Origin of the sequence: Streptomyces katrae (genome assembly GCF_000717655.1) — a bacterium.
In the GTDB taxonomy this organism is placed as follows: domain Bacteria; phylum Actinomycetota; class Actinomycetes; order Streptomycetales; family Streptomycetaceae; genus Streptomyces; species Streptomyces katrae_B.
The window spans coordinates 112982-168363 of the sequence record NZ_JNZY01000007.1 but is presented as its reverse complement, the minus strand read 5'-3'; the positions used below and the strand labels follow the sequence as shown (position 1 = coordinate 168363).

Below are 55382 nucleotides of genomic sequence, written 5' to 3'. Positions count from 1 at the left end.
TCAGGTCGCGTCCGTACCCACGGCCCCGGTGCTCCTCGGCGACCGCGACGTCGAAGACGTACGCGCCCTGCCCGGCCGGCGCCACCCACAGGTGGCCGACCGGGGCGCCCGCCGCCTCGAGGACGCGGAGGGTGGTGCCCTCCGTGGCCAGTCCGTGCGGCAGCTGGCGTGCGTGGTCGGCCTCGGACTTCGCCCGCGCGGCTTCCTCCGGCATGCCCCGGCTGGTCCAGTCCGCGGTGTAGCCGTCGATCGCGTCGACGAGCCAGACCTCGTACTCGGCCTGCGTCATGGGGCGGCCGAGGACCCCCTGCCGGAGTCCGGGCGGCTCCGCGGGCAGCTCCTTGGCCATGATGCGGCTGTACTCGGCGTACCCGAGCGCCTGCGCCATCCGCAGGCCTCCCGCCGAGTCGGCGGGTACGGAGACCCGGACGCGGCGGCAGCCCCAGCCGCGCAGCACCTCCTCGGCGGCGAGCGCCCCGACCGTGGCGCGGCCGCGCCGCCGGTCGGGCTCGTCGACGGCGAGGTCGCGGATCTCCCCGACCGTCGGCCCGAACGGGGTGTCGCAGGCGACCAGCAGCGCACCGACGCGCCTGCTGTTGACCCGGATCTCGTACGGGCGCGACCGCGCGCCCCCGGTGCTCTGCTGAAGCGGCCCGCTCGGCCGCAGGGTGGTGGTCATCAGTCGAGTTCTACCCCGCCCTGCGGCCCGTGCGACAGCCTTTAACGGGGCAGTCCGGCCGCCCGCCCCCCACGCGTCGCGGGCGGCACGGGGCTCACGGGTCCAGGTCCTCGCCCGAGCGCGCGTCGAAGATCCGCATCGCCTCGGCCGTGACGGGTCCCGGCACGGCCTCGGCCGTCGTACGGTCGTCGACCCGGTGGACGGCCTGCACATCGCGCAGCGTGGAGGTCAGGAAGATCTCCTCGGCCTGCTCGAGCGCCTCGAAGGGCAGGTCCGTCTCCTTGGCCCCGGCCCACTCCACGACCAGGGCGCGGGTGATGCCGGCCAGGCAGCCGGAGGCGACGGGCGGCGTGTGCAGCTCCCCGTCGAGTACGACGAACACGTTGGAGCCGGTGCCCTCGCAGAGCCGCCCGACGGTGTTCGCGAACAGGGCCTCGGAGGCCCCGGCCCGGTGGGCGGCGGCCAGCGCGACGACGTTCTCCGCGTACGAGGTGGTCTTCAGGCCGGTCACGGCGGAGCGCTCGTTGCGGACCCAGGGCACGGTGATCACGGCGGTGGTGTCGGGCCGGCGGGCGGTCTCGCCGACGGCCACGACCAGGGTGGGGCCGGACTCGCCGCGGTCGGAGCCGAGCGGGGAGACGCCACCGGTGTACGTGATGCGCAGCCGGCCGAGCGGCATCGGGTTGGCCTCCATGACGGCCGCGCAGGCCCGGCGCACCTCGTCCAGGTCGGGGTCGGGCAGTCCGAGACCCCGGGCCGAGCGGGTCAGCCGGTCCAGATGCCGGGTGAGCGCGAAGGCCGTGCCGCGCTCCGCCTTCAGCGTCTCGAACACCCCGTCGCCCACGGTCAGCCCGTGGTCGAACACGGACACCTGTGCGCTGTCGGCGTCCCGCAGCGCGCCGTCGAGCCAGATCCTCACCGTACGATCCCTCCGCTCACCCAGGGGTACCAGTCACCTCATGGGCCCCTGACGCTACCCGCAGGAGCCGGGCGGCCTTCAGTTCGGTCTCGGCCCATTCGCGTTCGGGGTCGGAGCCCCAGGTGATGCCGGCGCCGGTGCCGAAGAGCAGGCGCGGGCCGCCCGGGCCCTGGCGGTCGATCCAGAAGGTGCGGATGCCGACGGCGAGCTCGGCCGTGCCTCGGTCGGCGTCGACCCATCCGATGCCCCCGCAGTAGGGGCCGCGGGGAGCGGTCTCGAGGGCCTCGATGATCCGCAGCGCGGAGGACTTGGGGGCGCCGGTGACGGAGCCGGGCGGGAAGGTGGCGGCGAGCAGCTCGGGCCAGCCGGCGCCGTCGGCGAGTTCGCCGCTGACGGTGGAGACGAGGTGGACCAGGCCCGGGTGCTCCTCGACGGCGCACAGTTCGGGGACGGCGACGGAGCCGGTGGCGCAGACCCGGCCGAGGTCGTTGCGTACGAGGTCCACGATCATCACGTTCTCGGCGTGGTCCTTGGGCAGAAGGTCCGCGGCGGTGCGGCCGGTGCCCTTGATGGGACCGGACTCGACGTGGCGGCCGGCCCGGCGCAGGTACAGCTCGGGGGACGCGGTGGCGATCTCGACGCCGTGGGCCGGGAGGCGAATCGTTCCTGCATACGGGGCCGGGTTGCCGCGCGCGAGCAGCGCCGTGAGAGCGTCGACGTCGGCGCGGTCCGGGTCGGGCAGCGGCGCGGACATCACACGGCAGAGGTTGGCCTGGTAGACCTCCCCCGCGGCGATGTACTCGCGGATGCGGCGTACGCCGGCCGTGTAGGCCGCGCGGTCCAGGGAGGAGGACCACCGGTCGGCGGCGGGGCCGCGCCAGGCCCCCGCGACGGGCGCCGGGACCGGGTCGGGGCGTATGTCGCCGAAGCGGGCGCAGACCAGACGCCCCTCGAAGTCTGCGGACACCGCCCAGAAGCCGGTGGAGTCGAGGGCGGAGGGGTCGCTGGTGACGTCTCGGAGGTCGGTCGCGAGGAGGCCGCCGAAGCGGGCCAGGGGGAGCAGGTCGTGCACGGCTGCGAGTCTATGACCGGTGACGCCGCGGCGCCGGTGAGGTGACCGGCGGTGATCGAGCGGCAGCACGCTGCGGAAACGCGTTTTTGAGCTGGCCCGGGAATCCGCTAGAGTTCAACACGTCGCCAGGGAGCGAAGGGGGAAAACCCCGGAGCGAACACGGTGACCTGCGGACGTAGCTCAGTTGGTAGAGCACCACCTTGCCAAGGTGGATGTCGCGAGTTCGAGTCTCGTCGTCCGCTCGAAGTGGGGGATCTTCCCGAGAACCCCTGCAGCTCCAGGTGGAGTGGCCGAGAGGCGAGGCAACGGCCTGCAAAGCCGTCTACACGGGTTCAAATCCCGTCTCCACCTCCAAGGACGATTAGCTCAGCGGGAGAGCGCTTCCCTGACACGGAAGAGGTCACTGGTTCAATCCCAGTATCGTCCACTGGTCCGCAAGGACCCCGCGCGATTAGCTCAGCGGGAGAGCGCTTCCCTGACACGGAAGAGGTCACTGGTTCAATCCCAGTATCGCGCACGCAGTATCTGCACCACCTTGCTCCACCTGCGGTTCCAACCGTGGTCCCGCGCGATTAGCTCAGCGGGAGAGCGCTTCCCTGACACGGAAGAGGTCACTGGTTCAATCCCAGTATCGCGCACCACCTCCGGAAGCCCCGGCCGTCTCGACGGCCGGGGCTTCTGCGTTGTGGAGGCGGCTCAGGAGGAGAAGAGCATCCGGCCGAAGCCGCCCTTGTGGTGGCCGTGGTGACCGTGGCCGTGCCCGCCGTGGTGCGGGGCACCCCAGGCGGGGGCGGGGGCGTGCGCGGCCGGGTAGGGGGCCGGCGGCGCGGCGGGCGGCGGGACCTGGCCGTACTGGCCGCCGGTGTACTGGGACTCCAGGCGGGTCAGCGCCTCCAGCTCGCCGTAGTCGAGGAAGATGCCGCGGCAGTTGCTGCACTGCTCGATCTGGACACCGTTGCGGTTGTAGGTGTGCATCATCGCGTGACACTTCGGACACTGCATGACCGGATCAGCTCCTCGCCGTCTGCTTCGACACCGGATGCATGCCCGGTGGCGTGAAGCTCACCCTACGACGGAGCCTGCGGCTCCAAGTCGGGCGGGAGGGTGGCGATTCGGGCGCAGGAGTCCACCATCAGCCGTTCCACGTCGTCGAGTCGGCGGTGGTTTTCTGCCGATTTGGCCAGGGCCAGGGCCGCGGTCTGTACGGTCAGCGCCCGGGCGGCGAGGTCCAGTTCCGGCCAGGGGTCGGAGCCGGCCGGCCCGGCCGCGGGGCCGCCTGCCGCGCGGTAGGAGTCGAGGAAGCGGACCCAGGTGCCGGTGTCGAGCAGCCCGGCGGCGTACCAGGCCGCGGGCCGGGCCAGGTCCCAGGCCGGAGTCCCGATCCCGAGGTCGTCGACGTCGATGAGCCGCCAGCCCCCGTCGGGTCCGGGGCCGCGGACCAACTGCCCGAGGTGCAGGTCCCCGTGGCACAGCGCCCCGCCCCGGGGCGCCGGCGCCTCCCCCCGCACCCAGGCGGGCAGGGTCCGCGCGGCGGCCCGTACGAGGTCGCCGGCGGGGCGGCCCTCGGCCGGGCTGGGCACGAGGGCGGGACCGGGACGGGATCCGGCGGATCCGGCCGAACCGGCCGAACCGGTGGCGGCGGGGGCGCCCACGGGCCCGGCCGCCGCTGCGGGACCGGCGCCGGCGGCACCGGCACCCCGGCCGGGAGCCGTCGCCCGCGCCAGGCGGCGCAGGGCCCGGGCCAGTTTGGCCGGGCCGCGCATCGGCGGCACCGGACCCGGCAGCCGGTGCACGGGCACCTGGTGCAGGGCCGCCAGCAGCCGGGCGGCCGCCTCCCACGGGGCGTCCTCGGGGCGCTCCGGGTCGACCGGGGCCCCGTACGGCCACAGGGACACGGGCCGGCCCCCGAGGTAGCCGACCTCGGGGCGCAGCGGGGCGAGCAGCACCCCGGCCAGCGCCTTGTCCGCGGCGATCCGCATCCGTACGGCGAGCCCTTCGCGGTCGCTGTCCCCGGCGTGCGCCTTGGCCACGATCTCGCCGCAGCGCACGACGGTCCCGTCCTCCCGCTCGGCGAGGAGTTCGTACGGGGCGTCCTGCCGCCCCGCGCCGGCGTACGCCGCGAGGGCGGCGGGCAGTGGCTCCTGGTTCATCGCGGCTCCACGGCTCCCGTCGCTGGCGTCTCGGGAGCAGGTTACGGAACTGCGGGACGGCATGAAAAAGGGTGCTGCCCGTCCGACTCCCCAGTCGGACGGGCAGCACCCTTCTCCTGCCGTCCGCCGCGCCCCCGTCCCCACGGGGTGCGACAGGCCGATGTCCCGGTCCGGGCCGCTCTCCCGGACCAGGGGCGCCGCTCAGCGCCCCAGCATCACGCCCACGGACGACGCCTGTACCGCCACCTGGTCGAATCCCCCGAAGAGGAAGAGCAGGAGGGCGGCCAGGGGGAGCACCATGGCCGCGGCCACCAGTGGGTGGCGCGTGCCGGACTCATGGCCGTTGAACGCGAATGCCTTGCGTCCCTGCCGGGCGATGTCCGCCATGGTCCTCTCCCTGTCGGTTGCAGCGGCGGGTCCGTGACCTCGGGGGACGAGTGCGCCACCCGCCGCTTGTCTTCAACACTAGGCGGGCGCACGGCCCCTGGCCTCCTGCCCGCGTACCCCTTCGCAGGCCTCCAGGAGGATGACGGGGCCACCCCTCGTGTACTCCCCTGGGTGGAGACCGCTCCCCCCTACTGGGGGTCTTCCCGGAGGGGATGACCGGAGGGTAGTGAGTTCGCTCACTTCCGTCACTCCCCGCGCATGCGTGTCCGCCTGCGGGGTACGGACGGGATCCGCTCGTCCGCCGGCCCGTCGCACCGACCCCCCGTCAGCCGTGCGCCCGGCGCACCACCCCTGCGGGCGCCTCAATCCCCTTGGCGCCAGGGCCGTTTGGCCGTACCGGCAAGTGCCGTACGGACAGGGGCCCGTGCGGGTGAGGAACCCTCAAGTGGGCTGTGCCGCACTGACCATCGAATCCTCCGGCGAGGGCGCGGCCTCTGAGCGCTCGTGGCGGATGGTCCGTAAGCTGTGGCACGTCAACAGGACGACCGGTCAGCGGGGTGGACATGGCGATGATGCGGCTCCGGCGCGAGGACCCGCGTGTCGTCGGCTCATTCAGACTGCACCGACGACTCGGTGCCGGCGGTATGGGCGTGGTCTACCTGGGGTCCGACCGGCGCGGCCAGCGTGTCGCCCTCAAGGTGATCCGGCCTGATCTGGCCGAGGACCAGGAGTTCCGTTCGCGCTTCGCGCGCGAGGTGTCCGCCGCCCGGCGGATCCGCGGCGGGTGCACCGCGCGCCTGGTGGCCGCGGATCTGGAGGCGGAGCGGCCGTGGTTCGCCACGCAGTACGTGCCCGGCCCGTCCCTGCACGACAAGGTGGCGGAGGAGGGGCCGCTCACGGCCGCGCAGATCGCCGCGATCGGTGCCGCGCTCTCCGAGGGACTGGTCGCCGTGCACGAGGCGGGGGTCGTCCACCGCGACCTCAAGCCCTCGAACATTCTTCTGTCGCCCAAGGGTCCCCGGATCATCGACTTCGGGATCGCCTGGGCCACCGGTGCGAGCACCCTCACCCACGTGGGCACGGCCGTCGGCTCCCCCGGCTTCCTCGCGCCCGAACAGGTGCGCGGGGCGGCCGTCACCCCGGCCACCGACGTCTTCGCGCTGGGCGCCACCCTCGCCTACGCGGCGACCGCCGACTCGCCCTTCGGCCACGGCAGTTCCGAGGTCATGCTGTACCGCGTGGTGCACGAGGAGCCGCATCTGGTCGGGGTCCCGGACGCGCTCGCGCCCCTCGTACAGGCCTGCCTGGCCAAGGATCCCGAGGAGCGGCCCAGCACGCTGCAGCTGTCGATGCGGCTGAAGGAGATCGCGGCCCGCGAGGCGCAGGGGCTGTCCGACGGGCGCCCGCCGGTGCAGCGCGCACGGACCGAGCGGCCCACCGGACGGCCGGCGGAGCGGGCCGATGCGTACGCCGACCAGCACACGGAGCGCCGTACGGGCGGCACGCCCGTGCCCCAGGCGCCGAACCAGGGACAGGGCCGGGGCCAGGGCCCGGACAGCGGGCCGCACTCCCGTCCCTCCGGCGCACGGCTTTCGTCCTCGCGGCCCTCGTCCTCGCGGAACCCGGGCGGTCCGTCCTCCCGGCCGACGGCGGGGCGTACGGGCGGCCGCCCGGCCCCGCGTACGACGGGCACGGGCCGGCGGTCGTCGCGGCCGGACCCCAGACTGATGCGGCAGCGGCTGATCGTGTTCGTCGTGGTGACGCTGATCGTCGCGCTGGGCATCGCCGCCGCCCAGAAGTTCTGAGGTTCTGGGGTTCTGGAGTTCTGAGGTCCTAGAGCTCCGGCGGGAACGACCCCGGGGACTGGGGCGGGCGGGTCGCGTAGAAGGCGACCGCCGAGGCCGCGGCCACGTTCAGCGAGTCGATCCCCTCGGCCATCGGGATGCGGACCCACTCGTCGGCGGCCCGCAGCGCGTACGTGGACAGGCCGTGCCCCTCGGAGCCGAGCATGATCGCGGAGCGCTCGAAGCGCTCCGGCGGGACCTGGTCCAGCGGCGTGGCCTTCGGGCTCGGCGTCATGGCCAGGATCCGGTAGCCCGCCTCGCGGACCTTCTCGAGGTCCGCGGGCCACTTGTCGAGGCGCCCGTACGGCACCGAGAACACCGATCCCATCGAGACCTTGATGGCGCGCCGGTAGAGCGGGTCCGCGCAGTCCGGGGAGAGCAGTATCGCGCCGATGCCGAGGGCGGCGGCGCTGCGGAACGCGGCGCCCAGGTTGGCGTGGTCGACGAAGCCCTCGAAGACGGCGATCCGGCCGCCCGCCCCCTCCCCCGCGAGCAGCTCGTCGGCGGTCGGGAGCGGCTTGCGCTGCATCGAGGCGAGGGCGCCGCGGTGCACGTGGTAGCCGGTGACGCGTTCGGCGAGCTCCGGGGTGACCGCATAGACCGGCGCCGGGAGCTCGTCGATGACGTCGCGCATGACGTCGACCCACTTCGCGGAGAGCAGCATCGAACGCATCTCGTACCCGGCGTCCTTGGCGCGTCTGATGACCTTCTCGCCCTCGGCGATGAACAGGCCTTCTTCGGGCTCGCGCCGGCGCCGCAGTTCGACGTCGGTCAGGCCCGTGTAGTCGCGCAGGCGGGGATCGTCGGGGTCTTCGACGGTGATGAGATCAGCCACAGGGTGATACTGCCTTGTCCGGGGTGTGGTGCCAACGGCCCTGCCGGGCGCGGGCGCTTCAGGCGGTGGGGGTACGGACGTTGACGACCTCGCCGATCACGATGACCGCGGGCGGGCGGATCTCCTCCGCCCGTACGGTCTCGCCGACGGTGGCGAGGGTGGCGTCGACGCGGCGCTGCGTGGCGGTGGTGCCCTCCTGGACGACCGCGACCGGGGTGTCGGCGGAGCGGCCGTGCCGGACCAGGGCGTCGGCGATCAGGCCGATCTTGTCGACGCCCATCAGGATCACCAGGGTGCCGGTGAGCTTGGCGAGGGAGGCCCAGTCCACGAGGGAACGCGGGTCTTCAGGGCCGACGTGGCCGCTGACCACGGTGAACTCGTGCGCCACGCCGCGGTGGGTGACCGGGATGCCGACGGCGCCGGGCACCGAGATGGAGCTGGAGATGCCGGGGACGACGGTGCAGGGGATGCCGGCCTCGGCGAGCGCCTGGAGCTCCTCCATGCCGCGGCCGAAGACGTACGGGTCCCCGCCCTTGAGCCGGACCACGGCCTTGCCGGCCTTGGCGTGCTCGATCAGGGCGTTGTTGATGGCCTCCTGGGCCATGTACCGGCCGTACGGGATCTTCGCGGCGTCGATGACCTCGACGTGCGGCGGGAGTTCGTCGAGCAGGTCGCGGGGGCCGAGCCGGTCGGCGATGACGACGTCGGCCTCGGCGAGGAGGCGGCGCCCGCGGACGGTGATGAGGTCCGGGTCGCCGGGGCCGCCGCCGACGAGGGAGACACCCGGGGTGCGGGTGCGGGCCGTGGCGAGGGAGCCGTCGCGCAGCCCCTCGACGACGGCGTCGCGGACGGCGGCGGAGCGGCGGGGGTCGTTGCCGCTGAGGACGGCGACGGTCACGCCCTCGACGCGGCCGGTGGCCGGGGTCCAGGCGGTGGCCGCATCGGCGTCGTCGGCGCGCACGCACCAGACCCGGCGGCTCTCGGCCTCGGCGGAGGCCGCGTCGTTGGCGGCCCGGTCGCGGGTCGCGATCAGCGCGTACCAGGCGCCGTCGAGATCACCGTCCTGGTAGCGGCGGCGCTCCCAGCGGATCTCGCCGGTCTCGGCCATGGCGTCCACGGAGGGGGTGGCGGAGGGGGAGATCAGCAGGACGTCGGCGCCGGCCGCGACGAGCGCGGGCAGCCGGCGTTGCGCGACCTGTCCGCCGCCGATGACGACGACGCGGCGGCCGGCGAGGCGGAGTCCTACGGGGTAGGCGGGGCTGTCGGCCATGGCGGGGGCTGCTCCTGAGGGCGACGGGGAGGCGAGCCGCTACGGCAGTGGAGCGGCGGATGGCTGAGCTGTAGTGCGGTACTGAGGGTCCAAGATACGTCCCCACCTGCGCGGCAGCACGCCCCGGGGTCCGCAGCGGCCCCGGCGGTCCACCCCGCCTGCGGGGAGCCGGCCCGGCCGTCCGCGTCGGGGCGGCTCGAAGCCGGGTCGTCCGGGCCTGCCGGCCAGGGGGTGTCCGGCCTGTCCGACCTGATCCGACGGACGCCCGCTACCGCGCAGCGAGCGGGCCGACGGCGACGCGGGCCACCCGGGACTCCTCCTTCACCAGACCGTAGCGGTCCGCGCTCTCCACGGGCGGGGCGACGTTCCCGTCCGCGTCGAGCGGGGAGATCACGGCTTCGATCTCGCAATTGTTTCCGCCCGGCTCCATGGACCACCACAGGGTGACGTACCTCGGCCGACGGGTCACGTTGACCAGGTTGTTGTTGTGGTCGATGCGCCCGCGGAAGACCACGCAGTCGCCATCGGACCCGGGCGGGCAATGAGCGGCCGGCGCGCCCGCCATCGCCCAGGAGAAGGCAGCAGCACGGCGCAGGCGAGCAGACCCGCCACCAGCACGCCGGCCGTCAGCCGCCTGCGCAGAGGCCTGTCCGGCCAGCACTCCGCGTCGCCGCCCTCCCAGCGGACGGATCCCTGGCCGGCGAGGTCCGGGCCCGGCAGGAGTCGGGCGCGCCGCAGCATTCGGCGCAGTTCCCCGGGCGACCAGACGCTGCCCAGGGTCCGGCTGCCCTCGGTGACCGTGCAGGCCCCGGGCGTCCGGGGCGTGCACGACCACGGGGGGTCTGGTACCCGTCATGGGACCAGGCTTGCCGTGCCCGCCGTGCCCGCCGTGCCCCGCACCGCGGGCTACGCCACCCAGGCCAAGCCGGTGCGGGACGGCGGGTCCCGCCTGCTACTTCTCTGTGACGCCCGCCGAGTCGAAGGTGGCCACCTCGTGCATCGCGCGGGCCGCGCTCTGGACCAGCGGGAGGGCCAGGAGGGCGCCCGTGCCCTCGCCGAGGCGCAGGTCCAGGTCCACCAGCGGGCGCAGGCCGAGCTTGTTCAGGGCCGCCACGTGCCCCGGCTCCGCGCTGCGGTGGCCCGCGATGCACGCCGAGAGGGACTCGGGGGCGATGGCCCGGGCCACCAGGGCCGCCGCGCCCGCGCTCACACCGTCCAGGATGACGGGGGTGCGCAGGGACGCCCCGCCGAGGAGCAGGCCGACGATGGCCGCGTGCTCCAGGCCGCCGATCGCCGCCAGGACGCCGATCGGGTCCGCCGGGTCCGGCTGGTGGAGCTCCAGTGCGCGGCGGACGACCTCGACCTTGCGGGCGTGCGTCTCGTCGTTGATGCCCGTGCCGCGGCCCGTCACCTCCGCCGGGTCGACCCCGGTGAAGACCGAGATCAGGGCTGCGGAGACCGTCGTGTTCGCGATGCCCATCTCGCCGGTCAGCAGGGCCTTGTTGCCTGCGGCGACGAGGTCGCGGGCCGTCTCGATGCCCACCTCGATGGCCGCGATCGCCTCCTCGCGGGTCATCGCCGGGCCCGTGGAGAGGTCGGCCGTACCCGGGCGGACCTTGCGCGGGAGCAGGCCCGGGGTGGCGGGAAGGTCGCCGGCCACGCCGACGTCGATGACACAGACCTCGGCGCCCACCTGGTTCGCGAACGCGTTGCAGACCGCGCCGCCGCCCAGGAAGTTGGCGACCATCTGCGTGGTGACCTCCTGGGGCCACGGGGTGACGCCCTGGGCGTGGACCCCGTGGTCGCCCGCGAAGATCGCGACCGCGGCCGGCTCCGGGATCGGCGGCGGGCAGACCCGGGAGAGGCCGGACAGCTGGGCGGAGATGATTTCGAGCATGCCCAGGGCCCCGGCGGGCTTGGTCATGCGCTTCTGGCGCTCCCAGGCCTCGCCCAGCGCCTTCGCGTCGAGCGGGCGGATGCCGGCGACCGTCTCCGAGAGCAGGTCGTGCGGCTCCTCGCCGGGCAGCGCGCGGCGGCCGTACGTCTCCTCGTGCACGACCCAGGCCAGCGGCCGGCGCTGCGACCAGCCGGCGTGCGCCAGCTCGGGCTCCTCCGGGAACTCGTCGACGTAGCCGACGCACAGGTACGCGACGACCTCGAGGTGCTCCGGCAGGCCGAGCTCGCGGACCATCTCGCGCTCGTCGAAGAAGCTGACCCAGCCGACGCCGAGGCCCTCGGCGCGCGCGGCGAGCCAGAGGTTCTCGACGGCGAGGGCCGAGGAGTACGGGGCCATCTGCGGCTGGGTGTGCCGGCCGAGGGTGTGGCGGCCGCCGCGGGTGGGGTCGGCGGTGACGACGATGTTCACCGGGGTGTCGAGGATGGCCTCGATCTTGAGTTCCTTGAACTGCTTCGCCCGGCTCTTGGGCAGCGACTTCGCGTAGGCCTCGCGCTGGCGCTGGGCGAGCTCGTGCATCGTCCGGCGGGTCTCGGCCGAGCGGATGACGACGAAGTCCCAGGGCTGGGAGTGGCCCACGCTGGGCGCGTGGTGCGCGGCCTCCAGGACGCGGAGCAGCACCTCGTGCGGGATCGGGTCGGTACGGAAGCCGTTGCGGATGTCGCGGCGTTCGCGGATGACGCGCAGGACGGCCTCGCGCTCGGCGTCGGCGTACGCGGGGGCCGCTTCACCGGCGGAGGGCTCCACGAGGGGCTCGGGCGCGGCCTCGGCGACCGGCTCGGCGACTGCGTCGGCCTCGGGCTCGGCAGGCGGCGCGGGGGTCGGCTCGGGAACGGCTTCGGGCTCCACCTGTGCGACGGCCTCGGGTGCCGACTCCGGTACGGCTTCCGGCGCGACGGGGGCCGCGAGGGCCTCGGGAGCGGCCGGCTCCTCGGCGGCGGGCTCCTCGGCGGCGGGCTCGACGGCCTCGGGGGCCTGCGCCACCGTTTCCACAGCCGGGGCCTGCGACTCCGGCGCGGCGGCCGCCGCCTCCACGGCTGCTTCCGCCACCGGTACGTCCGCGGGCGCGGCCTCGGCCACGACCGGCTCCGGCGCGGGCTCGGCGGCGGGCGCCGCCGGGGCCTCGACGGGCTCCGCGGCAGCAGGCGCAGGCGTCTCGGCGACGGGCTCCGGCGCGGTCTCCACGACCGGCGCGGGCTCCGGGACGGCGACCGGCTCCGGCTGAGGGACTTCCGGGGCCTCGGGGACCTCGGCGGCCACGGGTGCCACCGGCTCGGGTGCCACGACGGGCTCGGGGACCGCGGCCGGCTCGGCGGCCACCACCGGCTCCGAGGCCACCACGGGCTCCGGCGCCACCGCGGACTCGGCGGCGACCACAGGCTCCGGAGCCGCCACGGGCGCCGGCTCCGCCGTCCACGGCTCGCCGGCCTGCGGCGGGGTCTCGCCCGTCTGCGGCGCGGCCGGTACGGCGGCGGCCTCGGGGCGCGGGACGTCCAGGTACTCGGGGCCCACGGTCGGCGGACCGGCCACCTGCACCGGAATCGGCGCCACGGGCGCAGTCACGGCAGGGGCGGCGACGGGCGCGGCAGGGGCGACGGCCGCCGGGGCGGCCACGGGAGCCGCCGCCGGACCCCGGTCGGCGAGCGAGCGTACGACTCCGCCGGTGGCCTCGGGCACGGGCGGACCCATGTGCAGCGGCCGACGGGCGGGCATGGCCTGGGCGACGGGCGCGGCCAAAGCCACCGGGGCGGGCGCCTGCGGCGGGACCACGAGGCCGCCGAGGTCGAGGGCGCCGGAGTCCCGGCCGCCGGCCTCGTGCGCACCCGCGCTGTACGAGACGTCGCCGTACGAGGGGTCGGGGAACGAGGGCTGTGGGGGGAACGCGGGCTCCGCGTACCCGGGCTGGGCGTCGGGGTACTCCGCGTACGGGGCATCGCCGTACGAGGCCTCGACGGGGAAGACCGGCGCCGGCGGGACGACCTGCGGGTCGCTCCACGCACCCTGGCCGCTCGGCATCAGCAGCAGTTCCTCGTCCTCCGGCTCGGCCGGGTTGTCCACGAGGTCCTGGAAGGCGTAGCCGCCCTGGACGGGAGCGGGGACGGGGCCCGGGTTCTGGACCGGAGCGGGAATGCCCTGCTGATCCACCATGCCCGCGTTGTCCGGGAGACCCTCGCCCGGTACCTGGCCGGTGTCAGTCATGCGTACCCCTCGCCCATCGGTTGTGCCTCTTCGATCGCCCGGTCGCCCACGAGGCCGCCGGGCGGCGGTGCCGTGCGGGGTTGCCGTGCGATGCGCCTCGTCTCCCGCACACCCTGCGCGACAACCAGTAAGCATTGTCGCGCCCGTTAGCCACCACGGCAGCCATAACTGCCATGGTCCGCTGTGGACTGCGCCACGTCGCGCATCGGGCGGTGCCGTCACCCCCGACACAGCAGGGCGGTACGACGATCGGCCAGCCTACCGCGGGGTCTGGTCTAACGATTCACGGGGCGTTCGGCTGCCAGGAGGAACACCACGGAACGGTCCTGTTCACCCCACGTACTGGTGTCCAGGCCCACGGACTGGAGGAGCGCGCACTCGACGGTGTAGCCGCCCTCGGTGAGCGCACGGCCGATCGCCTCCGCCTCGTCGCGGGTGGAGGCGTGGCTGACGATCCGTTCGGGGCGGCGGTCGGCGACGGCCCGGGCGGCCTCGGCTCCGCCGCCGCCGATGCGGACGACGTCGGGTTCGGGGAGGTCTTCCAGTACGTGCGGTGCGCGGCCGGCGACGACCTGGAGCTGCACTCCCCGCTTGCGGGCGGCGGCAGTTGCGCGTTCGCAGGCGCGCGGGTCGGCGTCCACCGCGATGACGGCGGCGCCGAACGCGGCGGCCTCCACGGCGAAGGCGCCGGAGCCGGTGCCGATGTCCCAGACGAGGTCTCCGGTGCGCGGGCCGATGCGGGCGAGCTGGGCGGCGCGCAGCAGGGCGGACTCGCCTTCCCCGGCGTCGGCCAGGGGGCGGGCCCAGCCGCGGACGCCGGCCTGGGCGGGGCTCTGGCCGAGCAGCCAGGCCGGTTCGGCGGTGGCGGAAGAGGAGGAGAGGGAGGAGGCCTGTCCGCCGATGACGATGACGACGTTGGGGTCGCGCCAGCTGTGGTCGGCGGCCCGGTCGGAGGTCAGGACGGTCACCTGTTCCTTGGCGGTGCCGAGCTCCTCGCAGATGACGAAGGTGCGGTGGACCCCGCCGAGCAGGAGGGCGAGTTCGGCGGGGCCGGCGCCGGGCGAGGTGAGGACGGCGACCTTGGCGTGGGCGCGGCAGACATTGACGGCGCGGCGCAGGGTGCGGGGGTGGGCGACGACCACTTGGGCGTCGTCCCAGGGCATGCCGGCGCGGGCGAAGGCGGCGGCGACGGAGGAGACGGCGGGGACGACCTCGACCTCGAGACCGTGCTCCGGGGCGCGCAGAGTGCGTACGGCTCCGAAGAAGCCGGGGTCCCCGTCGGCGAAGACGACGGCGGTGCCGCGGTGGCCGGCGATGCGGCGGGCGGCGAGGCCGAGGCTGCCCAGGCGGATGCGTTCGGCGGTGGGCGGGACCTCGGGGAGTGCGAGGTGGTGCGCGGCGCCGGCCACGAGGGTGGCTGCGGAGAGCGCGGACCGGGCGGCCGCGGTCAGGGGCGAGCCGTCCCAGCCGATCACCGTGACCCGGTCGGCCATCGTCGTCAGTCTCCTGGGGTGGGGGCGGGCGAGGTTTCGTCGGCAGGGGCGCGCACGGTGAGACTACCTGGTCATCGGGTCAGCTCCAGTCGGCGCCGACGGCGTAGCCGCTCGCGTCCGCCTGCGCTCCGGGGCCGTATCCGTAGTCGTCGTGGCCGCCGTAGCCGTTGTAGCCGTCCGAGTCCCCCGCGTACTCGATGTCCTCCGGGATGAGGCTCCAGACGATGAGGTCGGTGCGGGTGTCCGCCCAGGAGCCGTCGGGGTTCTGGGTGCGCACTGTCCATGCGTTGCGCAGGACGCCTTCGCTGATGCAGCCGATCTTCTGGGCGACCTGCTGCGAGGCGGTGTTGTCGGCGGCGGTGCGCAGTTCGAGGCGTTCGAAGCCCTGGTCGCGGAAGAGCCACTGGGCGACGGCGAGTACGGACTCGCTGGCGTAGCCCTCGCCGCGGGCCCAGGGGGCGGTGACGTAGCCGACCTCGGTGCTGCGGGTGCGCCAATTGGTGTTCTGCAGGTGCACGATGCCGACGAGGCGCTGGGTGAGGAACTCGGCGACGGCGAAGACGATGCCCCTGCCCTCGGTGCGCTCCGCGTGGGAGTCCCGGGTGGCCCAGGCCTGCGCGTCGGCCTGGGTGTAGGGGTGCGGTACGGAGGTCCATGCGGTGACGTGCTCGTCGTTCATCATCTCGGCGAGCGCGGTGACGTCCTCCCCGTCGAAGGGGCGCAGCACCAGCCGGTCCGTGCTGATGGTGACGTCCGGGAAGGTGGTAGTCATGCGCAGCTCCATGCCGTTGCTGGACCGTTTGTGCGGGTCGTAGGCACAGCATGCAGCATCGGCGGCGGGATGTGGCGGCCGGGTTGCCCGGAAGCGGGCAGCGTTCGGCCCCGCACACCCACCGGGGGCGTACGGGGCCGGACGGCCGGGACGATCAGGCCTTCGGGGCGCCGAAGGCGGGGACGACCGAGCCCTGGTACTTGTCCTCGATGAACTTCTTGACCTCGTCGGAGTTGAGGAGCTTGGCGAGCTTCTCGATCCGCGGGTCCTTCTCGTTGCCGGCCTTCACCGCGAGGAAGTTGGCGTACGGGTTGCCCTCGGCCTTCTCCAGGACCAGCGCGTCCTTGGCGGGCGCGAGCTTGGCCTCGAGGGCGTAGTTGCCGTTGATGACCGCAGCGTCCACGTCGTTCAGGGCGCGCGGGACCGTGGCGGCCTCCAGCTCCTTGAACTCCAGGCCCTTCTTGTCGGTGATGTCGGACAGCTTGGCGCCGGTGCCGACACCTTCCTTGAGGGTGATCAGGTTGTTCGCGGCGAGCAGTTGGAGCGCGCGGCCCTCGTTGGTGGTGTCGTTGGGGACGGCGATGGTCTGGCCGGCCTTGATGTCGGTGAGGGCCTTGACCTTCTTGGAGTAGAGGCCGAGGGGCTCCAGGTGCACGTCCACGACGGGCACGACGTGGGTGCCGTTCTTCTTGTTGAAGTCGTCGAGGTACGGCTTGTGCTGGAAGTAGTTGCCGTCGACCTGGCCCTGCTCGGTGGCGGTGTTGGGGAGCACGTAGTCCGTGAACTCCTTCACCTCCAGCTTGAGGCCCTCCTTGGCCGCGAGCTTGTCCTTGACGAAGTTCAGGACGTCGGCGTGGGGGCTCGGGGAGGCCGCGATGACGAGCGGCTTGCTCTCGTCGGCCTTGCCGCCGTCGGCCTTGGTGGAGGACGGGTCCGAGGAGCTGCCGCAGGCCGTGAGGCCGAGGGCGAGCGCGGCGGAGGCGGCGGTGAGGGCGGTGGCCTTGATGTTCTTACGCACGAAGAGTGCCTTTCATTGCGGTGCAAGTGCGCAGGTCGTGCGCGGTTCTTGCGGGTGGTGGCGGCCCAAGCACGACAAGTGCGGGCTTTGTGGGGTGGAGAGATGTGGGGAGCGGTCCGGTGGTGCGGTCCGCGCCGTTCAGGCTGTCCGGCCGCGGCGGGCGAGGAGGCGGACCACGCCGTCGCCGATCAGCTGGATGACCGTGACGATGGCGACCAGGACCACGACGGTGGCGAGCATGAAGCCGGTCTCGAAGCGCTGGAAGCCGTAGGTGATGGCCTTGGAGCCGAGTCCTTCGCCGCCGACCGCGCCGGCCATGGCGGAGTATCCGATCAAGGTGATCAGCGTGGTGGTGACGGCGGCGACCAGCGAGGGCAGGGCCTGCGGGAGGAGCACCTTGCCGACGAGGGTGGGGACCCCGCCGCCCATGGACTCGACGGCCTCGATCAGGCCGTGGTCCACCTCGCGGACGGCCGTCTCGACGAGGCGGGCGAAGAAGGGGATGGCGCCGATGGCGAGCGGGACGATCATGGCGGTGGGGCCGATGAAGGTGCCGACGACGGCGGTGGTGACCGGGATCAGGGCGATCAGCAGGATGATGAACGGCAGCGAGCGGCCCAGGTTCACTATCACGCCGAGGACCTTGTTGAGCGGCCGGTTCTGCAGGAGGCCGCCCTTGTCGGTGAGGACGAGCAGGATGCCGACGGGCAGTCCGCCGAGGACGGTCACCAGGGTGGACCAGAGCACCATGTAGAGGGTGTCGTACGTGCCCTGGGTGAGCAGGGGCTGCATCTCGGACCAGGTCACTGGGCACCATCCTTGACGAGCTGGGCGAGCTCGGCGTCGGCATCTTCTGTGTTTTCGACGTCGTCGGTGACCACGTCGACCTGCAGGCCCTGCTCGCGCAGGAAGCCGACGGGCACGACGTTGTCCTCGTAGCGGCCGGGCAGCTCGATGCGCATGCGGCCGATCTGGCGGCCCGCGACGGTGTCCATCGCGGCGCCGAGGATCGAGATGTCGATGTTGTACGTCCGCGCCAGCTGGGAGATGACCGGCTGGGTGGCGGCGTCGCCGTGGAACGTGACGTCGACGACCGTGCGGTCGGGGCCGGTGGCGGCTCCGCTGACGGGGAAGAGTTCGCCGGCGAGCTCGGAGCCGGGGGTGGCGAGCAGTTCGGCGACGGTGCCGGACTCGATGATCCGGCCCCGCTTCATCAGGGCGGCCGAGTCGCAGACGCTCTTGACGACGTCCATTTCGTGGGTGATGAGCAGGACGGTCAGGCCGAGCTGCTGGTTGAGGTCGCGCAGCAGCTGGAGGATCGAGCGGGTGGTCTCGGGGTCCAGCGCGCTGGTGGCCTCGTCGGAGAGCAGCACCTTGGGGTCGCCGGCCAGGGCGCGGGCGATGCCGACGCGCTGCTTCTGGCCGCCGGAGAGCTGGGCGGGGTAGGCCTTGGCCTTGTCGGCGAGGCCGACGAGGTCGAGGAGTTCGAGGGCCTTGCGGGAGCGCTCGCGGCCGGAGACGCCGAGGATCTCCAGGGGCAGTTCGATGTTGCTCTGCACGGTGCGCGAGGACAGCAGGTTGAAGTGCTGGAAGACCATGCCGATACGGCTGCGGGCCTCGCGGAGCTCCTTGCCGGCGCGGCGGCCGCGGCCGGCCAGGGCCGTGAGGTCGACGCCGTCGACGGTCACGGTTCCGGTGGTGGGGCGCTCGAGCAGGTTCACGCAGCGGATCAGGGAGGACTTGCCGGCGCCGCTCTGGCCGATGACTCCGTAGACCTCGCCCTCGCGGACGTGCAGATCGACGCCGTCCAGGGCGGTGACCTCGCGGCCACGGGACTGGTAGACCTTCGTGAGGCCCGATGTGGTGATCACAGGAATTCCGTCGCTGTCGAGTGCGCGGCGCAAGCGGGTGCCGGGCACGGGGCAAACATCTGGGGACGCGATACGGGTCAGATCATCAGAAAACGACGCTGACGGCGCGTGCGCGGGGCAGGAGCGGTCCGGTGCTGCTTCGGGGCGGCGGTCCGGACGGGCTCGGCCGGTCTCGCTTCGGGGCGCGAGACTGCAAGGAGAGGGGCCCTCAGAAGGCGCACATTCGACACATACAACGAGCACCGGGCGTTATCGTCGCCTCGGTCGCAAGGGTGCGGCTGCTCGTCGTGGTCATGGGCCCCAGTAAAGCAGACCTCCCCCTTCACCGATCACCGATGTCCGCATAGCGGACGTAATCCGGCCGCATTCCGGACAGCACCGGTCAGGGCCGGTCATCCGCGACGAAGGCCCTACCACTGGGCTGGCCTGCACGGACACGGCCCAGGAGCCGGTAAGCGGCGGCCCCCACAGGGCCGGGCGGGGGCCTCCGCTGTGGCCAAGGCCACGACCTACGGCTGCCGCGGGCCGCCTGCCCGCAGGGGTGCGCGCGGCCGGGCCGGCGGCCCGTAATACCCTCGCTGCATGCTCGACGCCCTGACCGTCGCCCTCGGCGCGGCCGCACTCGCCCTCGCCGCCTGGTGCGGATACGCCGCCCTGCGGGACCAGCCGACCAAGGACTGGCACTTCATCGGCATGGGCGTGGTGACCCTGCTGGCCCTGGCGCAGCTGGTGGTCGGCGTGGTGAAGCTGGTGCAGGGCGGCGAGCCCGACGAGGGCACGGTGATCTTCGTGGCCTACCTGGTGGGCGCCTTCGCGGCGGTCCCGGCGGCCGGGCTGCTCTCGCTGAGCGAGCGGACCAAGTGGGGTTCGGTGACGGTGGCCGCGGGCGCGCTCGTCCTCGCCGTGCTCGAAGTACGCCTCTATGACATTTGGGGAACCCCCGGTGCCTGACCCGCAGATGGACGACACGGCCGCCACCCCCGCCGAGCGGGGGCGGCTGGTCTCCGGGCCCGGGCTGCTGCTGGTCTGGCTGTACGGGGTGATCACGGTCGGCGCGGTCTCGCGCTCGGTCTACCAGATCTCCACCGAGTTCGACCGGGCCCCGCTGCCCTACACGCTGACCGGCCTGGCCGCACTCGTCTACTGCTTCATCACGTACTCGCTGGTGCGCGGCGGGGAGACGGCCCGCAGGGCGGCGCGCGCATGCTGCGCCGCCGAGCTGGCCGGGGTACTCGTCGTGGGCACCTGGACCCTGGTGCGGCCCGAGTCCTTCCCCGACTCGACGGTGTGGTCGCAGTTCGGGATGGGCTACCTGTTCATCCCGGTGATCCTGCCGGTCACCGGGATGCTCTGGCTGCGCGCCAAGCGCTGAGCGCCGGAGGCGGGCGTCAGGCGCTGACCGCGAAGTCGGCCGCGTCGGTGGCCTCCTTCTCCAGGATCACCAGGCGTACGCCGTCGGAAGCCGTACGGCCGCCGACCTGTACGTAGCCGGCCTTGCGGTAGAGGCGCAGGTTGGACTCGCTCTTGTGGCCGGTGTGCAGGCGGAAGCGGGTGGTGTCCCCGTGGCCCGCGAGGGCCTCCTCGACGGCGCGCAGCAGCCGGGCGCCGAGTCCGTGGCCCTGCAGGCGCGGGTGGACGCAGAGTTTGGCGATCTTGCCGGTGCCGTCCTCGTCGACCTTGCCGCGCACGGTGCCGACCACTTCGTCGCCGAGCCGGGCCACCAGTACGGTGTCCGACTCCAGCTCCGCCTTGAGGGAGTCCAGGGTCTGGGTGAGCGGCTGGATGCGGTAGTTGCCGTACAGCTCGGCCTCGCGCTGGAACGCCAGGTACTGCAGTTTGAGGATCTGCTCAGTGTCCTCGGCAGCTGCCGCCGAAATGGTCACGCTCATGCCCATGTGCGCATGCCTCCCGCTCACCTGGTAGCCCATTGGTCTACCGCTCCCTTCCCCGAAGGCGAGGAGCCGCAACCTCTGACGCGAGCATTCTGCGCAGACATCCCAGGCATCGGGAACGGACGGGTCCCAAACTTCCTTGTGAGATACCCAACTCTCCTGCGATTTCACGGTAGGTGAGGTCTCTGGGCGAAAGAAGTGCCCTCATGAGCTCCGGACACCGTCCGGGCAATCGGGCGACCGCCGATCGGAGGGCGCGGTTCTCCTCCCCGTGCAGCAGGGCGTCTTCGGGTTCGGCGCCCGCGCTTCCCGGTCGGCAGCCGTACGGGATCTCGCGGCGGGCGCGGCGCCGGGCGAGCCGGGCTTCGGCGCGCACCGCCCGGCGCAGCCAGCGGGCCGGCTCGGCGGGGGCGGGGTCGTGTTCCAGCAGCCTGACCCAGACGGCTTGTTCCAGGTCGGCCGCTTCCACGCCGGCGCCCGGGGCTTCCGCTGCCGCCTCGGCGGAGAGCAGCGGGCCCAGTTCCTTCAGGAGGTCGGAGTCCTTCAGCAGGTCCATGCCGGGCGGGACGCACGCGCCGCGCCCGGCGGTTTCCCCGCCCGGCACAGCCCACCCGTACGTGATGTTCCGCTTATCTGTTGACGCGCCTAAGGGCTGTCCCGTAATCCCCGGTGGATCAGCGCGCGGCGTAGCCGGCGTCGTGCGCCCGCCGGGGATTGCGGGACAGCCTTTAGCGTCCGCGGCCCGGGCGGAAGGCCTCCGCCGCGAGAAGTCCGGTGTCAGCGTTGTCCGTGAAGATGCCGTCGATGCCCTGCTCGAAGTACGTCTTGAATGCGCCGAAGGCGTCCCCGTAGGCGGCCGGGTCGGCGCCCCTGCGGTACTCGGCCGGCAGGAAGCTGTTCTCGTTGCGCGCGGTATAGGGGTGCAGCACCAGCCCGCGGGCGTGGGCGTCCTCGACCAGCGTGGTCGGGGTGCCCAGCTTCCCGGCGGCGTCGCGGGGGATGATCAGGTCCATCGTGGGGCCGATGCCCTGGGCGAATCCGGCGATCCACTTCAGGCCCTCGGGCTTGACCAGGTCCGCCACCGTCCGCGGGTCCTTGGCCTGCTCGAAGTCCCAGGGCCGGGTGCCCGCCGCCGACAGCAGGACCACGCGGGGCGCGGAGACCAGCTTGGAAAGCCGCTGGATGCTGGAGGGCTCGAAGGACTGGAGGAAGAGGGGGGCGTTCCGGCCGTCGCGGCCGTACCGGCGCAGCAGCTTGGCGAGCGGTTCCTCGAGGCCCAGGCCCAGGGACCGGAAGTACGTGGGGTGCTTGGTCTCGACGTGCAGCCAGACGCGCTTGCCGCGCCGCTTGCCCTCGCGGTCGGCCCAGCTCAGCACCTCGTCGAAGGTGGGCACGTCCCACCGGCCGTCGTAGAGCGTGTTGCGCTGGCGGACGGCGGGGATACGTTCCTTCGCCCGCAGGGTCTTCAGCTCGGCGAGGGTGAAGTCCTCGGTGAACCAGCCCGTGACCGCGACCCCGTCGATCGACTTCGTCGTACGGCGGGACGCGAACTCGGCGTGATCGGCGACATCGGTGGTGCCGCCGATCTCGTTCTCGTGGCGGCACACCAGGTGGCCGTCCTTGGTGGGCACCAGGTCCTGCTCGACGACGTCCGCGCCCAGGTCGAGGGCGAGCCGGTACGACCCGAGGGTGTGCTCGGGCCGGTAGCCGCAGGCGCCGCGGTGGCCGATGACCAGCGGGACGGGGAGGTCCCGGTAGCCGCCGCCGTGGCGCGCGTCGGCCGCGAAGGCCGCCTCCGCCGTGTCCGTGGCCTGAGCCGTCTGCGCCGCCGAGGCGGATCCCGCCGAGAGTCCGGCCATGCCGCCGCCCGCCGCCAGGACGGCCGCTCCCAGGACCGTGCGCCGTGCTGCCCCACCCTGCGTCATGAGTGCCACTCCTGTCGTATGGAAGGGCCGGCGGCACCCGGGGGCTCCGGGTTCCTGCGGCCCGATTCGGCGTGGCGATCGTAGGCAGCAGCCGGTGGCGCAGGGGTGGGCTCGTGGGGAACATGGCGGAAACGTGCGTCAACACTGCGTATCCACCTCGTGAACCCGATGTGCACTCGGAGCTGACCCACGAGTATCGTCCTCACCTGCACTACCGCCGTGTGGTGCGAAACCGCTTTTCGATGCCGGAGGGCTCACGTTGTTCCGTACATCGCTCATCAAAGCCACTGTCGGACCGGTCATGCGCATGATGTTCCGCACCCGTGTGGAGGGCATCGAGAACATCCCGGGCACCGGGCCGGTGATCCTGGCGGGCAACCACCTCACCTTCATCGACTCGATGATCCTTCCGCTGGTGTGCGACCGCACGGTCCACTTCATCGGCAAGGACGAGTACGTGACCGGCAAGGGCATCAAGGGCCGCGCCATGGCCTGGTTCTTCACCGGCTCCGGCATGATCCCGGTCGACCGTGACGGTGCGAACGGCGGCGTCGCCGCCCTGATGACCGGCCGCCGGATCCTCGAGGAGGGCAAGATCTTCGGGATCTACCCCGAGGGCACCCGCTCCCCCGACGGCCGCCTCTACCGCGGCCGCACCGGCATCGCGCGCCTGACCCTGATGACCGGCGCCCCCGTGATCCCCTTCGCGGTGATCGGCACCGACAAGCTCCAGCCGGGCGGCGCGGGCATGCCGCGCCCGGGCAGGGTCACGGTCCGCTTCGGCGAGCCGATGGAGTTCTCCCGCTACGAGGGCATGGACCGCGACCGCTACGTGCTGCGCGCCGTCACCGACTCGGTGATGGCGGAGGTCATGCGGCTCTCGGGCCAGGAGTACGTGGACATGTACGCCACCAAGGCCAAGGCGGCCTGACGGCCGTCCGGCTACTGCCGCTGCAGTGACCGGCTGACGCCCGCCGCGGTCGTCGTGGCGAGGATCCAGCCGGTCACGATCAGCACGTACGACAGCCACTGGTACCAGCCGCTCGGCGCGTACGCGGACTCCTGGCCGAAGCCGATGATCGGCAGCATCAGGTCGATCGTGTAAAACACTGCATTGAAGTCGGGCGCCTCCCCCGCTTTCAGCGGCCGGGGCGCGTGCAGGCTGTATGCGATCGAGCCCACGAGCAGCAGCGCCAGCAGCCAGCCCGCGGCGCGCAGCGGCCGGAAGCCGTAGCCGACGGTGGCGTCCTGGAGCAGCCCCCAGACCCTGGCGTGCCGGGGCAGGGTGCGGCGGTGCTCGCGCAGCTTGGCGAGCTGCACGGTCCGGGCGCCCGCCTCGTCCCCGGCCGTACTGTAGGCGGCGGCGAGCTGCTCGTACGCGTACGGGAGGTACCCCGACTCCTCGCGCTCGAGCGCGGGCAGCCGCTGCTCGGGCGGCAGGTGCGGGGCGAGGGTGCGGTAGGTGAGCCCGTCGATGGCGATCCGCTCGGGCCAGGCGTCCGGATCGATGTGCAGCAGTTCGAAGGTGGAGCGGCGCAGGTTCACCTCGCCCTGGATCGGGGGGCACCGGCGCAGCCACATCTCGCCTATGGCGCAGCTGGAGGCGCGCAGGGCGGTCCCGCCGGGGTTGCCGAGGTCGGCACGGGTGAGGTTGGCCTGGCCGGGTATGCGGGAGCCGGTGAGGTTGACCGTGCCCCGGGCGTGCAACCGGTGCGCGCGCAGGTCGGTGCCGACGCTCAGCGTCTCGGCGTGCAAGGCGATGCCGCCGGGGGCGAGCAGACGGGCGCCGTCGAGCTGGACCTGTCCGCCCACGACGGCGCCGTTGAGCCGCAGTTGGCCGTGCACCGTCAGGTCGTTGGCGATGATGTCGGTGCCGATCTCGGCGTGGTTGAGCTGGAGCGCGGCCTCGCCCGCCTCCTCGTCGGGGACCGGCCCGATCACGGCTCCCTGGAGGAAGAGCCCGCCGGAGATCCTGGCGCCCTGGAGGCGTACGGGGCCGGTGATCCGGCAGCAGGAGAGCCGCAGGACCAGGTCCACCCGCAAGTTGGCGGCGGTCATTCCGGGCAGCGTCGAGTAGCCGAGGACGAGTGCCTTCAGCTGGGCGCCGTACAGGAGGGGTTTGCGCTCGAACCAGCAGTCCCGCAGCCGGATGGCGTGGTCGACGACGGCGTACCTGAGGTCGAGTTTGCCTACGATCCTGGCCCCTTTGAGCTTGATCCCTGCGACCTGCCCCTCCTCCTCCCGGCCGGCGCCGAGGAGGAGGGCGCGGAGCACCTCGGCGCGGATGGTGCGCTCCGGTCCCCAGTCGGCCCCGTCGACGGAGCTGTCGCCGGGCTCCTCCCGGAAATCGACGCCCTCGCCGCGTGGGAAGGCCTCCCATACGCGGCGCTCCGCCGGGGTCAGCTCGTTGATCTCCATCGCGGGGATGGTGTCCTGCACGTCAACGGACTGTCAACTCCGTTCGGAACACCCCCCTTGAGCAGGATCAGTGCGCGATGCCGTCCTGGAGCTTCTGACCCCTGAGCAGGAACCACGCCGCCACAGCAGTGGCCAGCAGTACGGCCGCGCCCACGCCGGAGGCGTACCGCAGGCCGTCCACGAAGGCCTCCTGGGCGGCACCCACCATGGTCTGCGCGGTGGCGGGATCCACCGCCTTGGCGGCCTCGACCGCGCCGCCCAGCGATTCGTGCGCGGCGTCGGCGACCGGTCCGGAGACCGAGGCCGGGGCGGTGAAGCCCTGGTAGACGCCCGTGACGATGGAGCCGAGGAGGGCGATGCCGAGGGCCGCGCCGAGTTCGTACGCGGTCTCGGAGACGGCCGAGGCCGAACCGGCCTGCTCCTTGGGGACACTGGAGAGGATCACGTCGGCGGTGACGGTGAAGGAGAAGCCGGCGCCGAGGCCGACGACCAGCAGGGCGGCGCCGAGCAGCGGGTAGCCGCTCTCCTTGTGGACCAGCGTCAGCGCGCCGAGCGCGAGCCCGATGGCCGCGAGGCCGCCGGTCACGATCGACCGTACCGAGTACCGGCGGGCGTACCGGCCGGCGACCAGGCCGGTCACCACCGCGCCGATGGCGGCCGGCAGTTCGGCCAGGCCCGCCTCCAGGGGGTCGCGGCCCTGGACGAGCTGCAGGAACTGGGAGAGGAAGAAGACGAGGCCGGAGAGGCCGAAGACGGTCAGCAGGTCGGCCAGGACCGCGCCGGAGAAGCCGCGGTGCCTGAAGAGCCGCATGTCGAGGAGCGGCGACGGCAGGCGGAACTGGCGGCGGACGAAGGCGTACAGGCAAGCGGCGCCGATGACGGCGGCGGCCCCGACGCCCCAGGTGATCCCGTGGGTGGCGACTTCCTTGACGGCGTAGACGACACCGATGACGCCGACGAGCGAGAGGGCGACGCTGACCAGGTCCCAGGGGCCGGCCACCGGGTTCTTGGACTCGGGCAGCAGCTTGATGCCGACGAGGACCAGGGCGATCATCACGGGCAGGTTGATGAGGAAGACCGAGCCCCACCAGAAGTGCTGGAGCAGGGCTCCGCCGACGACGGGCCCGATGGCCGCGCCGGCCGAGGCGGTGGCGCCCCAGATGCCGATGGCGAGGCTGCGTTCCCTGGGGTCGTGGAAGATGTTGCGGATCAGCGCGAGGGTGGACGGCATCAGGGTGGCACCGGCCACGCCGAGCAGGGCCCTGGCCGCGATCATCATCTCGGGGCTGGTGGCGTAGGCGTTGAGGACGGAGACGGCGCCGAAGGCGGTCGCGCCGGCCAGGAGCAGCTTCTTGCGGCCTATGCGGTCGCCGAGGGAGCCCATGGAGACGAGCAGTCCGGCGATGACGAACGAGTAGATGTCGCCGATCCAGAGCAGCTGGGTGCCGGACGGCTTGAGGTCCTCGCTGAGCGAGGGCGTGGCGAGACCGAGTACGGTGGCGTCCACCGCGACCAGCAGAACGGCCAGGACGAGCACGGAGAGGGCCAGCCAGCGCCCCCTGCTCCCCCGGCCCTTGATCGCCTCCGTCCCCTTCTCCCGGGTCAGCTGTTCGATGCGGCTCATTTCTCCACACTCCGTCGTGCGCCACCGAGCAGCAGCTCGATGATCATGTACTGGAAGTCCTTCGCGGCGACCCGGCCGTCCATGACGGCCCAGGCGCAGGTGCCGATGAGGCCGTAGAGGGCCTCGGTGAGCCAGGCGGGGCTCAGGTCGATCCGGATGTCGCCCTCCTCCTGGCCGCGCCGGAAGAGCGCGCTGACGCGGGCGTCGAGCCGGGCCCATCCCTCGTTGACCTGGTCGCCCTCGAAGAGCTGGTTCTCGGTGACGAGGAAGGCCAGCAGCTGGGCGTCGCGCTCGGCCTCCGCGACCAGCCGGCGCAGCGCCTCGACGGCCGTGCCCTCGTCCAGGCGGGCCTGGTCGAAGGCCGTCTCGAACTGGCGGATGCCGAGTTCCTCGAGGGCCCGTACGAGGGCGTCGCGCCCGGCGAAGTGCCGGTGCAGGGTCGCGCGCCCGATGCCTGCGGCGCGGGCGACCTCGTCCATCGTGGCGGTCGATTTGCGGGAGAGCAGGGCTGCGGCGTCGCGGAGCACCTGGTCACGATCCATGGCCATGAGACAAGCATACCCCGAATGAGACGTTCATGTCTCATCCCATAAACGGGGTGCCCTCGGGCACCCGGAACGGAAGGCTGCCGAGATGACACCGAAGCCCTTGCTGCTGATCGACGTGGACGGCCGGCCCCCTGAACCCTTACGCGGCCCAGCCGCAGCGCCGCCCCGAGGGGTACGCCACCCACCGGATGCGTCCGGCCGGCTGGACCGAGGCGGAGAGCCGGCGCCCCCTGCGGGTCTGGCTCAACCACGCCCACGGCGCAGAGCTGCTCGCGCTGGCGCGCTCGTACGAGCTGGTCTGGGCCACCACCTGGAAGGACGAGGCGAACGACTGGATAGGCCCGCACCTGGGCCTGCCGCGGCTCCCGTACATCGACTGGCCGCAGATGCACGGGCGGGCTCCGCGCGGCACCTTCTGGAAGACGCAGTACATCCTGGAGTACGCGGGCGAGCGGGAGTTCGCGTGGATCGACGACGACATCACGGCGATGGACCGGGAGTTCGTGGACCAGCGCCACCCGGCGCGGGCGCTGCTGATGCGGATCGACGAGCGGATCGGGCTGGTCCGGGCGGACTTCGAGCGGCTCGCCGGCTGGGCGGCGTGAGGGACGGGGCCCGACCGGCCCCGGGGCGGGGCCGGTCCGCGGTTTTGATCACGCTTGCCGGGCCCATCTAGCATGTGCATGCCACCCCCGCGATCTTGCCGTCCGACGAAAGCGACCCATGCGCATCAAGCGGATCCTCGCCACGACCGCCGCCCTCACCTGTCTCGCCGCCCTCCCCGCCTGCAAGGGGGACGGCCAGGCCGCCCCGCCCGGCGCACCCGCCTCCTCCGCGGCCCCCGCCGGCGCGGCCGCCGAGGGCCCCCTCGCCGAGGCGCAGCGGTACATGCGCCAGTTCACCGGGTGCGAGGACCTGGGCACGAAGCCCGACGACCCGAGGATGCCGAGCGGTGACTTCCCCAAGGTCGGGCAGTGGTCGGTCACCGAGGTCGGCGTCTGCCGCGACGGGCGCGGGCAGGGCGACATCGCCATCGCCGTCCCCAAGGACATGAAGGCGTTCCAGGCGGGCTACAAGCAGTACGTCATGGACAAGATCTCCGGGGGTGACGGGGCCTACGGGCTCTTCAGCAACGTCCTGGTCGGCAAGGGCTTCGTCGCCTTCCCCACCAAGTCGAAGTCCGCCATGGCCCTGCTCCAGTCGGACATGCGCGTCCTGGTCTGCAACCCCGGCGGGCGAGCGCCCGAGGGGTACAAGCGGGAGAAGCCCCTGGTGGAGGGCTGCGGCCTCACCGACTTCTTCGCCAGCGAAGACGGCTCGGGCAGCCCGAACTTCGAGACCCCGCAGGACCCGGCGGGCGGCGGCGAGAAGCCCGGCCAGCCGAAGACCGGCAGCCTCGGCCTCGCCCGCGCCGGCAGCATCGCCGAACTGCGCAAGCTCGTCGGCAACAGCCTGGACTGCGAGAAGCACTTCTCCACGGACCCCGAAGCAGTGGCCGTCGAGTCCATCGACTACCAGCCCGCGGTGAAGGGCAACGCGCTGGACTGGGGGATCACGGGCCGCGCGCTGTGCGGTCAGCCCGCGGGGGCGCAGCGCGCCGTCCACCTGAGCTGGCTCGACACCGTCGGGGACATGAAGAAGCTCCAGACCAAGGCGAAGGCCGCCCAGCAGGCCGACCTGAAGGATGACGGCGAGCTGAAGGCGACCGTGAGCATGCTGCTCGTCGGGGAGAACATCGCCGTCGAGACCAACGACCCGTCGGCCCGGTTCGGCCTGTACCAGCTGCAGTTCCTGTACCTGAACTGCGTGCCCGGCTTCTCCGCCCCTTCCGGGTACCGGCTGGAGAAGGCCCAGGTCGAGGGGTGCGTCCTGACCAACTACGAGCCGGAGCACCCGGTGCGCTGAACGCGCGGGCGCGCGGCGGCGGACATGAGGGAGGGGCGGTCGGGGCACAGGGCTCCGACCGCCCCTCCCGGCGTCCCGCGGCGTGCGGACGTACAGGCCTTCGGGCGGGGGGCCTTCGGGCGTGCGGGCCGCATGGCCGCGGGGGCAAGGGGGCAGTGCCGTTCGGCTACTGCTTGTGGGTCGCCCAGGCGTGCTGGATGACCAGGTCGGCCTTCAGCTCCGCGAGCTGCTTGGCGACCGCCGAGGGGGCGGTGCCGCCGCGGCCGTTGCGCGAGGCGAGGGCGCCGGGCACGTTGAGGACCGTACGGACCTCCGGGGTCAGGTGCTCCGAGATCTTCGCGAACTGCTCGTCGGTGAGCCCGTCCAGCTCGATCCCGAGCGCCTCGCACTCCTTCACGCACTCGCCGGCCACCTCGTGCGCCACCCGGAACGGCACTCCCTGCTTGACCAGCCACTCCGCGATGTCCGTGGCGAGCGAGAAGCCGGCCGGAGCGAGCTCCTCCATCCGCTCCCGGTTGACCGTGAGGGTGGCCATCATCCCGGTGAAGGCCGGGAGCAGGACCTCGAGCGTGTCGCAGGAGTCGAAGACCGGCTCCTTGTCCTCCTGGAGGTCCCGGTTGTACGCGAGCGGCAGCGCCTTGAGCGTGGCCAGCAGGCCCGTCAGGTTGCCGATGAGCCGGCCCGACTTGCCGCGCGCCAGCTCCGCGATGTCGGGGTTCTTCTTCTGCGGCATGATCGACGACCCGGTCGAGAAGGCGTCGTGCAGGGTCACGAAGGAGAACTCCTTCGTGTTCCAGATGATGATCTCCTCCGCGATCCGGGACAGGTTGATCCCGATCATCGCGGTGATGAAGGCGAATTCGGCGACGAAGTCGCGGGAGGCCGTGCCGTCGATCGAGTTGCCGACCGAGCCGCGCTCGAAGCCGAGGTCGGCGGCGACCGCCTCCGGGTCCAGCCCCAGCGAGGAGCCGGCCAGCGCGCCCGAGCCGTACGGGGAGACCGCGGTCCGGGTGTCCCACTGCCGCAGCCGCTCCGCGTCCCGGGACAGGGACTGCACGTGGGCCAGTACGTGGTGCGCGAAGAGCACCGGCTGCGCGTGCTGCAGGTGGGTCCGGCCGGGCATGGCCACGTCGTGGTGGGTCTCGGCGAGGCCGACCAGCGCGTCCTGGAGGTCCGCGATCAGGCCGCCGATGATGCGGGCGTGGTCGCGCAGGTACATCCGGAAGAGGGTGGCCACCTGGTCGTTGCGGGACCGGCCGGCGCGCAGCTTGCCGCCGAGGTCGGCGCCGAGCCGCTCCAGCAGGCCCCGCTCCAGGGCGGTGTGCACGTCCTCGTCGGCGATGGTGCCGGTGAACGAACCGTCGGCGACGTCCGCTTCGAGCCGGTCGAGGCCCGCGATCATGCGGTCGAGCTCGTCCGCCGTGAGCAGGCCCGCCTTGGCGAGGACCCGGGCGTGGGCGCGGGATCCGGCGATGTCGTACGGCGCGAGGCGCCAGTCGAAGTGGACCGACGCGGACAGCTTGGCGAGGGCCTCGGCCGGGCCATCGGCGAACCGGCCGCCCCAGAGCCGGACGTCACCACCGTTGTTGCTGCTCACAGCTACTGCTCCTCAAGACTGCATCTGCATGGCTTCGGATGCGCACATGGCTTCGGATGTGAAACTGCCTCCCCGCCGCGGAGGAAACGGGGAGGCAGTCGGGTGGGCCGTCAGGCGGGGTCGCGGCGCGCCGCGACCTCCTTGCCGGTGCAGCCGTGGGCGGCGGTCGAGGCGCCGCGCTTGCGGATGACGTCCAGGTCCTCGCCGCCCTGGCCGACGTCCACGGCAACGGCGGTGACGTCTGCGCCCGTCTCCTCGGCGATCCAGCCGATGGCGACGAAGGTGTCCGGTCCGCCTGAGCAGGCGCGTACGACGCGCTCCGTCACGGGCTCCTCCTCACACGCTGCGTCCTCCTGCACGGTGCATCCTGCGAGCATAACTATGCAGTACTCCGTATGTTTCGTCAATCGTGCCCGTCGTCGCGCCGCTGACCGGCCCGGATAGCAGGGGCGGAGCCCATGGGCGCCCGCCTACGATCGGCCGGGAAGTGGTTTCGGGGGAGGGCACATGCGGCTCATACGGCAGGACATCGCACAGGGGCACGACGCGGCGCTGGCGCTGATGCGGCGTGCGGACACCGGGGTTTGCGACGTGACACGGGTGCTGCTGCTGCGGCCGGACACCGACGTGTTCACCGGCGGGTTCCTCTGGCACCGGCCGGAATCCTGGATCGCCTTCGACGAGGAGGTGCGGCGCCTGGCCTCCCGCTCGTACGAGCCCCTGCACAGCGACCGGCTCGAGGCCCGGCTGTGCCACCCCGACGGGCGGGTGCGCGCCGCCACCCTCGCAGCGTGGCGGAACCCCCCGCTCCTGCTCGTCCTGATCCGGTGCGCCGACTGGGTCCCGGCGGTGCGGGAGCGCGCCCGGCGGGTGCTCGGCAGGATCGTGGCCAGGAACCCCGAGCCCATGCTGACCGCCCTCATCCCGCTCGCCCTGCGACTGGGCCGGCGCGAGAACGGCGCCTGGGCGGTGGAGCAGCTGGAGGCCGCCCTGAGCGGCCGGTACTCCCTCCTCGCCGCATGGTGGCGCCCCGGGCGCCCCTCGACGACGTGGAGCTGGAGCTCCCTGACCGCGGAGCAGCGCGCCCGCATCCTGGACCACCTCGGCCGGACGGCGGACCTGCCGACCCGGCGGTTCGCCGCCCGCCTCACCCTCGCCGCCGGCCGGCTCGGCGTACGGGAGCTCGCCCGGCGGGCCGCCACGGAGCACGACCCGGCGACGGGCCGGCTGTGGACCGACGCCGCCCTCGCGGCGATGGCAGCCGACGGGCCGGACGACGAGGCGGTCGACACCCTGCTCGGCAGCCGCGTCCCGATGGTCCGGGCCGCCGGGGTCACCGCACTGCGCCGGGCCGGCCGGGCGGCGGAGGCCTCCCGGCACCTCGCCGACCGGTCCGCTCTCGTACGGGCCTGCGCGCGCTGGCTGCTGCGCCAGGACGGCGGCGACCCGTACGCGCACCACCGCGGGCTCCTCGCGGACCCGGAGCGGGTGAGCCGGTATGCGGTCACCGGCTTCTGCGAGTTCGCCCCGCGCGCCGACGCGCCGCTGCTGAGCGCGCTGCTGGACCATCCCGTCGGCCCGGTACGGGCCGCCGCCCTGGCCGGGCTGCGGCGGATGGACGCCACCCCCGACGACGCGGTACTGCTCCCGCTGCTGGACGACGGGTCGGCGTCGGTGGCCCGCGAGGCCGCGCTCTGCCTGCGTCCCGTGGCCGGGCGGCTGGACACCGGAGGGCTGGCCGCCCGTGCCGCCCCCGACCGGCGGCTGCACAACCGCCGCGCCGCGTTCCGCCTGCTGCACGCCCAGGGGGGAATCGCCGCGCTGCGTGCCGCGGTGGCCCTGTCGGCGGACCCCGACCCGGGCCTGCGCCGGCTCGCGGCGGACACGGTGGAAGGCTGGAACTGGCTCCAGGCCCTGCAGGAGGGACAGGCGGAGCGCGCGGAACTCGGCGCGCTGCTGGCGGCGTCGGCGCACGTGCTCCCCGCTCACCGGCTGCGGTGGTGGCGCACCCGCCTGGGGCTGCAGGAGAACGACTGCGCAGAACTGGACGCGTTGCTCACCCGGTCGCCGCACGACGAGGACCGGCGGCTGTGGCGTGCCCGCCGCGAGCTGTGGGACTGAAATTCCCGGCCCGAACCTGCCGCCCTGACCGATAATCGGATCATGGGAAAGCTCTACGAACGTATCGACGGCCGGCTGCGCAAGTTCATCGAGGAGCAGCCGGTCTTCTTCACCGCGACCGCACCGCTGGCCGGTGACGGCCACGTCAACCTGTCCCCGAAGGGCCGCGCGGGAACGCTCGTCGTCATCGACGAGCAGACCCTCGCCTACCTCGACTTCGGCGGCAGCGGCGCCGAGACCATCGCCCACGTCCGCGAGAACGGCCGGATCACGTTGATGTGGTGCGCGTTCAGCGGCCCGCCCAACATCGTGCGCATCCACGGCGAGGGCGAGGCCGTCTTCCGCGACGATCCCCGCTGGGGCGAGCTGATCGGTCTGTTCGGGGAGGCCGACGGGCCCTCCGCGCGGGCGGTCATCGTCGTGCACGCCCGCCGGATCGCCGACGTGTGCGGGTACGCCGTCCCCTTCATGGAGTACCAGGGCGAGCGCACCCTCCACGCGGAGTACTTCGCCCGCAAGACGGACGAGGAGTTCGGCGAGTACTGCGAGAAGAAAGTCGCAGTGAGTCTCGACGGCCTGCCTGCACTGCCCCTGCCCCTTCCGCCCCGTACCGTCTGACATGTGCTGCGTACCGCTCTCGTCACCGGCTCACTGATCGTCACCGGCCTGCTCCTGCAAGGCCCCTACGGACCTGCGCCGCTGCCGGCCCGTCTCGCCGACACGGGCGGCGGCAGCCAGCTGATCACCGCCGTCGCGCCCGCGCCCGGATCCACCACGGGGCGGCTGACCTGGTGGGACCGCCGGGCGGGGCACTGGTACGAGGCCGGCAGCGCGGACGCGCGCTTCGGCGCGAACGGCCTGACGGAGGGTGAGACCCGCACCCAGGGCACGAACACCACGCCGACGGGCCTGTACGAGCTGCCGTACGCCTTCGGGATCCGGCACGCGCCCGCCGGGACGGAGTTCCGCTACCTCAAGGTGACCCCTGATTCCTGGTGGTGCCAGGACAATGCGTCCGTCGCATACAACCGGTGGACCGAGCCGCTGCCCGCGGACTGCGCGCCGGGCGAGGCGGAGCACCTGGTCACGTACGAGAAGCAGTACGCGCACGCGCTCGTCATCGCCTTCAACTACGACCGGCCGGTGCACGGCCGGGGCGCGGGCATCTTCCTACACGTCAACGGCAAGGGGGCGACGGCCGGTTGCGTGTCCGTGCCGGAGCGGGCGATGCGCGCGATCCTGCGCTGGGCCGATCCCCGCCGACGCCCGCACATCGCGATCGGCACGCAGGAAGGGCCGCTGGCCGTCACCCGGTACTAGGAGGTGCGGCATCGCCTTCGGGCTCGGCCTCGGCCTCGTCGGCGGCCCGGTACTCGTACGCGTCCTCCCACCAGACCTTGTCGTCCAGCCACTCGTCGTCCTCGCCCTCGCAGGCGACCGCGTCGGCGCCGCGCCACCGGTAGCGGTCACCGATGCTCCGCAGGACGTGGCGGCGCTGCTGTTCGTCCAGCGCCGCGAACGCCGGATGCGGCTCGGCGCGGACCAGGTCCCCCAGCGGGTCGCCGCACTCCGTGCGGGCCCGGACCTCCCGGCCGGCCCTTCCGGCGAACGCCAGCGCCACCAGGCCGAGCGCGGCCACCGCGGCGCAGGCCCATTCCCGTGCCCCGTGCGGCCGCTCGGCCAGCAGCAGCACGCCCGCCAGGACCCAGAAGAACATCACCAGGACGATGCCGACGCAGCCGCAGCAGGCCGGCAGCCGGTTCGCCTCGCCGTCCGGCATGCGCCGGACATCGGGCAGCCGGGCGTCCCGTACCTTCCCGTACGCGCTGCGCCGCTCCACGTACCCCTGGTCGCACCAGTCGATCCAGCCGAGCGAAACGGGCTCGGGATCGTGCCGGCGTACGGCCTCCAGCAGGGCAGCGGGCAGCGGGTGGGCGGGCGCCCCGGCGGGATCGCGGCCCTCCTCGGTCAAGAACGCCGCCCCTTCCCCGTCGATGCGGAGGTACCCGCCCAGGACGAGTTCGGCGGCCGCCGCCTCGGTCGCCTCGTTGCGCAGCAGGGCGGCGTGGTACGGCTCGAGTTCGAGGGCGGCGACGAGCCGGAGGACCTCGCGCCGGATCCGGGCCCGGCGCCGCCACCGCAGGCCGATGGGCCCGTACACGGCGGCGGTCACGACGGACACCGACAGGGCGAGGACGAGTTGGAGCACGCCCCGAGGCTACGGCGGCGGCGCCGGGTCCGGCACCGGATTTCCGGCGCCCCGGACGTCCCGGCTCAGCCCTCCTTCTGGGCCAGCCGCAGCAGGTGGTCCGCGAGGGCCTGGCCGCCGGCGGGGTCGCGGCTGATCAGCATCAACGTGTCGTCACCGGCGATCGTGCCGAGGATCTCGCGGAGTTCGGCCTGGTCGATCGCCGAGGCGAGGAACTGGGCCGCACCCGGCGGGGTGCGCAGGACGACGAGGTTCGCGGAGGCCTCCGCCGAGATCAGCAGTTCGCCGGAGAGGCGCCGCATGCGCTCCTCCTTCGCCGACTCGCCGAGCGGGGCCTGCGGGGTGCGGAAACCGCCCTCGCTGGGTACCGCATAGATCAGCTCGCCGCCGGTGTTGCGGATCTTCACCGCGCCCAGCTCGTCGAGGTCGCGGGAGAGCGTCGCCTGGGTGACGCTCAGCCCGTCGTCGGCGAGCAGTTTCGCCAGCTGGCTCTGGGAGCGGACCGGCTGCCGGTTGAGGATGTCCACGATCCGGCGGTGGCGGGCGGTGCGGGTCTGCGGGACGGACGGGCCGTTCTGCTCGTGTTCCTGCGCCTGACTCATCGTCGTCTCATTCCCCGGTGTGTCCGTCCCCGTTGGCTGCGTCGAGGATGCCGGGCAGCGCCCGGACGAACGCGTCCGCCTCGGCCTCGGAGAGTACGTACGGCGGCATGAGCCGTACGACGTCGGGGGCGGGCGCGTTGACCAGGAAGCCGGCATCTTGGGCCGCCTGCTGCACCTGCGGTGCGAGCGGCCCGGTCAGCACGATACCCAGGAGAAGGCCCTCACCACGGACATGGGAGACCAGCGGGTGCCCCGCAGCCTCGATTCCGGAGCGCAGCCGCTCCCCGCGCGCCTTGACCCGGTCGAGCAGGCCGTCGGCGGCGATGGTGTCGATGACGGCGAGGCCGGCGGCGCACGCGACGGGGTTCCCGCCGAAGGTGGTGCCGTGCTGGCCGGGCTGGAGCAGGTCCGCGACGGGCCCGAAGGCGGCGACGGCGCCGATCGGCAGACCGCCGCCGAGCCCCTTCGCGAGCGTGACGAGATCGGGCTCGACGCCCTCGTGGGCCTGGTGCTCGAACCAGTGGCCGCAGCGCCCGATGCCGGTCTGCACCTCGTCGAGGACGAGCAGGGTGCCGGTGGCCCGGGTGATCTCCCGGGCGGCCGTCAGGTAGCCGGCCGGGGGCACGACGACGCCGTTCTCGCCCTGGATCGGCTCGATGACGACGAGCGCCGTCTCCTCGGTGACGGCGGCCCGCAGGGCCTCGACGTCGCCGTACGGGACGTGCGTGACATCGCCGGGCAGCGGCCGGAACGGGTCCTGCTTCCTGGGCTGGCCGGTGAGCGCGAGGGCGCCCATGGTCCGGCCGTGGAAGCCGCCGTCGGTGGCGACCATGTGGGTCCGCCCGGTCAGCCGGCCGATCTTGAACGCGGCCTCGACGGCCTCGGCTCCGGAGTTGCAGAAGAAGATCCGGCCGGGGCGCCCGAACAGCTGGAGCAGCCGCTCGCCGAGCGCGAGGACCGGCTCGGAGGCGTAGAGGTTGGAGACGTGGCCGAGGGTGGAGATCTGCCGGGTCACGGCTTCGACGATCGCCGGGTGGGCGTGGCCGAGGGCGTTGACCGCGATTCCGCCGACGAAGTCGGTGTACTGCCGGCCGTCCGCGTCCCAGACCTGGGCGCCTTCGCCGCGCACGAGGGCCAGCGCGGGAGTGCCGTAGTTGTTGGTCAGCGTGTCCTGCCAGCGGGCGCCGTAGCGCTGATTGCCGGTGCCCTGTTGGCCGGTCTCCCGGCCGCCGGTCTCCTGATGGCCCGTCATGTGCGCACCCCTCCCTGTGCGTCGGGCACGACCATCGTGCCGATTCCCTCGTCGGTGAAGATCTCCAGCAGGATCGAGTGCGGGACCCGCCCGTCGATCACGCGGGCCGTGCTCACACCGCCGCGGACGGCGTGCAGGCAGCCCTCCATCTTGGGCACCATGCCGCTGGACAGCTCGGGCAGCAGCTTCTCCAGCTCGCTGACCGTGAGCCGGCTGATGACCTCGTCGCTGTTGGGCCAGTCCGCGTAGAGGCCCTCGACGTCGGTGAGCACCATCAGCGTCTCCGCGCCCAGCGCGGCGGCGAGCGCCGCGGCCGCCGTGTCGGCGTTCACGTTGTACACGTGGTGGTCGTCGGCGCTGCGCGCGATGGAGGAGATGACCGGGATCCGGCCGTCCGCCAGCAGCGCCTCGATCGCGCCCGTGTCGATGGCGGCGATCTCGCCGACCCGGCCGATGTCGACGAGCTCACCGTCGATCTCGGGGGTGTGCCGGGTCGCGGTGATGGTGTGGGCGTCCTCGCCGGTCATGCCGACGGCGAGCGGCCCGTGCTCGTTGAGCAGCCCGACCAGCTCGCGCTGGACCTGCCCCGCCAGGACCATCCGTACGACGTCCATGGCCTCGGGGGTCGTCACGCGCAGGCCGGCCTTGAACTCGCTGACCAGGCCCTGCTTGTCGAGCTGGGCGTTGATCTGGGGGCCGCCGCCGTGCACCACGACCGGCTTGAGGCCGGCCTGGCGCAGGAAGACCACGTCCTGGGCGAATGCGGCCTTGAGGTCCTCGTCGATCATGGCGTTGCCGCCGAACTTGATGACGACGACCTTGCCGTTGTGGCGGGTGAGCCAGGGCAGGGCCTCGATGAGGATCTGCGCCTTGGGCAGCGCGGTGTGCTTGCGCGCGGTTCCGGCGCCGGGCTGGCCGGCCTTCTCGTTCTTCGTCGGGTCGCTCATGAGCTGTACGCGCTGTTCTCGTGGACGTACTCGGCGGTGAGGTCGTTGGCCCAGATCACGGCGGACTCGGAGCCGGTGGCCAGGTCGGCGGTGATGCGGACCTCGCGGTCCTTCATGGAGACCAGGTCGCGGTCCTCGCCGACCGAGCCGTTCTTGCAGACCCAGACGCCGTTGATGGCCACGTTCAGCCGGTCCGGGTCGAAGGCGGCCCGGGTGGTGCCGATGGCGGAGAGCACCCGGCCCCAGTTGGGGTCCTCGCCGTGGATGGCGCACTTGAGCAGGTTGTTGCGGGCGATGGACCGGCCGACCTCGACCGCGTCGCCCTCGGTGAGGGCGCCGATGACCTCGATGCGGATGTCCTTGCTGGCACCCTCGGCGTCGCCGATCAGCTGGCGGGCGAGGTCGTCGCAGACGGTCCGTACGGCCTCCGCGAAGGCCTCGTACGCCGGCACCTGGCCGGAGGCCCCGGAGGCGAGCAGCAGCACCGTGTCGTTGGTGGACATGCAGCCGTCGGAGTCGACCCGGTCGAACGTGGTGCGGGTGGCGGAGCGCAGCGCCTTGTCGAGGGTGGCGCTGTCCACGTCGGCGTCGGTGGTGAGGACGACGAGCATGGTGGCCAGGCCCGGGGCCAGCATGCCCGCGCCCTTGGCCATGCCGCCGACGGTCCAGCCTCCCCCACCCTCCGGGCGGGGGGACCCCCAGGTGACGGCGGCCGTCTTGTGCACGGTGTCCGTGGTCTTGATGGCGATGGCGGCGGCCTCGCCGCCGTCCTCGGAGAGTGCCGCGACGGCGGTGTCGATCCCGGGGAGCAGCTTGTCCATGGGCAGGAGGACGCCGATCAGGCCGGTGGAGGCGACGGCGACCTCGCCGGCGTTGTGCTCGCCGCCCAGCGCCTCGGCCACCTTCTCGGCGGTCGCGTGGGTGTCCTGGAAGCCCTTGGGGCCGGTGCAGGCGTTGGCGCCGCCGGAGTTGAGGACGACCGCGCTGACCGTGGCACCGCGCAGGACCTGCTCGGACCAGAGCACGGGCGCGGCCTTGACGCGGTTGGAGGTGAACACGCCCGCTGCGGCCATCCGCGGCCCGTGGTTGACCACGAGGGCCAGGTCCGGGTTGCCGTTCGCCTTGATCCCGGCCGCGATGCCCGCGGCCGTGAACCCCTGTGCTGCCGTAACCGTCACGGCGCGACTCCGATCGTGGAAAGCCCGAGCCCTTCGGGGAGCCCGAGGGCGATGTTCATGCTCTGCACCGCGCCACCGGCGGTGCCCTTGGTGAGGTTGTCGATGGCGCTGATCGCGATGATCCGCTGTGCGGCCTCGTCGTACGCGACCTGGATCTGAACGGCGTTGGAACCGTGGACGGACGAGGTCGCCGGCCACTGCCCCGCGGGCAGCAGGTGGACGAAGGGCTCGTCCGCGTACGCCTTCTCGTACGCGGCGCGCACCGCGTCGGCGGTGGTGCCGGGGAGGGCCTTGGCGGAGCAGGTGGCCAGGATGCCGCGCGGCATCGGCACGAGGGTCGGTGTGAAGGAGACGGAGACCTTCTGCCCGGCGATCGGGCTGAGGTTCTGCACCATCTCGGGGGTGTGCCGGTGCCCGCCGCCCACCCCGTACGGGCTCACGGAGCCCATGACCTCGGAGCCGAGCAGGTGCGGCTTGAGCGCCTTGCCGGCGCCCGAGGTGCCGGTGGCCGCGACGATCACGGCCTCGGGCTCGGCCAGCTGTGCGGCGTAGGCCGGGAACAGGGCGAGGGAGACGGCGGTCGGGAAGCACCCGGGAACCGCGATGCGCTTGGACCCCTCCAGCGCGGCGCGGCCACCGGGCAGCTCGGGGAGCCCGTAGGGCCAGGTGCCGGCGTGCGGGGCGCCGTAGAACGCGTCCCAGTCGGCGGAGTCCTTGAGCCGGTGGTCGGCGCCCATGTCGACGACGAGGACGTCCTCGCCGAGCTGTGCGGCGACGGCGGCGGACTGCCCGTGGGGCAGGGCCAGGAAGACCACGTCATGCCGACGGCCGTGGCCGGCGAGGACCTCGGGCGTGGTCGCCTCCAGGGTCCGGCCCGCGAGCGGCACGAGGTGGGGCTGGAGGGTGCCGAAGAGCTGTCCGGCGTTGGAGTTGCCGGTCAGCGCGCCGATCTCCACCTCGGGGTGGCAGAGCAGCAGGCGCAGGACCTCTCCTCCCGCGTACCCGCTCGCTCCGGCCACCGCTACACGTACCACCATCGGACCCTCCTCCTCGATGGCATGACTATACGTACCGCCGCACGTTTATGCAAAGCGCCGGGATCGGCCGGCGCCCCATGCCGGGCGGGCCGGGGTGGGTCGGACCGAGCCGCCTACGCCGGGCGGTCCAGCACGTGGCGGACCCAGACGTTCGGCTCCACGTACACCGCGTAGCCCTGTTCGAGCTCGCAGCGGACCGGGGCCAGGGCTCCCGGCACCAGGACCGGGCCCGTCGCATCGAAGGGCAGCCCGGTCCACTCCCGCCACTGCGCGAGCGAGCCGGTGATCGTCATCGACAGCGGGGCCACCGAGTCGATCACCGCACCCGCGCGCACATGGACCCGCAGCCACGGGTCGTACGGCAGAGCGTCCTCGCGCGTGCGGTACGCGTACTCCTCGATGGGGGTGCCCGGCTCGGCCGGCTTGCCGCTGGGCCGGACCGGGGCCACCACCTCGGCGAACCCGCGGGCGCGGGCGTTGTCCCGCATCGCGGCCAGCATCCGCCCGGACAGGCCCTCGCCGAGCCGGTCGGTGGCGACGGTGATCTCGATGGCGCTCACCGTGTCGGGGGCGACCCCGCGCCGCAGGTCGGAGAAGGCCCACATGAGGACCTGGTCCCACCCCTGCGCGGGCAGCGCCCCGTCGCGGCCCGGCGCGTGCTGCGCGAAGGGCACGCTGAACCCGCGGGCGATCACCGCATCCCCGTCGGTGGCCACCAGGACGTAGTCGGCCAGCTCCTTGACCATCCGCGGGTAGAGGAGCCAGGCGACCGAGTCGTGCTGGGCGAACTCCGGCCAGGTGTCCTTCATGTCCCAGAGCCGTTCGGCCAGTTCGGGTCGCTGCGCCAGGGTGGTGATCTGCATTCCGGTCATGGCCGCAGGTTAGGGCGGTGGACGGGTGCGGTTCCACCGTTTTGAGGGTGGCCGGCGACACCCCCTAGACAGGCGCCTGGAGGGAGAGGTGCCAGTGGCCCGAGCGGCCCGTCAGGGTGATCGTGGAGAGCGGGCGGACGTCCACGTTCCAGTAGGTCAGCGGGGCGGCCCTCAGCGCGTACACCAGGGCCGCGCGGACCACCGAGGGCTCCGCCACCGCCACGATCGCGCCCCCGTCGTCGGCGGGCCGGGTGTCCAGCCAGCCGCCGATGCGGGAGATGAACGCGAGCAGGGATTCGCCGCCGTGCGGGGCGGCCAGCGGGTCGGTGAGCCAGAGGTCCACCGCTGCGGGCTCGCGCTCCGCCACCTCGGCCAGGGTCAGCCCCCGCCAGCGGCCCATGTCGCAGTCGCGCAGCGCCGGCTGCGCGAGCGGGGCGTACCCGAGGGCCTGCCCGGTGGCCCGGCTGCGCGGGCTGGGCGAGCAGTAGCGGAGCTCGGCTGAGCCCAGGGGCACGAGCCCGCGCGCCGCGGATTCGACCGCGTGCCAGCCCGCCCCGTCCAGCGGACGGTCGTCGTCGAAGCGCTCGGCGAGCAGCGAGGAACCACGGGCTGCGGCAACGAGCGAAACCCGAACATTCATGCGGCGATGGTGTGCCGCATGCCGCACGGGGTCAAGCGCCTGGACCGACGGCGTCGCCGGCTCCGCTGCGCAGCCGCCGTACGGCCTCGTTCAGCTCCCCCGCGCCGGACACCCCGGCGAAGCTGAGCCGTACGTACGGACCCGGCGGTTCGGCACAGAAGTACGGGCGCCCCGCGGCGACCGCGACCCCGGCGCGCAGGGCCGCCGCCCCGAAGGCCGTGTCGTCACTGCCCTCGGCCATCCTCGCCCACAACTGGTAGCCGCCCGAGGGCAGATGGGGCAGGGTGAGCCCCGGCAGCTCCCGGCGCAGCGCGCCCGCGAGCACGTCCCGCCGGTGGCGCAGCTCGGCGGCGACGGCCCGCAGGTGGCGGGGCCAGGCGGGCGCGCCGACCAGCTCCAGGGCGGCCTCCTGCAGCGGCCGGGGCACGAAGAAGCTGTCCACGATCTGGATGGCCCGCAGCCGGTCCAGCACGGGGCCGCGGGCAGCGAGCGCGCCCACCCGCAGGCTGGGCGACGTGGCCTTGGTCAGGGACCGGACGTGCACGACGACCCCGTCGTGGTCCTCGGCGGCCAGCGTCGGGGGCAGCGGACCGGCGTCGTCGTGGCCGAGGGCCCGGGCGTAGTCGTCCTCCACGACGAAGGCCCCGGCGGCCCGCGCGATCCGCAGCACCTCGGCCCGCCGCGCGGGAGCCAGCACCGCACCGGTCGGGTTCTGGAACAGCGGCTGGCATACGAACACCCGCGCCCCGGTCGCTTCGAAGGCGGCGGCCAGCAGCTCCGGCCGGACCCCCTCGGCATCCACCGGGACGGGCACCGGCCGGCATCCGGAGGCGCGGGCGATGGCCAGCAGCCCGGGGTAGGTCGGGGACTCCACCAGGACGGGCGCCCCGGGCGGGGCCAGCGCGCGCAGGGCGGTGGTCAGCGCGCTCTGCCCGGCCGCGGTGACCAGTACGTCGGCAGCCGCGACGGCTCCGCCGATCTCCCGGGCGAACCAGTCGCGCAGCTCGGGCAGCCCCTCCATGGGCGGCCGTTCCCAGGCCCCGGGGCGCCGCCCGGCCCGGGCGAGCGCGGCGGCCATGGCCCGCTCGGGCTGGATGGAGGGGTGCAGGTAGCCGCTGTTGAGGCCGATCACCCCGGACGGCGGTGCGGCCAGACAGGCCAGCACCCCGGAGGCGTCCACCGAGCGCGGCACGATCTCGCCGTCGCCCTCCGCGCTGAGGGCGACCTCCTGCCACGAGGTGTCCCCGGGCGCGGGCTCCGCCGTCCGGGGCCGGGCCCGGAACACCCCGGCGCCGGGCCGGGTGACGACCAGCCCCTCGGCGGCCAGCTGCGCGAGGGCGCGGGAGACGGTGACCGGGCTGACCCTGAAGCGCTCCACCAGGGCGCGACTCGAGGGGAGCTTTCCACCCACTGAGTAGCGGTTGAGTTCCGACCGCAGGGATTCTGCCAGTTCGGCCACGCTGCTACGCTCGTACATGACAGCAAAGAATAGCGCTACTCTCCGGGCCTCGATAGCGGTTGACCAGTCGGCCCGCCCCGGCCGCCCCGGCCGCCCCGCCCGCCGGGCCACGGGAGGCACGGCGCTCGCCGCGCTCGGCGTCATCGCCTTCTCGCTGACCTTCCCCGCCACCGCCTGGGGCCTGGAGAGCTTCGGCCCCTGGTCCTTCGTCGCCGTGCGCAGCGTGCTCGCGGCCGTGATCGCGGGCGGCTTCCTGTTGGCCGGCCGCGTGCCGCTGCCCGGCCGCGAGCACTGGGCGGGCCTCGCCGTCGTCGCCGCCGGGGTCGTCATCGGCTTCCCGCTGCTCACCACCCTGGCGCTGACCACGTCCACCACCTCGCACGCCGCCGTCGTGGTCGGCCTGCTCCCGCTCACCACGGCCGCCCTGTCCGCGCTGCGCACCGGGGCCCGCCCCTCGCGCCGGTTCTGGGCGGCGGCCGTCGCCGGAGCCGCCGTCGTGCTCGGCTTCACCCTGGCCCAGAGCGGCGGCGCCCTCTCGGCCGGCGACGGCTACCTCTTCGGGGCCCTGCTGGTCTGTGCGGCCGGGTACACCGAGGGCGGGCGCCTCGCCCGCGTCCTGCCCGGCTGGCAGGTCATCGGCTGGGCGCTGGTGCTGTGCCTGCCGCTGGGCCTGGCCGGTTCGGCGCTGGGGCTCGTGTACGAGCCTGTGCACTTGACCGGCCACGGCCTGGCCGGTCTGGTGTGGGCGGCCGCCGGCTCCACCTTCCTCGGCCTGTACGTCTGGTACCGCGGCATGGCCGAGATCGGCGCCCCGCGGGCCAGCCAGCTCCAGCTCGCCCAGCCGCTGCTGACCCTCGTCTGGTCGGTGGCGCTGCTGGGCGAGCACCTCTCCCCCGCCGCACCGGCCGCCGCCTGCGCGGTCCTGGTCTGCATCGCCGTGACCCAGCGGGCTTAAACCGCACAATCCGCCGTAAACTGCTGTCACCGGATCCAGACCGCCTCCGAGGAGGTCAGTATGCGCGCGACCGAGGGCGACCAGCTGGTGCAGCACGGCAGGATCGTGGGGCAGCACGACAAGGTCGGTGAAATCACTCAGGTACTCGGCGAGAACGGCACCCCGCCTTACCGGGTCCGTTTCTCGGACGGTCACGAGGCAGTCATGTCCCCGGGCCCGGACTGCGTCGTCAAGCACCCGACGGAGCCCACGCACTGATGCGGCGCGGCCCACGCGGCCGACGCGGCTGACACGGCCGACGCGCCCTCAGCGCGGCGGCACGGCCGTCGGGTAATGGTCGGCAACGACCCTGGCCATCGCTCCATTGGGGTCCGCGACCACCTGCTTCGCCGAGAAGTAGACATGGCCGCGGACCTCGGGGTATCGGCGGGCGAACGTCAGGTGCTTCGACAGCTCCGCCGGATCGCGCCACGCGGCGGTGGAGCTGTTGCGGTCGCAGCGGTACAGCGCCTCGCCCACGTACAGCGCCACGCCGGTGCCGGCGACCGTGTCCGCCCACCAGGGCACGATCTTCGCGTAGTCGGCGGCCGGGTGGCCGATCTGCCAGTACGCCTGCGGCACGATGTAGTCGATCCAGCCCTCCCGGACCCACTTGCGGGTGTCCGCGTACAGGTCGTCGTACGTTTCGACGCCCGCCTGCGTCGGCGAACCCAGCGGGTCCCGGTCGCTGTTGCGCCAGACCGCGAAGGGACTGACGCCGAAGCGCGCCTCCGGGCGGATCGACCGCAGCCGCTCGGACATCTCGCGGACCAGCGTGTCGGTGTTGTCGCGGCGCCAGTCCGCGCGGGAGGCGAAGGCGCCGCCGTGGCGCGCGTACGCGTCGTCGTCGTCGAAGTACTGCCCCTCGGCGGGGTACGGGTAGAAGTAGTCGTCCCAGTGCACCCCGTCCACCTCGTAGCGCGAGACGGCGTCGAGCATGGCCTCCTGCACGAAGGCGCGCACCTCGGGCAGACCGGGGTTGTAGTACAGCTTCCCGTTGTACGGGACCGTCCAGCCGGGATTGCGCCGGGCCGGGTGGTCCTCGGCCAGGCGCCCGGGGTCGGTGTGGTTGGCCACCCGGTACGGGTTGAACCAGGCGTGCAGTTCCAGCCCCCGGGCGTGGGCTTCGGCGACCGCGGTACCGAGCGGGTCCCAGCCGGGGTCCTCGCCCTGCTCCCCGGTCAGCCACTGCGACCAGGGCTCCCGGGCGGCGGGCCACATGGCGTCGGCGGCCGGGCGGACCTGGAGGATCACCGCGTTCAGGCGGCGGGCGACGGCGGTGTCGAGGAGGCCGGTCAGCTCGGACCGCTGGTCCTCGGCGTCCAGCCCGCTCTCGGAGGGCCAGTCGACGTTCTCCACAGAGGCGATCCACATCGCGCGGAACTCGGCGGTCTCCTCCCTCCGCCGGCCGCGCCCCCGCGCCGCCTCGACCGCACGCGGCGGGCCCGTCGTACCCGCCGCCCGCGCCGGGCCCGCCCCGCCCGTCGCGCCCGCCGCGGCCAGCAGCCCGGCAGCCCCCGCCAGAAGCCCCCGCCGTCCGATGTACGTCATGTGACGACTCCGTTCCTTTCCGTGACATTTCCCTGCGGGTGACAGCATGCCCGCCCCGGCGCCCCGGCACGGTCAAGGTCGGGGGTAACGTCGTGGGGCGTGGCGGGCGCCGGAAAGCAGTTACCACTGCGAAGCACGGGGGACCCGCCGACGGATGAGCAGCGAAAGGCACGAAGTGACTGACCTCCCTTCCGACATCACTCGAGTCGGCGTAGTGGGCTGTGGCCAGATGGGCGCGGGCATCGCCGAGGTGTGCGCGCGCAGCGGCCTCGAGGTGAAGGTCGCCGAGACCACCGGCGAGGCCCTGGAGATCGGGCGCACCCGGCTGCACAACTCCCTGACGAAGGCCGCCGAACGCGGCAAGATCAGCGAGGAGGAGCGGGACGCCACCCTGGCCCGCCTCACCTTCACCACCGATCTCGGCGAGTTCGCCGACCGGGACCTCGTCATCGAGGCCGTCGTCGAGAACGAGCAGGTGAAGACGGAGATCTTCCAGGTCCTCGACCAGGTGATCACCCGCCCGGACGCGATCCTCGCCTCCAACACCTCCTCGATCCCGCTGGTCAAGCTGGCCGTCACGACCTCGCGGCCCGACCAGGTCATCGGCATCCACTTCTTCAACCCGGCCCCGGTGCAGCAGCTCGTCGAGCTGATCCCGGCGCTGACCACGAGCGACGAGACCATCAAGCGGGCCGAGGCCCTGGTGGGGAAGGTCCTGGGCAAGCACGCGATCCGCGCCCAGGACCGGTCCGGCTTCGTCGTCAACGCGCTCCTGGTCCCGTACCTGCTGTCGGCCATCCGGATGTTCGAGTCCGGCATCGCCAGCCGCGAGGACATCGACAACGGGATGGAGCTGGGCTGCGCCCACCCGATGGGTCCGCTCAAGCTCTCCGACCTGATCGGCCTGGACACGATCGCCTCGATCGCCGACTCCATGTACGCCGAGTACAAGGAGCCGCTGTACGCCGCTCCCCCGCTGCTCCAGCGGATGGTCGACGCCGGCCGCCTCGGCCGCAAGACCGGCTCGGGCTTCTACCCGTACGGCTGACCCCTGCGCCCTGCGGCCCGCGGCCCGCGCTAGCCGAGCCGCAGATGGTGCAGGAGCAGCAGCCCGGCCGCCATGTTGGCGGCCGGGATCTCGCCGCGCGCGATCATGTCCGGCACCAGTTTGAGCGGCACCCACTCGCGGCGCGAGGACTCGAAATCGTCCTCGGGGTCCCCGATGTACGTCGCGCCGTCCGCCCAGTAGAGGTGGTGGCGCGCGTCGGTCAGCCCGTTGGCCGGCTCGACGGTCATCAGGTGGTGGAGGGGCCCCGGCCGCCAGCCCGACTCCTCCTCCATCTCCCGTGCCGCGGCGTCCGCGATGTCCTCGCCGTCCTCGACCACGCCCGCGGGCAGCTCCCAGCCCCAGCTGTCGGTGATGAACCGGTGCCGCCACAGCAGCAGCACCTCGTTGGCCTCGTTGACGGCCGTGGCGACGGCGACCGGCCGCAGCCGGATCACGAAGTGGTCCAGGTGTCGGCCGTCGGGAAGCTCCACATCGGCGAGGTTCACGTCGAACCAGCGGTTCTTGTACACGGTCTGCTCACTCAGGTTCGTCCACTGCACGGTTGTGCCACCTTCCGTTCGAGTAGGTGGCAACATGGCAGCAGTTCACGCCGTCACAGGGGAACGCGCAGCGCCCCGTCGATCAGCTGCGCGGTCTCCTCCGCGCCGGAACATCCGCTGGTCAGCAGCTGTTCGCGGACCGCCCGAAGCCGGTCCCGCAGCCGCAGCGACTCCATCCCCTTGGCCCGCTCGGCCATCTCCGCGGCGGCCGCCACCGCCCGGTCCGCCTCGCCCTGGCGCAGCTGGATCTCGCACAGCATCGCCAGCCGGTGGACCCGCCCCCGGTCGTGCGCGGGCGTCCCGACGGCCGCGGTCGCCTGCTCGTGGGCGGCGTCGAGGTCGCCGAGGCTGAGCAGCGCCTCGGCCACCTGTACGTTGACCAGCCCGGGCTGGACGTACCCCGTCTCGTCCGGCTCCGTGCCGGGCCGGATCCGCTCGGCGGCCGCCTCGGCGTGCCGGATGCAGCCCAATGCGGCCGCGGTGTCGCCGAGTTGGGCGTACGCCTTGGCCTGCATGGCGTACAGGTCGGCGGTCAGGGCCGGGGTGGTGTGCCGGCCGGCGGCGCGCAGCGCGGCCTCGGCGAAGGCGACGGCCTGGCGGAACTCCCGCAGGTGCAGCGACTGGTTGACGATCAGAGCGATGACGTAGGCGCCCAGCCCCCGGTCCCCGCTCGCCTTCGCGAGCCGCAGCGCCTGGTGGAAGTACCGCTGGGCGAGCCCGTGGGCGTCCGAGTCGTACGCGCAGATCCCGGCCACCGCCACGAGCGACCCGGTGGCCCGGTGCAGCTGACGGCCGAGCCCGTCGGGGTAGCTCCCGCGCAGCATGGGCGCGGTCTCGCTGCCGAGGAAGCGGACGATCCGGGCCCGGGTGGCCACGCCGCCGGCCCGGCGGTACATCAGCTCGTAGTGCGCGCGGGCGGCCCGCAGGATCTCGATGTGCTCCGGCCCGATCCGGTTCGGCCCGTCGCGGGAGACGTCTGCGTCCTCGGGCGGGTTCTCCCACTCCCAGACCGGGATCACGGCGGGCGTCCCGGTGACGGCCTCGGCGGTGAGCAGCTGGAACCGGCCCTGCTCGTCGGAACGCCACAGGGCGGCGGCCCGGTCGACGAAGCCGCTGAGCGGGGAGCCGTGCGCGGACACGGGCTGGCCTGGCACGCCGAACCCGACGTCGTCCAGCGACACCGGGCGCCGGAGCCGGCCTCCGAGCACCTCGCAGATCAGGTCGGGCACCTGGCCGCGCGGCCGCTGCCCCTTCAACCACCGGGTGACGGCGGTGTGTTCGTAGCGCAGGGCCAGTCCGCGGGACCGGCCTGCCTGGTTGACGTGCGCCGCGAGTCCGGCGTGGGACATGCCCGCCTCGGCGAGGAGGGCGTCGAGCAGGGCATTGGGCTGCATGGGCCCCTCCAAGGGCTCTTCGGTCTCAGGCTAGTGGGTGCGCGGTTCACACGGGGTGTGAACCTGGTACGCGCATAAATGCGATACGCACCCTGCCGCAACGAGCCCTGGGAGCGGTTCACTTAAGAGCCTCGCCAAAGAGGCAGCCCGGGTCGTCGGCTCCCCCTCGTACAGTGCGACGACCCGCACCGCGCCGCCCGCTCTGCTGTCTGCCCGACACTCCATGGCAGGCGGGCGGCGCGCTCCGGCTCCGCCGGCGCCCGGTTGGTCGCCGGGCCCCGGCAGGGGGCCGCGGAACGCGCGCCGGGCCCTCCCACCGGGCCCGGTGTGCGGTTCCCTCCGGCTCAGCAGCTGCCGTCGCCGCACAGCACCAGCAGGGCGACGTCGACGGTGGGTTGCCCGCCGGTGTGGTGCAGCAGTGCGGCGTGCACGCCCGCGACCAGCCGCGCGGGCGTGTTCGCGGGTTGCTCTGCGAGCACCTGCGCAGGGGGAAGAAGCGCCCTGCGGGCTCCCTTGCGTCCTCGGCGCCGTCGGTGTGCAGGAACGGCACGTCGCCGGGCCACAGTTGCCCGCAGCCGGCTCCGGCCGGCTCCTGCGAGCGCCGCAGCTCCGCCATCAGCCCCCGCCGGACAGCCGACGAGGCTGGTGCCCAGCCGCTCGGGGGCGGACGGCTCCCAGGACACCGCGGCGCCGTCCCATGCGAGGACGGACACCCGACGCACCTGGGGCATCTGCGCGCGCGTGATCATCGTTCCGGCCTCCCCTCGGCCGCAACGGTCCTGTCGACCGCCCGCACCCGCGGACACGGCCACCGGCGTTCTCACCCGAATGAGTGAGGGGCGCACCCGGACCACCGGATACGCCCCTCATGCATCGAGCCACGCAGCGGTTACGCGCCGCGCAGCACCGCGCCCGTGCGCTCGGCGGCCAGCGCCACCGCCGCGTCGCGGGCGGCCGTGGACTCCTCGGCCGTCAGCGTGCGGTCGGCCGCGCGGAAGCGCAGCGCGTACGCCAGGGACTTCTTGCCCCCGCCGACCTGTTCACCGGTGAACACGTCGAACAGCCGCAGGGACTCCAGCAGTTCGCCGGCGCCCTTGCGCAGCGCGGCCTCGACCGAGGCGGCCGGGACCGACGCGTCCACGATCAGCGCGACGTCCTGGGTCGCCACCGGGAAGGTGGAGATCCGGGGCGCCTGCACGGCGCCGCCCCCGGCCGCCGCGAGGCGGTCCAGGTCGAGCTCCATGGCGCTGGTGCGGGCCGGCAGGCCCATGGCCTTGACGACGCGCGGGTGCAGCTCGCCGGCGTGGCCGATGACCGTCTCCACCCCGTCCAGGGTGACGAGCAGCTCGGCGCACCGGCCCGGGTGCCACGGCCCGTACTGGCCCTGGCGCACGACGAGCTCGGTGCCGGCCTCGACGGCCAGCGAGCGCGCGGCCTGCACCGCGTCCGCCCAGTCGGCCGGGCGGCCCTTGCCCCACCAGCCGGCCTGCTCGCGCGCACCGGCCAGCACGACCGCGGCGTACCGCGGCTGGGCCGGCAGGGCGGCGTTCAGCGTGGCGATCTCCTCGGCCGTGGGACGCCGGTCGACGGGCAGCCGTACGGCGACACCGGGCTGCGGGCCGGCCCGGAAGACCGAGCCCGTCTCGAAGAGGGCGAGGTCGTGGCTGCCCCGGCTGTCGTTGCGGCGCAGTGCGCCCAGCAGGCCCGGCAGCAGCGTGGTGCGCAGCGCCGGCTCCTCGTCGGAGATCGGGTTGACCAGCTTGACGACCTGGCGGGCGGCGTCGTGCGCGGGCAGCTGGAGCTGGTCGAAGACGCCCTCGCCCACGAACGGGTAGCTGAGCGCCTCGACGTAGCCCGCACCGGCCAGCGCGCGGCCGACCCGGCGGTGCAGCTGCTGCCGGGCGGTCAGACCGCGGCCGGAAGGCAGCTGCGGCAGGGTCGACGGGAGGTTCCCGTAGCCCTCGAGCCGGATGACCTCTTCGGCGAGGTCGTTGGGCTCGGCGAGGTCGGGGCGCCACGACGGAACGGTCACGACGAGCTCGTCCTGGCCGTAGACGTCGCAGCCGACCTCCTGGAGGCGGCGCACGACGGTCTCGCGGCCGTAGTCCATGCCCGCGACCCGGTCCGGGTGGTCCGCGCGCATCGCGATGGTGCGCGGGGCGCCCGGGGCGGTGAGCTCGGTGACGCCGGCCTCGGCGGTGCCGCCCGCGAGCAGCACGAGCAGGTCGACGGTCCGCTGCGCGGCCGCGGAGGCCGCCTGCGGGTCGACGCCGCGCTCGAAGCGCTTGGAGGCCTCGGAGGCGAGCTTGTGGCGGCGGGCGCTGCGCGAGATCGTCAGGGCGTCGAAGTGCGCCGCCTCGATGACGACGTCCGTGGTGCCCGACACCGCGCCGGTCTCGGGGTCGGTCACGGAGTCGGCGATCTCGGTGTCGGCGCCGCCCATGACGCCGGCCAGGCCGATCGGCCCGCTGTTGTCGGTGATCACCAGGTCCTCGGAGTCGAGCGTGCGCTTGACCCCGTCGAGGGTGGTGAACTTCTCGCCCTGCTCGGCCCGGCGGACGCCGATGGCGCCGTCCAGGCGGGAGCGGTCGTAGGCGTGCAGCGGCTGGCCGAGTTCGAGCATCACGTAGTTGGTGACGTCGACGGCGAGCGAGATCGGGCGCATGCCGGCCTTCTGCAGGCGCCGTGTGAGCCAGATCGGGGACTTCGCCTCGGGGTCGAGGCCGGTCACCGTACGGGCGGTGAAGCGGTCGCAGCCGGCCGGGTCGTCGATCTTGACCAGGTAGCCGTACGAGTTCGGCGCGGGCACGTCGAGCAGCGCCGGGTCGCGCAGCGGCAGGCCGTACGCGGTGGCCGTCTCGCGGGCCACGCCGCGCATCGACAGGCAGTAGCCGCGGTCCGGGGTGACGGCGATGTCGAGGACCTCGTCGACGAGCTGCAGGAGCTCGATCGCGTCGGTGCCGACCTCGTGCTCCGGGGGGAGCACGATGATGCCGTGGGTGCCGTCGTCGCCCATGCCCAGCTCGTCGCCCGAGCAGATCATGCCGTGCGAGGTCCGGCCGTACGTCTTGCGCGAGGCGATCGCGAAGTCGCCGGGCAGGACGGCGCCGGGCAGGACCACGACGACCTTGTCGCCGACGGAGAAGTTCCGGGCGCCGCAGACGATCTCCTGCGGCTCGCCGGTGCCGTTGGCCTGGCCGACGTCGACCGTGCAGAAACGGATCGGCTTGCGGAAGCCCTCGAGCTCCTCGATGGTCAGCACCTGGCCGACGACGAGGGGGCCCTGGAGGCCGGCGCCGAGCTGCTCGACCCTCTCGACCTCGAGGCCGGCGTCTACGAGCTTGGCCTGTACGTCACGACCGGTCGTGCCCGCAGGCAGGTCGACGTATTCCCGCAGCCAAGAAAGCGGGACCCGCATCAGATCTCCATCCCGAACGGCCGGGTGAACCGGACGTCACCCTCGACCATGTCTCGCATGTCTTCGACGTTGTGGCGGAACATCAGCATCCGCTCGATGCCGAACCCGAAGGCGAACCCGCTGTACTTCTCGGGGTCCACACCGCAGGCGATGAGCACCTTGGGGTTGACCATTCCGCAGCCGCCGAGCTCGATCCAGCCCTCGCTGGAGCAGGTGCGGCACGGGCGGTCGGGGTTGCCCACCGACTCGCCGCGGCACACGTAGCACTGCATGTCCATCTCGGCGGACGGCTCGGTGAACGGGAAGAAGTTCGGGCGCAGCCGGGTGGTCATGTCCTTGCCGAAGAGCGCCTGGACCATGTGGTCCAGGGTGCCCTTGAGGTCGGCCATGGTCAGGCCCTCGTCGACGGCGAGCAGCTCGACCTGGTGGAAGACCGGGGTGTGCGTCGCGTCGAGCTCGTCGGTGCGGAACACCCGGCCCGGGCACACCACGTACACGGGCGGTTCCCGGTCGAGCAGCGAGCGCGCCTGCACCGGGGAGGTGTGGGTGCGCAGCACGACGCCGGACTCGTCGCCCTCGGTGCCCTCGGGCCCCTGGACGAAGAAGGTGTCCTGCATCTGGCGCGCCGGGTGGTCGGGCGTGAAGTTGAGGGCGTCGAAGTTGAACCACTCCGCCTCGACCTCGGGGCCCTCGGCCACCTCGTAGCCCATGGCCGTGAAGATGTCCGCGATGCGGTCCATCAGCGTGGTCAGGGGGTGCCGGGCGCCGGCCTGGACGCGGTCGTACGGCAGGGTGACGTCCACGGCCTCCTCGACCAGCACCCGCTCGTCGCGCTCCGCCTCGAGCTCGACCGTGCGGGCCCCGAAGGCCTTGTTCACGGCGCCGCGGGCCTGGCCCACGCGCTTGCCCGCCTCGGCCTTGGCCTGCGGCGGCAGGGCGCCGATCTCGCGGTTGGCGAGCGCCAGGGGCGAGCGGTCGCCCATGTGCGCGGTCTTCGCCTCACGCAGCGCGTCGAGGTCGCCGGCGGACGCGAAGGCGGCGAGCGCCTCGTCCCGCATGCGCTCGATCTCTTCCGGTTTCAGTGCCTCGACCTCGACAGGGTCGTACGACTTGTTCGGTGCCGACATCTCTTCCCGTACTTCCGATGGCTGGCTGGTGGAGCCCCGCGCGATCTGCTCGACAGTTCGATCGACCGATTCGGACATGGGCCCAAAGGTGCCAAAGGACGAGTCTAAAGGTCGCTGGGGGTGAAGGAGCCCGTGGGCCGCCTGGCGAGACGCTCCGCAGGGTTACTGCGTGAGGTAGGCCGGCGCCCCCACGGGCAGGATAAATCGGAACTCGGCGCCGCCGCCGGGGCCGCGGCCGACCGTGATGGTGCCGCCGTGCGCCTCCACGATGCCCTTGACGATGTACAGGCCCAGGCCGGTGCCGCCGCGCTTGCTCCCCCGCCAGAAGCGGGTGAAGACGCGGCCCATCGACTCCTCGGGGATCCCGGGGCCCTCGTCGGTCACGGTGACGGCGGTTCCCTTCTCGGTCTTGCCCGCAGCGTTCGTCATGCTGGTCGGCGATACGTCGATGGTGACCGTTCCCTCGCCGTGCCGCACCGCATTTTCGAGGAGGTTGCCGAGGATCTGGTCGATCTTGTCCGGATCGGCCCACAGATCGGGGAGCGAGCGGCTGACCCGTACGAGGAACCGGTCGGGTGCCTGGCCGTTCGCGGTGAGCGCCTGGACGTGGCGGCCCACGGCGGTGGCGATGTCCACCGGCTGGCGGCGCACCTCCAGGCGGCCCGAGTCGATGCGGGAGATGTCGAGGAGCTCGGCGATCAGCCGGGTGACCCGGTTGGCGTCGGCGTCGACGGTCTCCAGCATCAGGCGCTTCTGGTCGTCGGTGAACCGCTCCCACTTGGCGAGCAGGGTCGCGGTGAACCCCTTGACGGAGGTCAGCGGCGAGCGCAGCTCGTGCGCGACGGTGGCGATCAGCTCGGCGTGGCTGCGCTCGGTGCGGCGGCGGGCCTCGGTGCCGCGCAGGGTGACGACGAGGCGGCACACGGGCCCGGTGGGGTGGGTGCGCACGTACCGGGCGGAGACGAGCACCTCGCGGCCGCCGGGGAGCAGGAGGTTGCGCTCGGGCTGGCCGCGCCGGGTGGCGAGGCCCCCGTACGGGTCGGTCAGTTTCCACCAGCGGCGGCCGTCGAGGTCCTCCAGCGGCAGCGCCCGGTCGATGCGTGCGCCGAGCGCCTCGTCGGCGGCCAGCGCCGTGATCCGGGCGGCGGCGGAGTTGAAGCAGATCACCCGGCCGGTGTCGTCGGCGACGACGAGCCCGTCGGGCAGGTCGTCGGGGTCGACGCCGATCCCGGCGAACTCGCAGGGGTCGCCGGGTCCGGGTGCGGCTGCGGCCGGTCCGGCGCGGCCGGTGGCCTGCGGGGGCACGGCCGCCAGGGACGGCGTCCCGGACGCCTTGACGGCCCCGGGCGAGCTGTTCGTACCGACGGTCATGTCCCCGTACCCCACATCTCCGAGTAGCGCAGTGGGCCCCCGGGCCGCCACATTACTAGCTGGGGGTCACGGAGCGGCACCCTCCGGGAGCCCGCTGTGCACGCGCGGACGCGTAGAGGCACACCGCGGCGGCCGTGGCGAGGTTCAGGCTCTCGGCCTTGCCGTGGATCGGGACGCGTACGACGGCGTCCGCCAGCGCCCGGGTCTCCTCCGGCAGGCCCCACGCCTCGTTGCCGAAGACCCAGGCCGAGGGGCCGCCCATGGTGCCTGCGTCGAGCTCGGCGTCCAGGTCGTCCTCGCCGGCCCCGTCGGCGGCGAGGATCCGCACGCCGGCCGCCCGGAGCCCCTCGACGGCCTGCTCCACGGGGACTCCGACCGCCACCGGCAGGTGGAACAGGGAGCCCACGGAGGCCCGTACGGACTTCGGGTTGTACAGGTCCACGGAGGCGTCGGTCAGCACGACCGCGTCCGCTCCGGCGGCGTCCGCGCAGCGCAGCACCGTGCCGGCGTTCCCGGGATCGCGGACGTGGGCGAGGACGGCGACGAGCTTCGGCCCGGCCTCGAGGATGTCCTCGAACGGCGAGTCGAGGAAGTGGCAGACGCCGACGAGCCCCTGCGGGGTGACGGTCTGCGAGACCTCGGCGAGCACCTCGTCGGAGGCGTAGTGGACGCGCGCGCCGGCGGCCAGCGCGGCGTCGATGATCTCGGCGTAGCGCTCGGCGGCCTCGACGGTCGCGAACAGCTCGATCAGGGTCGACGCGCCGCCCGCGCCCCGGTGCTCGACGGCCTCGCGGACGGCCTGCGGGCCCTCGGCGATGAACCGGCGCTCCTTGGTGCGGAAGTTGCGGCGCGCCAGTCGCCTGGCGGCGGCCACCCGCGGGGACCGGGGGGAGATCAGCTCGGCGGGGGCGGGGGTACCCATGGCGGTCGGCTCGCTTCCGTACGTACTGCGGGTCGAAACAGGTGGATCGGCTACAACGCACCGGACCCGCAGGCACGGGGCCTGCGGGTCCGGGCTGAAGCCTGTGAAGGGCTCGCTGCGCGCGTGGTGCTTAGGCGGCGGCGGGGGCCTTCGGGGCGTTCACGTCGGCCGGAAGCGCCTTCTGCGCAACCTCGACGAGCGCGGCGAAAGCGTTGGCGTCGTTGACGGCCAGCTCCGCGAGGATCTTGCGGTCCACCTCGATGTTGGCGGCCTTCAGACCCTGGATGAGGCGGTTGTACGTCATGCCG

Annotated in this window: 51 protein-coding genes, 5 tRNA genes and 2 pseudogenes (2 of these 58 running past the window's edge); 17 read left to right on the top strand and 41 right to left on the bottom strand. The window is 73.1% G+C overall.

Translation table 11 applies throughout. The features are described 5' to 3' along the window. The 3 genes from IF09_RS0111235 to IF09_RS0111225 all read right to left on the bottom strand — a co-directional run. Window positions 1–679 carry the 5' portion of a GNAT family N-acetyltransferase gene (locus tag IF09_RS0111235; protein WP_030294490.1) on the bottom strand. It extends 146 nt beyond the left edge of the window, so the window shows 679 of its 825 coding nt (coding positions 1–679); it begins with the start codon at window positions 677–679; its stop codon lies beyond the left edge, outside the window. 94 nt (window positions 680–773) lie between these two features. Then, window positions 774–1598, bottom strand: coding sequence for an aminotransferase class IV (locus IF09_RS0111230; protein ID WP_030294488.1), 825 nt, complete (start codon window positions 1596–1598; stop codon window positions 774–776). 16 nt (window positions 1599–1614) lie between these two features. After that, window positions 1615–2670, bottom strand: coding sequence for a chorismate-binding protein (locus IF09_RS0111225; protein ID WP_030294487.1), 1056 nt, complete (start codon window positions 2668–2670; stop codon window positions 1615–1617). A 169-nt stretch (window positions 2671–2839) separates the two neighbouring features. On the opposite strand from IF09_RS0111225, the gene IF09_RS0111220 reads away from it, so the two are divergent. From IF09_RS0111220 to IF09_RS0111200, 5 genes are all read left to right on the top strand, one after another. Next, window positions 2840–2912, top strand: a tRNA-Gly gene (locus IF09_RS0111220). A gap of 38 nt (window positions 2913–2950) precedes the next feature. After that, window positions 2951–3024 (top strand) — tRNA-Cys (locus IF09_RS0111215). A gap of 1 nt (window position 3025) precedes the next feature. Beyond that, window positions 3026–3097 (top strand) — tRNA-Val (locus IF09_RS0111210). Window positions 3098–3115: 18 nt separating this feature from the next. Beyond that, window positions 3116–3187: transfer RNA gene (locus IF09_RS0111205), tRNA-Val, on the top strand. A 49-nt stretch (window positions 3188–3236) separates the two neighbouring features. Continuing rightward, a tRNA-Val gene (locus IF09_RS0111200) sits at window positions 3237–3311 on the top strand. Window positions 3312–3366: 55 nt separating this feature from the next. On the opposite strand, the gene IF09_RS0111195 is transcribed toward IF09_RS0111200, so the two are convergent. From IF09_RS0111195 to IF09_RS0111180, 3 genes are all read right to left on the bottom strand, one after another. Beyond that, entirely contained in the window at window positions 3367–3672 is a 306-nt protein-coding gene (locus tag IF09_RS0111195) for a zf-TFIIB domain-containing protein (RefSeq protein ID WP_030157333.1), read from the bottom strand. Window positions 3673–3737: 65 nt separating this feature from the next. After that, window positions 3738–4820, bottom strand: a complete 1083-nt coding sequence (locus IF09_RS40075) for a phosphotransferase family protein (RefSeq protein WP_037634565.1) — start codon at window positions 4818–4820, stop codon at window positions 3738–3740. Window positions 4821–5021: 201 nt separating this feature from the next. Continuing rightward, window positions 5022–5207 (bottom strand): hypothetical protein, encoded by a 186-nt coding sequence (locus IF09_RS0111180; RefSeq protein ID WP_030294485.1) that lies wholly within the window; start codon window positions 5205–5207, stop codon window positions 5022–5024. A 557-nt stretch (window positions 5208–5764) separates the two neighbouring features. Here IF09_RS0111180 and IF09_RS0111175 point away from each other — a divergent pair. Beyond that, window positions 5765–7012 carry a serine/threonine-protein kinase gene (locus IF09_RS0111175; protein ID WP_418953035.1) on the top strand — a complete coding sequence of 416 codons (1248 nt, stop codon included), beginning with the start codon at window positions 5765–5767 and terminating at the stop codon, window positions 7010–7012. Window positions 7013–7040: 28 nt separating this feature from the next. On the opposite strand, the gene IF09_RS0111170 is transcribed toward IF09_RS0111175, so the two are convergent. From IF09_RS0111170 to IF09_RS0111130, 9 genes are all read right to left on the bottom strand, one after another. Then, window positions 7041–7886: a TrmH family RNA methyltransferase gene (locus tag IF09_RS0111170; RefSeq protein WP_030294482.1), complete on the bottom strand. Its 846-nt coding sequence runs from the start codon at window positions 7884–7886 to the stop codon at window positions 7041–7043. 58 nt (window positions 7887–7944) lie between these two features. Continuing rightward, window positions 7945–9156 carry a uroporphyrinogen-III C-methyltransferase gene (gene cobA / locus IF09_RS0111165; protein WP_030294480.1) on the bottom strand — a complete coding sequence of 404 codons (1212 nt, stop codon included), beginning with the start codon at window positions 9154–9156 and terminating at the stop codon, window positions 7945–7947. Between the two features lie 268 nt (window positions 9157–9424). Continuing rightward, a complete protein-coding gene (locus IF09_RS0111160; RefSeq protein ID WP_030294478.1) occupies window positions 9425–9670 on the bottom strand; it encodes a hypothetical protein in 246 nt (81 codons plus the stop codon). 438 nt (window positions 9671–10108) lie between these two features. Continuing rightward, window positions 10109–13309 carry a nicotinate-nucleotide--dimethylbenzimidazole phosphoribosyltransferase gene (gene cobT / locus IF09_RS0111155; protein WP_030294476.1) on the bottom strand — a complete coding sequence of 1067 codons (3201 nt, stop codon included), beginning with the start codon at window positions 13307–13309 and terminating at the stop codon, window positions 10109–10111. A gap of 275 nt (window positions 13310–13584) precedes the next feature. Beyond that, window positions 13585–14802: a precorrin-6y C5,15-methyltransferase (decarboxylating) subunit CbiE gene (cbiE, locus tag IF09_RS0111150; protein ID WP_030294474.1), complete on the bottom strand. Its 1218-nt coding sequence runs from the start codon at window positions 14800–14802 to the stop codon at window positions 13585–13587. A 79-nt stretch (window positions 14803–14881) separates the two neighbouring features. Continuing rightward, the gene (locus tag IF09_RS0111145; protein WP_037634562.1) at window positions 14882–15574 is read right to left on the bottom strand and encodes a GNAT family N-acetyltransferase; all 693 of its coding nucleotides are present in this window, start codon (window positions 15572–15574) and stop codon (window positions 14882–14884) included. Window positions 15575–15728: 154 nt separating this feature from the next. Further along, window positions 15729–16592, bottom strand: coding sequence for a MetQ/NlpA family ABC transporter substrate-binding protein (locus IF09_RS0111140; protein WP_030294470.1), 864 nt, complete (start codon window positions 16590–16592; stop codon window positions 15729–15731). A 138-nt stretch (window positions 16593–16730) separates the two neighbouring features. Then, window positions 16731–17399: a methionine ABC transporter permease gene (locus tag IF09_RS0111135; RefSeq protein ID WP_030294468.1), complete on the bottom strand. Its 669-nt coding sequence runs from the start codon at window positions 17397–17399 to the stop codon at window positions 16731–16733. Further along, the gene (locus IF09_RS0111130; RefSeq protein ID WP_030294466.1) at window positions 17396–18463 is read right to left on the bottom strand and encodes a methionine ABC transporter ATP-binding protein; all 1068 of its coding nucleotides are present in this window, start codon (window positions 18461–18463) and stop codon (window positions 17396–17398) included. The genes IF09_RS0111135 and IF09_RS0111130 overlap by 4 nt, the downstream gene beginning before the upstream one ends. 582 nt (window positions 18464–19045) lie before the next feature. On the opposite strand from IF09_RS0111130, the gene IF09_RS0111125 reads away from it, so the two are divergent. Continuing rightward, window positions 19046–19414, top strand: a complete 369-nt coding sequence (locus IF09_RS0111125; protein ID WP_030294464.1) for a hypothetical protein — start codon at window positions 19046–19048, stop codon at window positions 19412–19414. Between the two features lie 7 nt (window positions 19415–19421). Further along, complete coding sequence (locus tag IF09_RS0111120) at window positions 19422–19835, top strand: hypothetical protein (protein ID WP_030294462.1); 414 nt, start codon at window positions 19422–19424, stop codon at window positions 19833–19835. Window positions 19836–19851: 16 nt separating this feature from the next. On the opposite strand, the gene IF09_RS0111115 is transcribed toward IF09_RS0111120, so the two are convergent. The 3 genes from IF09_RS0111115 to IF09_RS0111105 form a co-directional block, all read right to left on the bottom strand. After that, window positions 19852–20358 carry a GNAT family N-acetyltransferase gene (locus IF09_RS0111115; RefSeq protein ID WP_030294460.1) on the bottom strand — a complete coding sequence of 169 codons (507 nt, stop codon included), beginning with the start codon at window positions 20356–20358 and terminating at the stop codon, window positions 19852–19854. A 37-nt stretch (window positions 20359–20395) separates the two neighbouring features. Beyond that, window positions 20396–20911, bottom strand: coding sequence for an RNA polymerase sigma factor (locus tag IF09_RS42810; protein WP_078613185.1), 516 nt, complete (start codon window positions 20909–20911; stop codon window positions 20396–20398). Window positions 20912–21083: 172 nt separating this feature from the next. Beyond that, window positions 21084–22280: a glycerophosphodiester phosphodiesterase gene (locus tag IF09_RS0111105; protein ID WP_037634559.1), complete on the bottom strand. Its 1197-nt coding sequence runs from the start codon at window positions 22278–22280 to the stop codon at window positions 21084–21086. A gap of 301 nt (window positions 22281–22581) precedes the next feature. Here IF09_RS0111105 and IF09_RS0111100 point away from each other — a divergent pair, with 301 nt between their 5' ends. Further along, window positions 22582–23211, top strand: coding sequence for a lysophospholipid acyltransferase family protein (locus IF09_RS0111100; protein WP_030294451.1), 630 nt, complete (start codon window positions 22582–22584; stop codon window positions 23209–23211). Between the two features lie 11 nt (window positions 23212–23222). Here IF09_RS0111100 and IF09_RS0111095 read toward each other — a convergent pair whose 3' ends face one another. The 3 genes from IF09_RS0111095 to IF09_RS0111085 all read right to left on the bottom strand — a co-directional run bounded on the left by IF09_RS0111095 (window position 23223) and on the right by IF09_RS0111085 (window position 26870). Then, window positions 23223–24698, bottom strand: a complete 1476-nt coding sequence (locus IF09_RS0111095) for a hypothetical protein (protein WP_030294449.1) — start codon at window positions 24696–24698, stop codon at window positions 23223–23225. Window positions 24699–24765: 67 nt separating this feature from the next. After that, window positions 24766–26322 (bottom strand): MFS transporter, encoded by a 1557-nt coding sequence (locus IF09_RS0111090; RefSeq protein ID WP_030294448.1) that lies wholly within the window; start codon window positions 26320–26322, stop codon window positions 24766–24768. Beyond that, window positions 26319–26870 (bottom strand): TetR/AcrR family transcriptional regulator, encoded by a 552-nt coding sequence (locus IF09_RS0111085; RefSeq protein ID WP_030294446.1) that lies wholly within the window; start codon window positions 26868–26870, stop codon window positions 26319–26321. The genes IF09_RS0111090 and IF09_RS0111085 overlap by 4 nt, the downstream gene beginning before the upstream one ends. Before the next feature lie 85 nt (window positions 26871–26955). On the opposite strand from IF09_RS0111085, the pseudogene IF09_RS40070 reads away from it, so the two are divergent. Together IF09_RS40070 and IF09_RS0111075 are read left to right on the top strand one after the other, a co-directional pair. Continuing rightward, window positions 26956–27475: pseudogene (locus IF09_RS40070) on the top strand (hypothetical protein). Window positions 27476–27593: 118 nt separating this feature from the next. Then, window positions 27594–28775, top strand: a complete 1182-nt coding sequence (locus tag IF09_RS0111075; RefSeq protein WP_030294445.1) for a hypothetical protein — start codon at window positions 27594–27596, stop codon at window positions 28773–28775. Window positions 28776–28941: 166 nt separating this feature from the next. Here the strand turns inward: IF09_RS0111075 and argH are convergent, their stop codons facing one another. Next, entirely contained in the window at window positions 28942–30372 is a 1431-nt protein-coding gene (argH, locus tag IF09_RS0111070; protein ID WP_030294443.1) for an argininosuccinate lyase, read from the bottom strand. Between the two features lie 119 nt (window positions 30373–30491). Beyond that, window positions 30492–30698 (bottom strand): annotated as a pseudogene (locus tag IF09_RS0111065) (argininosuccinate synthase domain-containing protein); the annotation flags it as partial. Window positions 30699–30879: 181 nt separating this feature from the next. Between IF09_RS0111065 and IF09_RS0111060 the strand changes: the two are divergent. From IF09_RS0111060 to IF09_RS0111050, 3 genes are read left to right on the top strand one after another with little or no spacing between them, the layout of a single operon-like run. Next, complete coding sequence (locus tag IF09_RS0111060) at window positions 30880–32493, top strand: hypothetical protein (protein ID WP_051832336.1); 1614 nt, start codon at window positions 30880–30882, stop codon at window positions 32491–32493. 42 nt (window positions 32494–32535) lie between these two features. Further along, on the top strand, window positions 32536–33111 hold the full coding sequence (locus tag IF09_RS0111055; RefSeq protein WP_030294435.1) for a pyridoxamine 5'-phosphate oxidase family protein: 576 nt from the start codon (window positions 32536–32538) through the stop codon (window positions 33109–33111). A gap of 6 nt (window positions 33112–33117) precedes the next feature. After that, window positions 33118–33813: a L,D-transpeptidase family protein gene (locus IF09_RS0111050; protein WP_030294434.1), complete on the top strand. Its 696-nt coding sequence runs from the start codon at window positions 33118–33120 to the stop codon at window positions 33811–33813. Here IF09_RS0111050 and IF09_RS0111045 read toward each other — a convergent pair. The 9 genes from IF09_RS0111045 to IF09_RS0111005 form a co-directional block, all read right to left on the bottom strand. Next, window positions 33800–34702 carry a hypothetical protein gene (locus IF09_RS0111045; protein ID WP_030294433.1) on the bottom strand — a complete coding sequence of 301 codons (903 nt, stop codon included), beginning with the start codon at window positions 34700–34702 and terminating at the stop codon, window positions 33800–33802. The two genes, IF09_RS0111050 and IF09_RS0111045, sit on opposite strands and share 14 nt — an antisense overlap. A gap of 65 nt (window positions 34703–34767) precedes the next feature. Then, complete coding sequence (locus IF09_RS0111040; protein WP_030294431.1) at window positions 34768–35304, bottom strand: arginine repressor; 537 nt, start codon at window positions 35302–35304, stop codon at window positions 34768–34770. A 7-nt stretch (window positions 35305–35311) separates the two neighbouring features. Further along, window positions 35312–36556 carry an acetylornithine transaminase gene (locus tag IF09_RS0111035; RefSeq protein WP_030294429.1) on the bottom strand — a complete coding sequence of 415 codons (1245 nt, stop codon included), beginning with the start codon at window positions 36554–36556 and terminating at the stop codon, window positions 35312–35314. Continuing rightward, window positions 36553–37503, bottom strand: a complete 951-nt coding sequence (gene argB / locus IF09_RS0111030; RefSeq protein WP_051832335.1) for an acetylglutamate kinase — start codon at window positions 37501–37503, stop codon at window positions 36553–36555. Before argB ends, IF09_RS0111035 begins: the two co-directional genes overlap by 4 nt. Continuing rightward, window positions 37500–38681 carry a bifunctional glutamate N-acetyltransferase/amino-acid acetyltransferase ArgJ gene (gene argJ / locus IF09_RS0111025; RefSeq protein WP_030294426.1) on the bottom strand — a complete coding sequence of 394 codons (1182 nt, stop codon included), beginning with the start codon at window positions 38679–38681 and terminating at the stop codon, window positions 37500–37502. Before argJ ends, argB begins: the two co-directional genes overlap by 4 nt. After that, window positions 38678–39718, bottom strand: a complete 1041-nt coding sequence (argC, locus tag IF09_RS0111020; RefSeq protein ID WP_030294424.1) for an N-acetyl-gamma-glutamyl-phosphate reductase — start codon at window positions 39716–39718, stop codon at window positions 38678–38680. Before argC ends, argJ begins: the two co-directional genes overlap by 4 nt. 113 nt (window positions 39719–39831) lie before the next feature. Then, complete coding sequence (locus IF09_RS0111015) at window positions 39832–40590, bottom strand: hypothetical protein (protein WP_030294422.1); 759 nt, start codon at window positions 40588–40590, stop codon at window positions 39832–39834. 64 nt (window positions 40591–40654) lie between these two features. Then, the gene (locus IF09_RS0111010; protein ID WP_030294420.1) at window positions 40655–41230 is read right to left on the bottom strand and encodes a histidine phosphatase family protein; all 576 of its coding nucleotides are present in this window, start codon (window positions 41228–41230) and stop codon (window positions 40655–40657) included. Between the two features lie 31 nt (window positions 41231–41261). After that, window positions 41262–42707, bottom strand: a complete 1446-nt coding sequence (locus IF09_RS0111005) for a PLP-dependent aminotransferase family protein (RefSeq protein ID WP_030294419.1) — start codon at window positions 42705–42707, stop codon at window positions 41262–41264. On the opposite strand from IF09_RS0111005, the gene IF09_RS0111000 reads away from it, so the two are divergent. Continuing rightward, a complete protein-coding gene (locus IF09_RS0111000) occupies window positions 42706–43644 on the top strand; it encodes a DMT family transporter (RefSeq protein WP_030294417.1) in 939 nt (312 codons plus the stop codon). The genes IF09_RS0111005 and IF09_RS0111000 overlap by 2 nt on opposite strands. 60 nt (window positions 43645–43704) lie before the next feature. Beyond that, window positions 43705–43902 (top strand): DUF1918 domain-containing protein, encoded by a 198-nt coding sequence (locus IF09_RS0110995; protein ID WP_030294415.1) that lies wholly within the window; start codon window positions 43705–43707, stop codon window positions 43900–43902. Window positions 43903–43950: 48 nt separating this feature from the next. Here IF09_RS0110995 and IF09_RS0110990 read toward each other — a convergent pair whose 3' ends face one another. Continuing rightward, complete coding sequence (locus IF09_RS0110990) at window positions 43951–45234, bottom strand: glycoside hydrolase family 10 protein (protein ID WP_030294414.1); 1284 nt, start codon at window positions 45232–45234, stop codon at window positions 43951–43953. A gap of 154 nt (window positions 45235–45388) precedes the next feature. Here IF09_RS0110990 and IF09_RS0110985 point away from each other — a divergent pair, with 154 nt between their 5' ends. Continuing rightward, window positions 45389–46282 carry a 3-hydroxybutyryl-CoA dehydrogenase gene (locus tag IF09_RS0110985; RefSeq protein WP_051832333.1) on the top strand — a complete coding sequence of 298 codons (894 nt, stop codon included), beginning with the start codon at window positions 45389–45391 and terminating at the stop codon, window positions 46280–46282. Window positions 46283–46311: 29 nt separating this feature from the next. Here the strand turns inward: IF09_RS0110985 and IF09_RS0110980 are convergent, their stop codons facing one another. The 8 genes from IF09_RS0110980 to rplT form a co-directional block, all read right to left on the bottom strand. After that, window positions 46312–46842 carry an NUDIX hydrolase gene (locus tag IF09_RS0110980; protein ID WP_030294410.1) on the bottom strand — a complete coding sequence of 177 codons (531 nt, stop codon included), beginning with the start codon at window positions 46840–46842 and terminating at the stop codon, window positions 46312–46314. Window positions 46843–46895: 53 nt separating this feature from the next. Continuing rightward, complete coding sequence (locus IF09_RS0110975; RefSeq protein ID WP_030294408.1) at window positions 46896–48236, bottom strand: hypothetical protein; 1341 nt, start codon at window positions 48234–48236, stop codon at window positions 46896–46898. Window positions 48237–48580: 344 nt separating this feature from the next. Further along, a complete protein-coding gene (locus tag IF09_RS47890; RefSeq protein WP_267882141.1) occupies window positions 48581–48715 on the bottom strand; it encodes a hypothetical protein in 135 nt (44 codons plus the stop codon). 410 nt (window positions 48716–49125) lie between these two features. Further along, window positions 49126–51654: a phenylalanine--tRNA ligase subunit beta gene (gene pheT, locus IF09_RS0110965; protein ID WP_030294407.1), complete on the bottom strand. Its 2529-nt coding sequence runs from the start codon at window positions 51652–51654 to the stop codon at window positions 49126–49128. Continuing rightward, the gene (gene pheS / locus IF09_RS0110960) at window positions 51654–52781 is read right to left on the bottom strand and encodes a phenylalanine--tRNA ligase subunit alpha (protein WP_030294405.1); all 1128 of its coding nucleotides are present in this window, start codon (window positions 52779–52781) and stop codon (window positions 51654–51656) included. Before pheS ends, pheT begins: the two co-directional genes overlap by 1 nt. Before the next feature lie 162 nt (window positions 52782–52943). After that, window positions 52944–54152 carry a sensor histidine kinase gene (locus tag IF09_RS0110955; protein WP_030294404.1) on the bottom strand — a complete coding sequence of 403 codons (1209 nt, stop codon included), beginning with the start codon at window positions 54150–54152 and terminating at the stop codon, window positions 52944–52946. A gap of 55 nt (window positions 54153–54207) precedes the next feature. After that, a complete protein-coding gene (locus IF09_RS0110950; RefSeq protein ID WP_030294402.1) occupies window positions 54208–55074 on the bottom strand; it encodes a TrmH family RNA methyltransferase in 867 nt (288 codons plus the stop codon). A 130-nt stretch (window positions 55075–55204) separates the two neighbouring features. Continuing rightward, a protein-coding gene (rplT, locus tag IF09_RS0110945) for a 50S ribosomal protein L20 (protein ID WP_008741875.1) crosses the window boundary here: on the bottom strand, window positions 55205–55382 show its 3' end. The gene runs 215 nt beyond the window's last position; only the last 178 of its 393 coding nucleotides appear in the window; its start codon lies beyond the right edge, outside the window — the gene reads right to left on this strand; it ends in the stop codon at window positions 55205–55207.

Excerpts from the sequence above, each read along its gene's own strand:
- IF09_RS0111195 (WP_030157333.1), bottom strand. The coding sequence starts at position 3,672 with ATGCAGTGTCCGAAGTGTCACGCGATGATGCACACCTACAACCGCAAC.
- IF09_RS40075 (WP_037634565.1), bottom strand. The coding sequence starts at position 4,820 with ATGAACCAGGAGCCACTGCCCGCCGCCCTCGCGGCGTACGCCGGCGCG.
- IF09_RS0111180 (WP_030294485.1), bottom strand. The coding sequence starts at position 5,207 with ATGGCGGACATCGCCCGGCAGGGACGCAAGGCATTCGCGTTCAACGGC.
- cobA (WP_030294480.1), bottom strand. The coding sequence starts at position 9,156 with ATGGCCGACAGCCCCGCCTACCCCGTAGGACTCCGCCTCGCCGGCCGC.
- cobT (WP_030294476.1), bottom strand. The coding sequence starts at position 13,309 with ATGACTGACACCGGCCAGGTACCGGGCGAGGGTCTCCCGGACAACGCG.
- cbiE (WP_030294474.1), bottom strand. The coding sequence starts at position 14,802 with ATGGCCGACCGGGTCACGGTGATCGGCTGGGACGGCTCGCCCCTGACC.
- IF09_RS0111145 (WP_037634562.1), bottom strand. The coding sequence starts at position 15,574 with ATGACTACCACCTTCCCGGACGTCACCATCAGCACGGACCGGCTGGTG.
- IF09_RS0111125 (WP_030294464.1), top strand. The coding sequence starts at position 19,046 with ATGCTCGACGCCCTGACCGTCGCCCTCGGCGCGGCCGCACTCGCCCTC.
- IF09_RS0111120 (WP_030294462.1), top strand. The coding sequence starts at position 19,422 with ATGGACGACACGGCCGCCACCCCCGCCGAGCGGGGGCGGCTGGTCTCC.
- IF09_RS0111115 (WP_030294460.1), bottom strand. The coding sequence starts at position 20,358 with ATGGGCATGAGCGTGACCATTTCGGCGGCAGCTGCCGAGGACACTGAG.
- IF09_RS42810 (WP_078613185.1), bottom strand. The coding sequence starts at position 20,911 with ATGGACCTGCTGAAGGACTCCGACCTCCTGAAGGAACTGGGCCCGCTG.
- IF09_RS0111105 (WP_037634559.1), bottom strand. The coding sequence starts at position 22,280 with ATGACGCAGGGTGGGGCAGCACGGCGCACGGTCCTGGGAGCGGCCGTC.
- IF09_RS0111100 (WP_030294451.1), top strand. The coding sequence starts at position 22,582 with ATGCGCATGATGTTCCGCACCCGTGTGGAGGGCATCGAGAACATCCCG.
- IF09_RS0111095 (WP_030294449.1), bottom strand. The coding sequence starts at position 24,698 with ATGGAGATCAACGAGCTGACCCCGGCGGAGCGCCGCGTATGGGAGGCC.
- IF09_RS0111090 (WP_030294448.1), bottom strand. The coding sequence starts at position 26,322 with ATGAGCCGCATCGAACAGCTGACCCGGGAGAAGGGGACGGAGGCGATC.
- IF09_RS0111085 (WP_030294446.1), bottom strand. The coding sequence starts at position 26,870 with ATGGCCATGGATCGTGACCAGGTGCTCCGCGACGCCGCAGCCCTGCTC.
- IF09_RS0111075 (WP_030294445.1), top strand. The coding sequence starts at position 27,594 with ATGCGCATCAAGCGGATCCTCGCCACGACCGCCGCCCTCACCTGTCTC.
- IF09_RS0111060 (WP_051832336.1), top strand. The coding sequence starts at position 30,880 with ATGCGGCTCATACGGCAGGACATCGCACAGGGGCACGACGCGGCGCTG.
- IF09_RS0111055 (WP_030294435.1), top strand. The coding sequence starts at position 32,536 with ATGGGAAAGCTCTACGAACGTATCGACGGCCGGCTGCGCAAGTTCATC.
- IF09_RS0111040 (WP_030294431.1), bottom strand. The coding sequence starts at position 35,304 with ATGAGTCAGGCGCAGGAACACGAGCAGAACGGCCCGTCCGTCCCGCAG.
- IF09_RS0111035 (WP_030294429.1), bottom strand. The coding sequence starts at position 36,556 with ATGACGGGCCATCAGGAGACCGGCGGCCGGGAGACCGGCCAACAGGGC.
- argB (WP_051832335.1), bottom strand. The coding sequence starts at position 37,503 with ATGAGCGACCCGACGAAGAACGAGAAGGCCGGCCAGCCCGGCGCCGGA.
- argC (WP_030294424.1), bottom strand. The coding sequence starts at position 39,718 with ATGGTGGTACGTGTAGCGGTGGCCGGAGCGAGCGGGTACGCGGGAGGA.
- IF09_RS0111015 (WP_030294422.1), bottom strand. The coding sequence starts at position 40,590 with ATGACCGGAATGCAGATCACCACCCTGGCGCAGCGACCCGAACTGGCC.
- IF09_RS0111010 (WP_030294420.1), bottom strand. The coding sequence starts at position 41,230 with ATGAATGTTCGGGTTTCGCTCGTTGCCGCAGCCCGTGGTTCCTCGCTG.
- IF09_RS0111000 (WP_030294417.1), top strand. The coding sequence starts at position 42,706 with ATGACAGCAAAGAATAGCGCTACTCTCCGGGCCTCGATAGCGGTTGAC.
- IF09_RS0111005 (WP_030294419.1), bottom strand. The coding sequence starts at position 42,707 with ATGTACGAGCGTAGCAGCGTGGCCGAACTGGCAGAATCCCTGCGGTCG.
- IF09_RS0110995 (WP_030294415.1), top strand. The coding sequence starts at position 43,705 with ATGCGCGCGACCGAGGGCGACCAGCTGGTGCAGCACGGCAGGATCGTG.
- IF09_RS0110990 (WP_030294414.1), bottom strand. The coding sequence starts at position 45,234 with ATGACGTACATCGGACGGCGGGGGCTTCTGGCGGGGGCTGCCGGGCTG.
- IF09_RS0110985 (WP_051832333.1), top strand. The coding sequence starts at position 45,389 with ATGAGCAGCGAAAGGCACGAAGTGACTGACCTCCCTTCCGACATCACT.
- IF09_RS0110975 (WP_030294408.1), bottom strand. The coding sequence starts at position 48,236 with ATGCAGCCCAATGCCCTGCTCGACGCCCTCCTCGCCGAGGCGGGCATG.
- pheT (WP_030294407.1), bottom strand. The coding sequence starts at position 51,654 with ATGCGGGTCCCGCTTTCTTGGCTGCGGGAATACGTCGACCTGCCTGCG.
- pheS (WP_030294405.1), bottom strand. The coding sequence starts at position 52,781 with ATGTCGGCACCGAACAAGTCGTACGACCCTGTCGAGGTCGAGGCACTG.
- IF09_RS0110955 (WP_030294404.1), bottom strand. The coding sequence starts at position 54,152 with ATGACCGTCGGTACGAACAGCTCGCCCGGGGCCGTCAAGGCGTCCGGG.
- IF09_RS0110950 (WP_030294402.1), bottom strand. The coding sequence starts at position 55,074 with ATGGGTACCCCCGCCCCCGCCGAGCTGATCTCCCCCCGGTCCCCGCGG.